Below are 57,671 nucleotides of genomic sequence, written 5' to 3'. Positions count from 1 at the left end.
GCTTACCCCCTACCGAACTGCAGGCAGACAAAGGGCCACATACTCCGTAGCGAGACTCGCTAGCAGCGTTTAATAACCGCCATATTGACGACAATGACTCAACTAACACGATTAGACCAATTATTGGTCAGCCAAGGGCTGGCCAGTTCACGTACACGCGCGCAGCGATTAATTCGCAACGGTCGCGTGTTTCTTCAAGATGGCACGCCACTCGTAAAACCATCTGAAAAATGGCCGCTAGATACTCCGCTTCATATTGATGAAGACCCGGAGGAGCGTTACGTTTCCCGGGCAGGATTAAAATTAGAGGGCGTTCTTAACGCTCTAAACATGCGCCTGGAAGGGTGCAACGTGTTAGACGTTGGCCAATCAACGGGAGGCTTTACCGATTGCTCACTTCAATTTGGCGCCCGACATGTTATCGGTGTTGAAGTCGGGCATACCCAGCTAGCCGAGTGCTTACGTGATGACCCGAGAGTCACGTGTCTTGAAGGCTTAAATGCTCGTCACATGGCATCATCGACAGTCCTTCAACACGCCGTGGCTAAACACCCTATCGATATAGCCGTGATGGACGTTTCGTTCATCTCGCAAACCCTGATTTTGCCTGAGATCGCCTCCCTTCTCTCCTCTGGAGGGCAACTACTCTCATTGGTAAAGCCACAGTTTGAGTTAGCACCAGGCGCACTGGATAAGCGTGGCATCGTGCGTAACGCTAGCCGCTATGCAGACGTAGAACAAAAGATACGTGATGCTTGTACAGAGTGCGGTTTAGTCATTAGTCACTGGCAGGAAAGCCCGATTACCGGTGGTGACGGTAATCGGGAGTTTTTACTGTTCGCCACCAAACATGAAGAACCAAGCGTTTAAAAACCAGTACTTACCCCCCCGATGCTAACCTAGTTATTAGCTTAGGTTAGCAGGAGGCAGTCGGTTAGCTGACTGCACTTTAACTGACTCGCCTCGGTCGCGGTGCAGCCACACGTCCATCTGCTCGAAGGCCACCTTAACGCCCGCTTCACGGAACAGCTCGTCGACCCGGCAGTTAACTTCGTCAGCCGCAAACAGGCGGTCAAGCAAATCGTTAACGAAAATGCGCAGCTCAAAATTCAGGCTGTGCGGCCCGTAGTTAAGGCAGAAAACCTGAGGTTCTGGGTCTTCTAACACTCGTTCATTTTCGTCGGCAGCCTGGCGCAGCAATTTATGCACTAAAGGCAGATCAGACCCATGAGCAACACCGTAGGTCAGCACCACGCGGGTCACGTTATCCGACAACGACCAGTTAATGAGCTGGTCCGTCACAAACGTTTTATTCGGTATGATAATTTCTTTTCGGTCAAAGTCGGTCACGGTAGTCGCTCGGATGCGAATCCTGCTTACCGTGCCATGAAGATTACCCAGCGTGATAGTGTCACCAATCCGAATTGGTCGCTCAAACAGAATGATCAAGCCAGAAATAAAGTTGGCGAATATTTCCTGAAGACCAAAACCTAACCCCACACTCAGCGCCGCCACCAACCACTGCAGTTTATTCCAGGAAACACCCAGAGTGGCCAACGCCATCACTACGCCAGTACCAACAATGGTATAAGAAAGCAGAGAACTAATGGCATAAGCACTACCCTGCTTTAATGACAAGCGTGAAAGCACCATTACTTCCAACAAGCCAGGCAAGTTACGCGCCATAATAAACGTGATGGCAATCACAAGGAGCGAGGTAAACACATCGGAAATCGATAGTGCGTCTCCAACCAAGTTACCCTCTTGTGCATCCCATATTGAAACTTGGTCTAAATAACTCAGTACCGCCAGCAGGTCTGCCCACACCAGATACAGCAGGGCGCTGAAGCCAATCAACAAAATCAACTTTGATAAGCGTAGCGACTGAGAGTTAATTTTCTCCATATCCAAAGGTGGCTCTTCAACGACCTCCGCCCCACCTTCTGCGCCCTCTTGTACTTGAGCACGACGTCTAGCGAGCGCTCGTCGGTAAGCTAGCCGCCGTGCTGCAACGGCTAAACTACGCACGACAGTGGCCTCAACGACGACCCACAAGCCCAACAGGTAAAGGGTGATTGCAAAGCGAGCAACCAGCCGCAACGCCGTATACTCATATCCCCACACCACAAGCCCAAGGAGTACTAGCGGCACTGAAGCCATCGCTAGACCTAACACCAACCGAAAGAGTCGTACACCGAAAAATGGCACATGGGCCAGGATTAATAGTGCCAACCACCAGCTCATTGCCACCAAGCCCGCGGCAAAAAGCCCTATCGCTACTGGGCGCAACGCCAGCGGTGTTTCCATTTGCCCAGAGAGCGCGGCAATAACGACCACTGGTGCTAACGCTAGTCCGAAACCACCCAGCAGCTTACGCAACCGCGCTGTATAAGCAGGAGCCCAGGTGAAATGGCGCTCAGCAACCCCATCATGAACGAGGAGCCGACGGCCCCAGGCCACGACAACCCAACTAAGCGCCAGTTGCAGAAGCGCTGGCGAAACACTGCTTGCCAGTGCACCTTCAGCCTCACTTAGGCCTATGCCAATACCTGCCAATCCCAACGGCCCAGGCAACGCAAGAAGAGCATTTAGCAGCACCGCCTTGGTGGTATGCAACTGAGTATCACTTTTCAGTCGACCAATTTGTGAGTGAATGAGCGCAAGCTGTGCTTTAATTCGCCGGCGCAGCCCAACCAGAACCACGCCAAGCAAAATAAGCGGCGTGCCAATCAGCATTCTCCAAGAAAAACCTTTCCACTGAGAGGGCAAAACCGCCCGCCACTCGCCTTCTCGCCACTCCAGTTGAAGGCTGTGGGGAATTTGTCGTAACCAATTGAAATCTAGAGGACGACTATTAGCTACCCAGAATAGCTGTTCATCAATGGTCGCCCGTAAATCTCGCGTCGTCTCTAATAGCTGTTGTTGATTAAGTTTAAGCTCAATAGCGGCACTCAGCAGACTGCTGTAAGACTGTTCAAGCTGCTCTACCAATTCACGGCGTGACTGGTAAAGTCGCGTCAGTGAGTCCACCAATCCAGGCGTGACATCAACCCCAGCTTCCTGCAAACGCTGGGCTGCCAAGCGATCACTTTGACGCAATTGATCACGCTGCCGAATCAAATCAAACTGCTTGAGACGCAAATCGGCAATTTCATCTTGCAAATCACGCCTTGGAGCGACTAAAGGTAACGACTGGCGCTGTTCTCTAAGAATACGCGACAACAATTGGCTACCACGAATAGCATCAATTTGTTCGTTCAGGCTTCGCTGAAGTTGCCGCACATGATCCAACTGGCGCTGGGCCTCAATATTTTCACGTATAATGCCATTCGCTCTATCCGTCGTTCGCAACAGTTCAAGGCTCAGCGCTTGGTTCGTTTGCTGAGCATTGAGCACCACAGGGTGTCCTTCAGCGATCAGTGGATCATTCTTTGCTGCGTCGGCAATAGCCTGTTCGGATTGAAGCCGCCGCTGGCGATCAATGACGCCTTGCAATAAATTAAGCTGCTGCTCCTGCTGGTCTATTTGAAGCTCAATGAGTTCCCGGCGCTCCTGAGCCAACTCTCGCAGCCGACTGTTGGCGCTTAGTTCACGCTGATTCAGGTTTACTTCCTGTTCTGCAAGGGCTCGCTCAATGCGCCACTGAATTAATTGCGCATCGTGGCGTGCCGATAGCTGACGATCACCCAGCAAGGCTTCTCGCTCATCAGACTGGCGTCGTAAATTTTCAGCTCGCTGCAAAGCATCTGAAATTGCTTGCTGAGCACGCTCAGGCAGTGTTTGCGCGGCCAATAGCTGAGAGTTAGCTTCGGCTAATTGGCTTTGAAGCTGCTGGAGCTCTACCACCGCTTCTGCCTGCTGCATTTCCAGCTCATTCAGCGGCATATCACTAAGATTATCCACTGATAACTGTCGGCTTTGTTCTTCCGCCTCGTTTAGCTCACGCTCTAGGCGAAGCAATATGTCGGGCGCTTGGACAACCCGTTGCTCTAACGCCTCAATGCGCTCTTCAACCGCGCGAAGGCGTTCATAGCTTTGCAACGCAGCCGATAAAGCTTCCTTCACCTGACTTTGCTCGGTGGTTAGCTCGCCTTCCTGAGACTCAAGTTCCGCTAATCGCTCAGATAGCTGCTCCTCAGAAGGGACTTGATCAAGCAACGCAGCCTGAGCGTATACGGCACCAGGAATGGTTAACAATAGATAAATAAGGAAGAGCCATGGAAGTGCTTTCAGTGCATTTTTGACCACGTTAGATATGCCTCATCGACATGTATACTACTCCAATCAGGAAGATTGCCATTGTCAGGCGTTCTGGCTTCTTACGCAATCTAACGCGTTTGACGCACAGGGGGAGTTGACTTACGCGAGTGGCGTGTATAGAAGAGACTCTGATAACTGCCTTTTATTTATTTGCGAGCCATTTTGATGGTCATTCGAAAACTGCTGTTAACAAGTTTAATTGTTTTGCTAGGCACTGAAAGCGCCGTTGCAGAGACACGCGAGGAAATTGAAGCTCGTATCCGCGCGCTCAACACCGAACTTTATCAGTTGCGCCAACAGCTGCAACATGTTGAAGATCCGGCAGGAAACGAGCCCACAGTCCGTTCGCAGCTGCTTCCAGAAGAAATGGCGCTTGAGGATCTCAGTGAGCGACGCCAATTTGAGCATGAGTCAACTCGTAATCCGTTCGCCATTACGACTCACCGAACTAATTATCTTTTCCCGATTAGTTATAGCACCAACCAGAACGCTGAAAACTTTAGTAGCATTTCTGAAGACTCTTCACCTAACGACGTCGAAGTGAAATTTCAGTTTAGCGCCAAATTCAACCTTGCAGAGGATGTGTTTGGCGACATTGGCGATGTCTATTTCGCCTACACACAGCGAAGCTGGTGGCAAGCCTATAATACCGATGCTTCTTCCCCCTTCCGGGAAACTAACTACGAGCCTGAAATTTTTATTGATTTTGATAACGCCTGGAGCGCATTAGGCTGGGTAAATACGCGCAATCGTCTCTCCTTCATTCATCAGTCTAACGGCCGCTCGGATCCACTCTCACGCAGTTGGAACAGAGTTTATTTAGAAAGCACGTTCCAACGCGGTGACTGGGCACTTTCACTCGCTCCTCACTGGCGCGTACCTGAGTCCAAAGGCGACGATGACAACCCAGACATTGAACGCTTTGTCGGGTATGGCGATATCCGCCTGGCAAAACGACTCAATGGTAACCACGAGGTCGCGGGGCAACTGCGCGGCAACCCAAGTGCGGGTAACTATGGCACTCAAATAGACTACAGCTGGCCTGCTTTTAACAATGTGCGTGCCCATCTACAGTACTACTACGGCTACGGAGAGAGCATGATTGACTACAATAATCGTGTGCATCGTCTCAGCATAGGCTTTAGCTTAAATCCCCTGTTCAGTGCTACTGGGCTGAACCGTTAGCGCTCGAGGTTGTCTTATAGTTGACGGCTGCTATGCTGGAGTTGTCACTTATTCATATTCACTCGTCAAAGGATGACATCATGGCTAAACGTAATACTGATACCTCTGCTCGTGCTGACCAGTTGAAGGAAGATCTCCGCCACCTGAGTGAAACCGTAGAAGAGTTAATGAATGCCACGTCAAAAGATGCAAGTGGCGAGATGCGTGACCTTCGTGAGCGCGCAGAAAAACGACTGAAAGACACCCGAGCGCGCTTAGAAGCTCGCGGCGAGCGACTTTACGAAGACACTCGTGAAACGCTGTCTCAGCAAGTTGATTGCTGTGATCGTTACGTGCACGAAAACCCCTGGGCTAGTATTGGTATTGGTGCCGCAGCTGGCCTAGTGGTGGGTATGCTTCTCGGTCGTCGCTAATGGCTTTAGGGCCAACACAACGCGTCTTCTCTGCCGCCAAACGTCTGCTGAAATCATTAATTGCTAATGGTGAAACTCGGCTTCGTTTGGCGGTTTTAGAACTAGAAGAGGAGCGCGCTCGTTTATTGACCCTGCTTTTGTTAGCAGGGGCTAGCCTTTTGTTGCTGTTGTTAGGCGTCGCGACACTTACCGCGCTGGTAGTCGTACTGTTTTGGGACACTTATCGGCTTACTGCGATTGGCGTGAGTGCAGGCGTTCTTATTGCCTTAAGTTTTTTACTAGCGGTTATTGCTATTCGTCAAGCCAAGCAACATACGCTGTTAAAAGAAACACTTAAGCAACTCTCCGCTGACCGAGCCTTGTTGGAGGTAAATGAGGATGACTCAACCCAACACCGTCAATAAGCCTCCCAGCCGAGCAGAACGCAAAGCCGCCTTGTTAGCGGAGCTAGAGCAACAGCGTATCGATATATTGATTGATAGCGATACACTGACAAAGGCAGCCTCACCGCTAGACAAGAACTGGCGCAGCCTTAAAATACCTTTGTATGTGATTGGTGGCGTCGCTGCTTTGCGTATTTTACGCCATCCAGGTGGCGCAATGGCGGTTGGCAGAAAAGCATTGGCTAGCTACATGTTGATACGAAAACTGAAGTTGCTAGCGAAAGTGGCTAGTTAACAAGCTACAAATGATATTTTTTTGAGAACGTCGCTGGGCCGTTTTTATAAACGCTAATCTTGAATGCTCTACGTGTTTACGGCCCAGCTCTTTACACTCATCAGCACGCCTGCCCGCAAGCGACACCACTTGCCCAAGCCCACTGAAAGTTGTACCCCCCCAATTCCCCCGTCACATCTAGCACTTCACCGATAAGCCTAAGCTGCGGTAGGTCTTTCACTGCAAATGTTTTTGATGAAATCGCTTCCGTACTTACCCCGCCCATTGTTACCTCCGCTGTTCGCCACCCTTCTGTACCTGACGGTTTTAACTGCCACTGGTTTAGCCGCTGAGCCCAATGATCAAGCGCATCATTACTGTACTCTGCCAGAGGGCTGGTAAGATTGGCGTCTGGGTACCACTCTAGCAACGCTTGGGCAAAGCGCTTTGGAAAACGCTCTCCCAGCCAAGTGGACAGCTGACGCTTAGGGGTCGCATGACGTGCATGACGTAAAGCGTCAGCAGCATGTTCACTGGGTAGTAAATTAATAGTGATAGTGTCACCAGGTTGCCAAACGCTGGAAATTTGCAGCATCGATGGGCCTGACAGGCCACGATGAGTAAATAGCATTGGCTCTTTAAAGCGCCTCCCATTGCAGCTAACCTCGCATGGCACACTGACCCCAGAAAGTGCTGCTGCGCGCTCTTTCCAACTATCGCTCAAGGTAAACGGCACCAAACCTGGACGGGTAGGCAGAACATCTAAGCCAAACTGACGGGCAATATCATAACCAAATCCTGTCGCCCCCATCGTGGGTATCGAAAGCCCCCCCGTAGCAATCACTACCGTACCCGCGTCGATGCTTCCCAACGACGTGGCTAAGCGCATGCTATCCCCCATTCGCTCCAGCCTAGAAATTGACGTGCTGAGCGACACCTCGACGCCGGCCCATTCACACTCGGTGAGTAAGACGCTAACAATGTCTTTAGCGGAGCTCGCACAAAAGAGCTGGCCTGGGGCTTTCTCCACATACTCAACGCCATGCCGCTCTATCAACGACACAAAATGCTCAGGACGGTAACGCTTTAGCGCAGAAATGCAAAAATACGGATTTTCCGAGTAAAAATTCTGAGGCGTAGTCGCAAGATTGGTAAAATTGCAGCGCCCTCCTCCAGACATCAATATTTTCTTGCCCGCTTTGTTGGCATGGTCCACCAACAGTACACGACGCCCCGCGTAACCCGCTTGAGCCGCACACATTAAACCAGCGGCTCCTGCACCAATGACGACGACGTCGTAGACCATAAAATTAGGCTCCCAGGATGAAAAAATGAGAGGCATTTTAACAGGTAAATAGCTCAAAATTACTGTACATTAAAAATATACCGTACAAATAACGTATATCTTTTTAACAGAATATCACTGTATACACTTCGCCCTCTAACACGGTGATCCCCTAAGTGGTATTACTAAGCATTTTGATAACACTGAGACGCTCATGCTTGTTTGTAAACGTATTTTGCTCTTCTGGTTGTTTACCCTGATATGGGCTAGTCCGTCGTTGGCACAGTCTCCCCCTCCGGTTATTGGGCACTACGCCGCTATAACAACTTGGTCTGATCCGCTTGAAGCGCTAGGGACACTGAGTGCAGATGAAAGCGTGACACTTTCCGCCACGGTGACCGATACGATTGCCGAGATTAACTTTGAAGATGGCGAACAGGTAGAGCGCGGAAGGCTATTAATTCGTTTAGAAGATGCTGAAGAACAGGCTCAGCTAAGGGCTGCGCAAGCCCTCAATGATGAACGTCGCAATGCGCTAGGTCGAGCCACCCAGTTGCAACAACGCAACCTCGCTCCGCGGGCTGATGTAGAAGATACCCAGGCGCGCTTACGCCAATCACAAGCTGACGCACAAGCGTTAGAGGCCAGGCTGTCAAATTATCGCTTACATGCCCCTTTTAGCGGGCGAGTTGGCTTTCGTAACGTCAGTATCGGTGCATTAGTAACGCCCGGCATGGAGCTTGTCACACTTGATAAGCTAGATGTCATGAAGCTCGACTTTACCGTACCTGAAGTATTTTTAGGGCGTTTGTCCAACGGTCTAAAGCTGAGTGCTACTACAGCGGCATTCCCAGACGAGCTCTTCAGCGGTGAGATCTCTAGCATTGGCACCCGCATAGACCCTATCACCCGCAGTGTTAACGTTCGCGCTGCCATGGTAAACCCTGGGCTGCGTCTGCGGCCTGGGATGTTAATGGAGGTCGTAGTTCAGCAACGAGTCCGCGATACGCTTGTGCTTCCTGAAGCAGCGATCGAACCCAGTGGCAACCGCCACTTTGTGATGCTGATCAACCAGCAGGACGACACCTCTCGATTAGAACGGCGAGAAGTCATTATTGGCGAACGACGAAGCGGTGAAGTAGAGGTGCTGGAGGGTATCAGTGCAGGTGACCTAATCGTGATTCACGGATTACAGCTCGCTCGAGATGGCCAGCAAGTCAGGTTGCTAGGTATCGCTGATGAAGAGACGGATATTCGCACACTACTGGAGGCTGATCGCTAATGCGCTTATCCGACATTTCAGTTCAGCGGCCAGTGCTGGCGATGGTGATTGCCACACTGATTATCGCGTTTGGTTTACTGGCACTCAACCGGCTGCCCCTGCAAGAATACCCAACGGTTGATCCACCTATCGTTAGTATTGATACCCGCTACCCTGGCGCATCTGCAAGCGTTGTAGAGACACGCATTACCCAAGTGCTCGAAGACCGTATCGCCGGCGTGGAAGGCATTGAGTTAATTACCTCGCAAAGCGAGGATGGTCGTTCACGAATTGAAATCGAGTTCGCCATCAGCATGGATATCAATGCTGCCGCCAACGATATCCGCGATCGTATTTCAGGAGCACTGCGCAACCTTCCAGATGATGCAGATAATCCTGAGGTCACTAAAGCCGACAGTAGTGAGACTATTGTCGTGTGGCTCAGTCTCTCTGGTGCGGATTACTCCATTACCGAACTGACCGATTATGCCAATCGCTTTCTGGTGGACAGCCTTTCGGTACAACCCGGCGTGGCAAGGGTGCGCGTGGGTGGTGGACGTGATTACGCGATGCGAGTTTGGCTGGACCGCAATGCACTCGCAGCACGGGGGCTCACTGTCGGCGATGTTGAGGATGCTTTGCGTGCTGAAAATGTTGAGTTGCCAGCGGGCTCAATTGAATCCGAAGATCGCCAATTTATTGTTCGTTTGCCGCGCAGTTTCGCGACCGCTGATGATTTTAAACAGATTGCTTTAATCGAAGGCAGTAACGGTTATCTAGTACGCCTGGCCGATGTAGCGCGTGTCGAGATAGGCTCGGTAGAGGACCGATCTGTGTTTCGTGCCAATGGCGTCCCGATGGTGGGACTAGGCATGATCATGCAATCAACGGCCAACGTAGTGGAGCTATCGGAAGCCGTTCGACAAGAACTTGACCGGCTTCAAGGCACCTTGCCGGAGGGGATGTCACTCAGCCTTAACTATGATGCATCAGTATTTGTTTCAGGCGCTATCGAACAAGTAGTGATGACGCTGTTTATCGCCATGGGGCTAGTCGTCGTGGTGATGTTTATGTTCTTAGGTAATCTGCGCACTACACTAGTGCCTGCAGTGACGGTGCCGATTGCTGTCATTGGGGCATTTACCGCCCTAGCCGCCATGAACTTTTCGATTAATCTACTCACGCTATTGGCGCTGGTGCTGGCGATTGGGCTGATTGTTGATGACGCGATTGTAGTGCTTGAAAATATCAATCGACGTATGCACGACTACGGAGAAACACCACTGGTCGCAGCATTTCGAGGCACACGGCAAATCGCTTTTGCGGTGATTGCTACCACGCTGGTGCTAGTGGCAGTCTTCGTTCCCCTCAGCATGCTGCAGGGGGATATTGGTCGGCTATTTTCAGAGTTCGCACTTACCATGGCGGCGGCGGTTGTTGTCTCAACTCTACTAGCCCTTACCCTCACCCCGATGATGGCTTCTAAGATCCTCAAGCCAGGTATGCATGATAGCCGACTTAGCCAAGCCGTTCAGTGGCTGCTAACGGGCACCCAACGTCGTTACCAGCGTGCATTAGAAACCGTACTCACATTAAAGTGGCTGGTCGTTGCCCTGTTTTTCTTGTTGATAGCCGCTACCGCTTGGCTGGCAACCGAGCTGCCCAATGAATACACTCCGCAAGAAGATCGTGGCAATTTCATTATCCTTGTCAACGGCCCTGAAGGCGCAACGTTTGACTATATGATGGACTATATGGATGAGATAGAGGCCAGATTAACGCCTTTTGTAGAAAATGGTGAGCTTGAACGAATTGTGGTTCGCGCACCACGCGGCTTTGGTAATATCGAAAATTTCAACAGCGGTTTTATTATCGTCAACATGGCTGACTGGGGAAGCCGTCGTAGCGCTTGGGAAATCATGGCCGAGATTCGTCAGCAGCTACGAACACTTCCAGGTGTTCAGGCCTTTCCAGTGATGAGACAAGGTTTTGGACAGCGCACTCAAAAGCCTGTGCAGTTCGTACTTGGGGGCGGCACTTACGAGGATTTAGCGCGTTGGCGGGATAGGTTGATTACTCATGTTCGTGAAAATAATCCACGTATTACCGCTATTGAAAGTAATTATGATGAGACACAGCCCCAGTTACGCGTGGATATCAATTATGAACGCGCTGCAGCGTTGGGCGTCACGGTTTCAGAGATAGGCCGGACGCTGGAAGTGCTACTCGGTGGGCGCAACGTCACTCGTTATGTGGATGACGGGGAAGAGTACGATGTCATCCTTGAAGGTGACCGCAGCGGTCAAAACAGCCCTGCTGCGCTAAACAATATTCAAGTGCGCTCAGTACGCTCAGGAGAGCTGATTCCTCTAGCCAGCCTAGTAACGCTCTCTGACTTCGCGGGTGCTAGCACGCTGAACCGCTTTGATCGCGTTCGCGCCATTACGATTGAAGCCAACCTAGCCGATGGTTATCCCCTCGGCGAAGCATTGGAATATTTGCAACAAGCCTCCGACAATGTATTGCCGGAAGAGGTACAAACGAACCTTGCCGGGCCTTCTCGCGATTTTCAACAGGCCAGTGGCGCTACTATGTTCTTATTAGTGCTCGGTGCCGTGGTGGTTTACTTAGTACTTGCGGCCCAGTTTGAAAGCTTAATTCACCCGTTTGTTATCATGCTGACCGTCCCGCTAGCCATGAGCGGCGCCCTACTTGCCCTGCTGCTTAGCGGACAGTCACTCAATATCTATAGTCAAGTAGGCTTAGTACTACTTATTGGCCTTGCCGCTAAAAATGGCATTCTGATTGTTGAGTTTGCCAACCAGCTACGCGATGAGGGCCAGGCGTTTCGCTCTGCCTTAATTGAAGCATCGGTAACACGCTTGCGGCCAATTCTAATGACAGCAGTCACTACGATGGCAGGTGCGATACCGCTGATACTATCAAGCGGCCCGGGTGCGGAATCACGGCTGGTTATTGGCACTGTCATTATGGCGGGTGTTGGCTCTGCGACCGTATTTACGCTGTTTGTCGTCCCGGTAGCCTACGACCTGCTTGCGCGTTACTCAGGCTCGCCTGGGGCAGTTAAACGCCAATTAGAAGAAGAGATAGCCAGTGCTCCTATCGCTCATCATACGCCGCTTAATACCCCCGAGCGCTAACATAAGCCATTGCGAAAGGTCATGAAGTGGCCTTCGCACTAAGCAAAAGGCGCCACACAGGCGCCTTTTGTTTTAGGTCATGAAGATGCTAACTGCCGTCTTATTCGCAGTTACCAATACGCTCGCCTTCAATCACTGTATTCATGGTCAGCTCACCCATCGGCGATTGGGTGAATATATCCACGTTACCTTCGATCTGCTCACCCATAAAACGCATTTCGCCATCGATAGTCGCTTCACCGCCATCGGCACGGCAAACCATGCTGTAGGAAAGGCCATCGGCATTCATATCCTGGCTGAGCAGCTCGCAACCCTCTTCCTCTTCAATGAAGCCAAACTCAGCGCTATCCAGCTCTTCTTGAGTGATGCACTGACGTTCGGTTTCCGTTTGATCCGGAATTTGCATGTCACCACTCATGCTGGTCACGCTGACAAACTCCCACTCGCCAGGCGTGACGTTAGGGGTTTCTGCCTGGGCGACCATCGGGAAGGCCAAAAAGGCCGCTACTGCCATGTGTCGTATCATCATCGCACTCATCTCTAGGTGGCTTTAAGGAATACGTTATTATCCTACCTGATTCATTACTTACATGTCCTACCGGACAAGGTCACTGCTACACTATTATCTTCAGACTTACTCATTTTCAGGGCTTTTCGATAAAAGGGCGCTAGCGATTACATTAAGGGGAAATAGCCATGCAGGATGACGCGCTAGTAAATTATGATTTTTACTGCCCCTACTGCGATACACCACTCACATTTCTTATCGACACCTCTCAAGGTAGCCACGATACCTGGGAGGATTGCCACCAGTGCTGCGCACCGATTCAATTACACATCATTGTTTCGCTAATAACCGGTGAGCTAGAAGCAGTGCTCACCGGGCGAGACGACGATGTGCTTTAACACCCTAGTCGCTAAGCACTCTCGGCTTGTCGCAGTAGTGCTTTTCGCTTTGCTTCACCCCGACGCATGAAGAACCACGCCAATAGCGTCGTTAGCGATACGGCCAGAATAATCAGCGTAGCCAGCGCATTGATCTTAGGCGACACCCCCATCCGCACCGACGAAAACACCACCATTGGCAGCGTGTTGGCACCAGGGCCAGAGACAAAGCTGGCAATAACCAAGTCATCTAGTGAAAGCGTGAATGCCAGCAACCACCCCGCTGCTAATGCAGGCGAAATAACAGGCAGCGTAATAAAGAAGAAGGTCTTCACCGGTGGCGAGCCTAAATCCATGGCAGCTTCTTCAATAGAGCGATCAATTTCACGTAAGCGGGCTGCCACGACCACCGCAACATACGCACTGCAAAACGTTGTGTGAGCAATCCAGATAGTCGCCATGCCACGATCAGCCGGCCAGCCAATCAGTTGAGCCATCTGCACGAATAGCAGTAATAGCGACAGCCCCGTAATAACTTCCGGCATTACCAGCGGCGCGGTAACCATACTCGACAGTGCCGTCTTGCCGCGAAAATGGCCATAGCGCGTCATTACAAAAGCGGCCACTGTACCCAAGCATACCGCCATGCTGGCGGCAAAAAAGGCAATTTTCAGACTTGTCCAAACCGCAGACAGGATCTGTTGATCACGAAAAAGTTCGCCATACCATTGTGTGGAGAATCCTGCCCACACTGTCACCAGCCGTGAGGCATTGAAGGAGTAGACCACCAACACCACCATGGGCAAATAAAGAAACAACAGACCCAACACTAACATCACTGTGGTAAAGCCTGGGCGTCTACGCAGTCTTATCATGATTCAAGCTCCCGTGACTGGTAGCGATGGAACCACACAATGGGAATTAACAGCAGCAATAGCATTACCATGGCTAACGCCGAGGCCACAGGCCAGTCGCGGTTTAAGAAGAACTCTTCCCATAGCACTTTACCAATCATCAGCGTATCCGGGCCCCCGAGCAGCTCAGGGATCACAAACTCACCCACGGCGGGAATAAATACCAGCATAGAGCCCGCGATGATTCCGCCCATAGAGAGCGGCAGCGTGACTTTGATAAAGGTATTAAGCTTGCGCGAACCCAAATCAGACGCCGCTTCTAGCAGCGAGTTATCCAACCGCGTTAGATGGGCATAAAGTGGTAGTACCATAAACGGCAGATAGGCATAAACAATGCCGATAATGACAGCAAACTGGGTGTTCATCATGCGTAGTGGTGAGTCGATCAGCCCCATTCCCAACAATACGTTATTGATTAACCCGCTATTACTTAAAATACCCATCCATGCATAGACGCGAATCAAAAACGACGTCCACGACGGCAGCATTACCAACAGCAGCAAAATAAGTTGCCAGCGCCCCGGAGCACGGGCCATCGCATACGCCATCGGATAGCCAATCAACAGACATACTGCTGTCGCTACAAACGCGGTTTTTATCGAGCCCCAGTAGGCCGCCACATAGAGAGAATCTGACAACAAAAACAAATAGTTGCCTAGATTCAAAAAGATATTGAGCGTTTGATCAGCATACTCAACCAGCGGCCCATAGGGGGGAATAGCAATTGCTGCTTCCGAAAGGCTAATCTTTAGGACCAGCGCGAACGGCAACAAAAAGAATAGCGTAAGCCACAAAAGCGGAAGCGCGATAACTGCGCGACGACCTAACTGCAACCGCTTTACGAAGCCTGCAATGCGAGATGGCATCACGATAGACGATCTCCTGTCAGCCACTGAGGCATTAGCGGTTCAGCACGATAGCGCTATGGTCTTCCCAATAGACATAAACACTATCCTCCCAGGTTGGGCGATCACCACGCCGCTCAGTATTGGCCATACTCACTTTGATCATTTGCCCAGAGGCAGTACGCACGTAGTAAAGCGAGTAGCCCCCCAAGTAAGCGATATCATCAACCTTGCCTGCTTCCCAGTTGTACTCTGCGGATGGCTGCTCACGGGTTAGCCAGATTTTTTCAGGGCGCAGCGCAGCCCACACGCGGCGATCTACCGCCTGGGTCGTGATGCCATGATCAATATAAATCGGTCGAGATAATGCGGGTGATGCAATGCGACAGTGGTCCGCAGCGTCTTCGACGATTTCACCTTCGAACAGATTCACTGTGCCGACAAATTCCGCCACCATTCGGCTGGCTGGACTTTCATAAATATCGACCGGTGAACCCACCTGCTCTATCCAGCCATCGGCCATAATCGCAACGCGGTCGGCCATGGTCATGGCTTCTTCTTGATCATGAGTCACCATGATGCAGGTCACTCCTACCTGCTCAATGATCTCGACAACCTCAAGCTGCATTTCAGTGCGCAGTTTTTTATCCAACGCCCCCATCGGCTCATCCAGCAACAGCAGCTTGGGACGCTTGGCCAGTGAACGGGCAAGCGCTACCCTCTGGCGCTGTCCGCCGGAAAGCTGATGCGGTTTACGCTTAGCAAAACGTTCCATATGCACTAGTTTGAGCATTTGTGCGACACGCGCATCGACATCTGCCTTAGCTAGCTTGTCCTGCTTGAGCCCAAAAGCGATGTTTTGCGCTACCGTCATGTGGGGAAATAACGCGTAGGATTGAAACATCATATTGATTTGACGCTTATGTGGCGGCATAGAGGTGATATCTTCGCCGCCAAGCAGAATCCGCCCTTCGCTGGGCGTCTCAAACCCTGCCAACATACGCAACAACGTCGACTTGCCTGATCCTGACCCACCTAGCAAGGCGAAAATTTCGCCGCGCTTTACCTGTAAATTAACATCATCGACCGCAAGCGCATCGTCGAAGCGCTTACTTAAGCGCTTTACCTCAAGCACAATATCTTCTGCAAACCTTGGCGTTTTTCCCTGAGCGCGCTGAGCGGCGGGAGGGGTTACCGCAGGAGAGGATGACGGCTCGTTCGACAGGGGCGTAGTGACCATTCGCCACTCCCATCAAAAGGCCCGGAAACCGGGCGTTAAAAAAGTAACAGCGAGCCCAGCATTCGCTTGGCTCGCTGTTAGGCGATGACTAAATTAACGACCTGATTTGACGCGATTCCAGATACGCGTACGTGCGCGCAGAACGTCTTGAGGTTTTTCAGCCTGCAAATAGAGGTTTTCCATCACTTCGGCTTCAGGGTAAATAGCCGGGTCATTGATAATTTCATCAGAGAGATATTCATTAGCCGCCGCATTAGGGTTGGCATAACGCACGTACTCGGTAATTTCAGCGGCGATTTCCGGATCAAGAATAAAGTTAATGAAGGCGTGGGCATTTTCAGAATTCGGCGCATCAGCAGGCACTGCCATCATATCAAACCACAGCGCGGCCCCCTCTTTAGGAATGCTGTAGCCAATAGTGAAGTCACGACCGGCTTCTTCGGCACGATCAGCCGCCTGGAAAACATCACCGGAATAGCCTGCGGCCACACAAACATCACCATTCGCCAAGTCGGAAACATAACGAGAAGAGTGGAAATAAGTCATGTCATCGCGAACACTGGCAATGAGTTCACCAGCAGCTTCCAGGTCTTCGATATTTTCGCTACGCGGATCAAACCCTAGATATGCCATGGCGGGAGACAGCATTTCATCAGCAGAATCCAGCATCGACAGCCCACAACCGGCCTCGCTCAACGCGGCGGTAATTTCAGGGTCAAAGAGCAGCGCCCAGCTATTCATTGGCGCGTCATCGCCTAAAATGTCTGTCACACGATCAACATTATAACCAATGCCGTTGGTACCCCACATATAGGGCACCGAGTATTCGCTACCCGAATCGATCTCTTCCAGGCTGGCCATCAATTCAGGATTGAGGTTATCTAAATTAGGCAATAGCTCATGATTGAGGGGCTGGAAAACACCGGCCTTTACCTGGCGGGTAAAATAATAAGTAGAAGGAACCACGACATCGTAGCCAGAACGGCCAGACAAAAGCGCAGCGTCTAATATTTCATTGCTGTCATAAACATCATAGGTCACTTCAATACCGGTGCGCTCGGTAAACTTTTCTAGCGTTTCAGGGGCGATATAGTCGGACCAGTTGTAAACTCGCACTTCATTCGCTTGGGCATTAGCAGCCGCTACGGCAAAAGATAGGGCCGTAACGGCCACTGAAAGTTTGTGAATATTGCCCATCTCACTACTCCTTATTAAAACCAATATCGCTAAGAATATTTCGTTAACTGCCGAGTCATTCAAACGTCAAGCTTACGCTAAAACATTAAAAACAGCTGTGGCTACTGTGCCAGATAAGCGAATTTTGCGGTGCAGCGACATCTATCGCAAGCCCATGGGGAAAATTCTTGTATTCTGCTTCATGCGACCCCACTTGTAGGGTAGCCAACTCAGAAAAACACACATTGATAGCCTAACACTATTGCTTAGATGCATTTTTACAATTTTAGCTATTGGTCGTAGTTGGTTACCATGAGCAATAACTTTTTCCACTGCCACTCACTTATTCTGGAGACGTTCTGAATGTCCTTGATCAATACTGAAGTAAAACCGTTTAAAGCGACTGCCTACCTGAACGGCGAATTTATCGACGTGACTGAAGCAGACTTGCAAGGTAAGTGGTCTATTTTCTTCTTTTACCCTGCTGATTTCACCTTTGTCTGCCCGACAGAGCTGGGCGACTTGGCCGATAACTACGCCGAATTTAAAAAGCTAGGTGTTGAAATCTACAGCGTGTCTACTGACACCCACTTTACTCACAAAGCTTGGCACGACAGCTCTGAAACCATCGGCAAGCTGCAGTACCCGATGATTGCTGATCCGACCTTACAGATCTCTCGCAACTTCGAGGTATTGATTGAAGAAGCAGGTCTTGCAGAGCGTGGCACCTTCGTTGTTGATCCCGACGGCAAAATTCAGATCGTCGAAATCAACGCTGGCAACATCGGCCGTAACGCTGAAGAGCTACTGCGCAAAGTGAAGGCTGCCCAGTACGTTCGCGAGAACCCAAATGAAGTATGCCCGGCTAAATGGAAAGAAGGCGAAGAGACACTTGCCCCGTCTCTGGATCTCGTAGGCAAAATCTAAACGGCCTACCGCTGCCGTTCAGGGTTGCCCCTTAAGGCAGCACGACACCCGGGCACACCCCGGGTGTCCTGTTTTTAAGTACCCGTTTTTGAGTACCCGTGTTAACGCAACCATCGTTTTCCCTATCGCTCTTACTCATGCTGCGGTCTTTCAACAGCAGCGAGCGTTTTAGGTTGAGAACTCATTACTGCTGACTGCGAGGAAGCCACTGTCATGCTGGACGCCAATTTAAAAAATCAGTTGAAAGCTTATTTAGAAAAAGTGACTCAACCGTTCGAGATCGTTGCGTCCCTCGATGACGGTGCCAAGTCACGTGAATTGCTAGGTTTGCTCGAAGACATCAGCGGCCTATGCGACAAGATTACACTACAAACTGACGGTCAAGATAATCGCACGCCGTCATTTGCCATTAACCGCCCAGGCGAAGAAACCGGAGTGGTATTTGCTGGCATCCCGATGGGGCACGAGTTCACCTCGCTGGTGCTGGCACTGCTACAAGTGGGTGGGCATCCCCCAAAAACGTCCGAAGAACTGCTAAATCAAATCAAGGCGCTTGACGGCGAAATGCTGTTCGAGACGTACTACTCGCTCTCCTGTCAAAACTGCCCAGATGTTGTTCAAGCGCTCAATTTGATGGCGATTTTCAATCCAAATATTCGCCACGTAGCCATTGATGGCGCACTGTTCCAAGATGAAGTCGAAGCTCGGGAAATCATGTCGGTTCCCAGCATCTATTTAAACGGTAAACCGTTTGACCAGGGACGTATGACCTTAGAGCAGATTCTAGCCAAGGTTGATACAGGTGCTGCCGAACGAGAAGCGAAAAAACTTAGCGAAAAAGCCGCCTTTGATACGCTGGTAATTGGTGGTGGCCCTGCAGGTGCCTCAGCAGCAATCTACTCTGCCCGTAAAGGGATCAACACAGGCGTTGCTGCTGAGCGTTTCGGTGGACAGGTGGCAGACACCATGGGCATTGAAAACTTCATCTCCGTCAGCCATACCGAAGGCCCTAAACTGGTTAGCGCTCTGGAAGAGCATGTTAAAGAGTATGACGTTGACGTTATGAACCTTCAGCGCGCCACGTCGTTTAAAGCAGCTGAAAACGAAGGTGATTTGCACGAAATAACCTTCGAGTCGGGCGCTAAGCTGAAGAGTAAAACCCTCGTCCTGGCAACCGGTGCGCGTTGGCGCGAGATGAATGTGCCAGGTGAACAACAGTACCGCAACAAAGGCGTTGCTTACTGCCCCCACTGCGATGGCCCGCTATTTAAAGGCAAGCGCGTAGCAGTGATTGGCGGCGGCAACTCTGGCGTTGAGGCCGCTATCGATCTGGCCGGTATTGTAGGCCACGTCACCCTAGTCGAGTTTATGGGTGAGATGCGTGCAGACGCCGTACTACAGAAAAAGCTTAAGAGCCTGCCTAACGTCGACATTATTTTAAACGCTGAAACCACGGAAGTGACAGGCGACGGAAGCCGGGTTAACGGCTTAGCCTATAAAGATCGCAATATCGATGAGCTGAAAACCATCGCACTAGAAGGCATCTTTGTTCAAATTGGCTTAGTGCCTAATACCGAATGGCTGAAAGGCTCACCGATTGAAATGACGCCACGCGGCGAAATCATTGTCGATGCCCATGGCATGACGTCGGTTCCAGGCGTATTTGCCGCAGGCGACGTGACTACCGTGCCATACAAGCAAATTATTATCGCCATGGGTGAAGGTGCAAAAGCATCACTGGGTGCGTTTGACTATTTGATTCGCCACTAATCTGATCGACATTAGCTAGCCTGAGGGGTGGCCCCCCCTGCCGCCCTTTAGGCTGTTTCCTTTGACGTAAAAGACCGTGACGTCACGCCCGCTGCCCTGCGGGCGTTTTTTTGCTCGTAGGGTTAATCAGTGTGCCCACACACTGAGCAAGCAGGATCACGCGGCACCTGAAAATGACGCCACTGCCCGCTCAAACCCTCAAAAGTGGCGAGTCCTTGATGCGGCTTTCCTGCACCGCTCAACAGCTTAAAAGCTTCTATCGCTTGAAAACAGCCAATCAACCCAACCAGTGGCGCCATGACACCGCTTTCTGCACAACTCAAGGCTTCATCTTCACTATCGCCAGGAGGATACAGGCACGCATAACAGGGGCATGCAGGGTTGCGAGGATCAAAGACGGCTAACTGCCCAGAAAAACGAATTGCCGCTCCTGAGACAAGTGGCACACCTGCCTGCTGAGCAGCAGCGTTAATCGCATAACGGCTTGAAAAACGATCGGTGCAATCTAGCACCACATCTACCGACGCTACCAGTGCCTCAAGCGCCTTGCCATCTGCATGTTGCTCCAAGGCGATTACATGGCACTCAGGGTTAAGTGCCTGCATGCTCGCTTTTGCTGAACGTGCCTTGTTGGTGCCGATATTCGCCTGCTGGTGAGCAATCTGGCGCTGCAGGTTTGACAACTCTACCGTGTCAGCGTCGGCAATAGTGATTTTGCCCACGCCAGCGGCCGCTAAGTAAAGCGCCACGGGAGACCCAAGCCCACCTGCACCGACAATCAGAGCATGAGCATTTCTCAAGCGCTCCTGCCCCTCAATATCAACCTCGGGTAGCATAATTTGGCGGCTATAGCGCAGCAGCGCCTGATCATCCATCATGGGATTACTTATCCTCAAATTCCTCGAAATCGGGTATGTGTAAGTTGAAGCTCTCTTTCACTTCTTCCATTACCACATAGCTTTTGGACTCTTTTACTCCAGGCAGTGTCAGTACGACATCGCCTAGCAGTTGCCGGTAAGCGGACATCTCAGGAATTCGGCATTTTAAAATATAATCAAACTGGCCAGACACCAAGTGACACTCCTGGATTTGCGGCAGTTTCTCGACCGCCCGACGAAACTCATCAAACACAGCAGGGGATTGAGTTTCCAGGCTAATCTCCACAAAGACCAACAAATTCGCTTTCAGTGCCTGCGGATCAAGAATAGCTTGATAGCCGCGAATGATACCCGCACGCTCAAGGCGCTTAACACGCTCTAAACACGGGGTTGTGGATAAGCCGACTTCAGCGGCAAGGTCGACATAGGAAATTCGCGCATTTTCCTGCAGACAGCGCAGAATTTTAAGATCGATCCGGTCCAGCGTTCTATTTTTTGGTTTCATGGCAGGATCCAATACTGATGAATCAGGCAGTTATTAAAGGTGCCCCAGGGTAACCCGTTCATGACCTCCAACGTCTTGCACACTTTCAACGTTTTGGAAGCCAGCACGCACTAACGCAGTGCGTACGTTGGTCGCTTGCGTATAACCATGCTCTAGGGCAAGCCAGCCGCCATCGGAAAGGTAGCCACAAGCAGTGCTAATCAAATGCAGCAAATCCGCCATCCCGTCAGCATCAGCCACTAGTGCCGATAATGGCTCAAAACGCACATCACCCAGCCGCAAATGTGGGTCGTCGGCAGCTATATAGGGCGGGTTACTAACAATAATATCGAATGCAACCGCTTGAGGGGGCTGAGCGAACGCGCTAAACCAATCGCTAATTACGAACCGAGCATTATCGATCTTCAGCGCTTGTGCATTTCGCGTTGCGAGCGCCACTGCTTCTGGGCGAATATCCGCCCCTATTACTTGCCAGTTAGGTTTCTCGCTGGCAAACGCAAGTGCAATAGCGCCAGTGCCAGAGCCAAGATCCAGCAACCTCCCCGCCCTCGCCTTGGCACGCATTAGGACAGCCTCAACCAGGGTTTCGGTATCAGGGCGTGGAATCAGCGTTTCTGGCGATGTTGCCAGCCGCAGCCCCCAAAATTCTCGTTCACCGGTCAGATAGGCAATTGGCATTCCCTGGGCACGTGCCGCCACCAACGCATCAAATCGTGCTTGCTCCCAAAGGGGGCACTCACAATCTCCCCAGGTATACAGCCAAGTACGGTCATGCCCTGTTGCGTGGCTGAGCAGTACCTCGGCATCAATTCTAGGGGAAGGCGAACCTACCGTTTGCAGCCGAGTCGCCGCTCGTCGTAAAAGAGCATCGAAAGTCATAACATCAAAGCTCATTAGGCGTCCTGAAGGGCCGAAAGCTGCTCTGCTTGATATTCGTGAATGAGCGGTTCAATGACATCATCAAGCTGCTCACCCGTAATGACTTCCGTTAGTTTGTAGAGTGTCAGGTTAATACGGTGGTCGGTAATCCGACCCTGGGGAAAATTGTAAGTCCGGATTCGTTCACTACGATCCCCTGAACCGACCAATGAGCGGCGAGCGTCTGCTTGCTCTTGGCGCTGCGAGTCAACCGCATTGCGTTTGAGCTTGGCTGCCAGCAACGACATCGCCTTTGCACGGTTTTTATGCTGACTGCGCTCTTCCTGGCACTCCACCACGACGCCTGTAGGTAGGTGAGTAATACGAATAGCGGAATCTGTGGTGTTGACGTGCTGACCACCCGCGCCACTGGAGCGATAGGTATCAACGCGTAAATCAGAGGGATTAATATCGATATCGCCCACGTCGTCCACTTCAGGCATGACCGCCACCGTGCAGGCGGACGTATGTATCCGGCCTTGCGATTCCGTCGCGGGCACGCGCTGTACGCGGTGCGCGCCAGATTCAAATTTCAAGCGCGCATAGACACCATCGCCTTTCACGCGAGAAATAACTTCTTTGTAACCGCCCTGCTCGCCGTGACTTGCACTGACAACTTCAACGCGCCAGCCACGTTTTTCCGCATAACGTGAGTACATGCGAAACAGATCACCCGCAAAAATAGCGGCTTCATCGCCGCCCGTACCAGCACGCACTTCCAAGAAAACACCGCGACCATCATCGGGATCTTTAGGCACCAGCAGGCGTTTCAGCTCACTATCCAGGGCTTCAAGTTTCTCACGCCCCTCACTGATTTCCATTTCCGCCAGCTCGCGCATATCGGGGTCGCTGTCGCGACTTAACTGCACGGCTTCTTCGATGCTTTTTTCTACCTCGCCGTAGCGCTGCCAGGCGGCGACCAGCTCTTCTAATTCCGCGTACTCACGGGAGTAGTCGCGAAAACGCTGCTGATTATTAATCACTTCAGGGTCAGACAGCAGCATTGCCAGCTCTTCAAAACGGTCGGAAAAGCTATCTAGACGTTGGCGCAAAGTCTCTTTCATGCGGGTGTATCATCCTTCTGGCATTTTACCGCGGCCACTGGTTGCTCAAAGGCAGGCTTAGCAGGCAGTAGTATATTGGGCGCGGCATTCAGCAACTCGTTATTTTCTTGGGATGCAGCGTCGCGCAAGGCAAGCGTGGGCTGGTGCATTAACCGATTCGCCAATTGGTGAGCTAGACGTTCAATCACCTTGGCAGGATCTTCACCCTTGGCTAATCGCTCAAGAGCTTGCTCACGAGAATGATCTCGAATGGCCTCTCCGTGACGTCGATAGTCGCGAATAATTTCGCCGCCATTGCGGATTCGACGCTCATGCTGCCAACTACCCACCCCGTGCTCGATGAGTGATTCAGCCTGATCAGCGGCAACTTGACGGTGGCGGCGATTCTCTTCAATGACCTCTTGCAAATCATCAACGGTATAAAGGAAGACATCTGCAAGCTCACCCACTTCTGGCTCGATATCACGGGGCACCGCGATATCCACCATAAACACCGGTCGATGGCGGCGCTTTTTCAGCGCACGCTCTACCATTCCCTTCCCTAGGATCGGCAGCGGAGAAGCCGTGGAGGATATGACGATATCAGCCTGCTCTAACGCCTCCGGTATTTCTGGCAGTGTAATAGCAGAACCACCCAGAGGAGCAGACACTTGCTCAGCGCGTTCCCGGGTACGATTGGCTACCGTGAGATGCCGCACACCGGCTTCATGAAGATGACGCGCTACCAGTTCAATGGTTTCTCCCGCCCCGATCAAAAGCGCTCTGGCACGGCTAAAATCATCAAAAATACGGCTAGCCATACTGACAGCAGCATACGCGACCGACACTGGATTTTTGCCAATGCCCGTTTCCGTGCGCACTTGTTTGGCTACCGCGAAGGTGTGTTGGAATAACCGCTCCAATTCACCCCCCAACCCATTGGCTTGGCGGGCCTGCTGATAAGCATCTTTTAACTGACCGAGTATTTGTGGTTCGCCCAGCACCATAGAGTCCAGGCCAACGGCGACACGCATCAGATGACGCGCAGCATCGTTGTCAAGATAATGATAAGCACAGCGGGAAAGCTCTTCGACGCGCAAATTATGAAAACGCCCAAGCCAATCCAGCACGGCATGCTCACCGGCGGCATCCGTCACGCAATAAAGCTCGGTACGGTTACACGTCGAAAGCACAGCCGCTTCGCTGATTTGTGGCAGGTTACGCAGTTCCGTCAACGCGCTTTCCAGCTGCGTTGGCGTAAATGCAACCTGCTCACGTACGGCCACGCTGGCGGTACGATGATTTATTCCCAGGGCAAGAAGCGTCATGCGTTATGCGTCTTCGCTAGTGGATCGGTCGTCACGTCACTTGTCGATCTGAATGTCTGGAGCTTGCTATAGCAAGTCTAAAGAGTGGGTAGATACGATGAACTATGAGTAGATACTATGAACTATAAGTAGATACTATGAGTAGACACCATGGATTGCACCACCTCACCCCGTTTTCAAGGTGTAATATTCTATCACAGCACAGCATGTTCTGGCGCACACCACTTTGCCGCAGGCAACCAAGCCGCTATGCTGAGCACTCGGCCACCTGATCGAGAGACGCATGCCCCTTCGCGCGACACTACTGGGTCACCCCCTATCGTTACTGGGTTTACCCTTACTGCCCTTGGCCGCAACGCTACTACTGGGCGGCTGCCAGCTTTCCCCGTCTTCCTTTGAGAACGGGGTTCAAAATGATGCTTATGATCCCATGCAATCAGCACCGCCCATTACTCGCGGGTTGGATGCTGAGGGTCTTCGCTCGTTGCTAGCAGCAGAAATTGCTGGCCAACGGGGCGATTATCGCTACGCCAGCCAAGGCTACCTGGAAGCGTCCCGGCGCTATCGCAACCCTGCGTTAGCCGAGCGCGCCACCTTTGCAGCACGCTTTGGCAATGATGTCGCATTAATGGAAGCCTCCGCGATACGTTGGCGTGAATTAGCCCCTCAAGCAGAGCTGCCGAACAGATTGCTGGCAACCCTCTCATTGCAACGCGGAGACTGGCTGGACAGCTTAGAGCAGCGTCTGGCGATCACCGAAGCAGGGGGCAATGGCGAAATAGCCGCTTTTTCTGAGGCGGCTGTGGCCGAAGAGGCGCCACTGAGCCTATTAATCCAACCATTGCGCGATTATCTTGCCCAGCCTGGCGCTCAGAAAAATGAATTCCATAGCGATGTTTTACTTGGCGCCGCACTGATCGAGTCAGCACTAGGGCAAACACGTCAAGCGCAACAGCATCTGGATCAAGTAACGCAGCTGTCACCTGAATCTGCCGCTTTGTGGCTTGCTAAGGCGCGCCTAGCATTAGAGACTGGAGATCATCGTGGTGCTCAGAACGCCGCTCAAAGGGGGCTAGATTTAGCGCCCGATGATGTCCGTTTTATATTAATGTTAGCCCAAGCTGAAATTCGCCTGAACAACATTACCGCTGCGGAAGCACACACCACTACGTTGTTAGAAACGCATGGTGGTAACGAAGAATTACGTATTGCTCTCGCCCAACTCTATTTGGAAGAAGGCCATAGCGAGCCAGCGTATCGATTACTGCAACCTCTGATTGGTCAGGAACGCGTACCTAACACTGCCTACTTCTTATTGGGGGCCATTGCCCAATCCCAAGGAGAAGTCGATAACGCGCTGCTTTATTATCGGCAAGTACAAGACGGCAACGAGTTTCTTCCGGCCCGAGCCGCCGCTGCACGTATGCTGATTGAAAATGATCGCCTGCTAGATGCTCGCGCTATGCTGCGTGTTGAGCGAATGCGCCATGACGACTACTTCGGCGAGCTGGTAATGCTAGAAATACAGCTACTGGATGAATTTAATCTGCAAGAAGATGCCATGGCACTACTTGATAGAGAGCTGGCTCGTACGCCAGATGACACCAGCCTGCTTTATTTAAGGGCAATGCGCGCGTGGGAAACGGGCGATATTGAAGCGATGGAGCGCGATCTGCGCCAAATACTGCATACCGAACCTGATAATGCAGATGCATTAAACGCATTAGGCTACACGCTTGCCGACCTGAACCTCCAGGGTCGTCTTGAAGAAGCACGTGATTTGATTGAGCGTGCCTATGAAGCAGATCCCAACAACCCTGCAATACTCGACAGCATGGGCTGGGTCTATTTCCGGCTCGGCCAGCCTGACAATGCACTTGCGTGGTTAGAGAGCGCCTACGCACAAGTGCCTGATCAAGAAATTGCCGCTCATTTGGCCGAAGTTCTTCATGCCCTAGGGCGCAGTGAAGAAGCACGCCAGCTTATTGAGCGCATTCTTCAACGGGCAAGCTATCACCCGCAAATTGATGACTTACTTGAGCGCCATCCTGAACTAACACCGTTAAGCACGCCCTAATACGGCATGCCCTTATAAAAGCACGCCCTTATAAAAGACAGTTTACGCAGTACTGACCTGGAGCCAGTTTATGTTGACCAATTCCCTGCCCGCGAGCCGTTTATCAATCTGCAGGCGCTCAATTCGCTTGTTACTGGCCGGTATAGCCCTGTTAACGCTGGCCGGATGCGCCACCCAAGCGCCTGTAGACGATGGCGGACGTCAGGCTGGACAATGGGAGCGCCAGCAAGCCGACGTTGAAGCCTTCGATACCTGGACACTCGTGGGCAAAGCAGGGCTGCGCACCCCCCAGGAAAATACCAGCGCCAACCTAGACTGGAATCAACACCCCCACTATTTCCGCATGCTAATCAGTGGCCCCTTTGGCGGCGGACGCAGTGTGCTAGAAGGTCGCGAAGGGCGCTTTTCGCTAACCACTAGCGATGGTCGCTTTGAAGCCGAAACACCGGAAGCATTAATGGAAGAGCAACTTGGCTGGTCATTGCCGGTTCGCGCCATGCCTAACTGGGTACGAGGCCTACCGGGCGAGCACGCCAGCTACCAGTTGGAATCAGACGAACTCGGCTTCCCTAATCACTTACAGCAAGATGGTTGGGAGATCGACTACCGCGATTGGGAGCAAGTAGAGGGCATGTGGCTACCTCGTCGGCTAGTGATGAACTACGGCGACCTGCGCATCACCCTGGTGGTCAATCAGTGGCAATCCACTAACTCGGACTCCTAGATCAGTAGAGAGATCACATGCCTGCAACACCCTCGGCGTTGACACTGCCTGCTCCCGCTAAGCTAAACCGCATGTTGCATATCGTAGGCCGTCGTCAAGACGGCTATCACGAGCTGCAAACGCTTTTTCAGTTTATCGATTTGTGTGATTACCTTACCTTCACGCCACGCACTGACAGCGCCATTACGCTTTCCAACACTCTTAGTGGCGTTGCCCATAACGACAATTTAATTGTACGTGCAGCACAATTGTTGCAACAGGCAAGCGGCATTCAGCAAGGCGTCTCAGTTGCCATCGAAAAAAATCTGCCGATGGGAGGCGGTCTTGGCGGTGGAAGCTCTAATGCAGCGACCACCCTGGTCGGGTTGAATCACCTATGGCAACTAGGACTAAGTAGAGAAGCGCTTGCAAAACTAGGGTTGGCACTAGGTGCCGATGTCCCGGTATTCGTTCACGGTCACAGCGCTTGGGCGGAAGGCGTTGGCGAAAAGCTTACGTCTGTCACGCTAGATACGCCCTGGTTCGTGGTCATCCATCCAGGCGTTAGCGTCTCAACACCAGCAATCTTCCAAGACCCGGAATTGACACGCGACAGCCTCCCCATTACTATGGCGCGCGCACTGCAGGGGGGAGCGCCGGAGTGGCGTAACGACTGCGAAGCTATCGTCAAAAAACGCTATCCGCCAATTGCGGAAGCATTAGACTGGCTCACGCAGCATGCACCTAGTCGGTTGACCGGTACCGGCGCCTGCTTGTTTGCGGCTTTCGATTCACAGCAAGCCGCGCAAGCCGTCGCACATATGGCAGGTCAATATTGGCATTCATGGGTAGCGCGCGGACTCAACACCTCTCCCCTACAAGATGCTCTGGGCCGCTGAAAGCGCCCGGTCATCGCATTAGGTTTATTGCTGGGGTATCGCCAAGTGGTAAGGCACCGGTTTTTGGTATCGGCATTCCCAGGTTCGAATCCTGGTACCCCAGCCAACCTAATTATGATCTGCGTTTTCTCCCCTGATCCCCAACACTGCAAAGGTGGCTGCGCGTGTCAAAATTGATGGTTTTCACCGGGAATGCCAATCCCGAACTCGCTCAAAAGATTGCCGAGAGCTTAGACAGCCGTATGGGTAATGCTACGGTCGGTCAATTTAGCGACGGCGAAATCGCGGTCGAGATCAATGAGAACGTGCGTGGTAAGGATGTGTTCATCCTGCAATCCACCTGTGCCCCCACGAACGATAACCTGATGGAACTGATTTTGATGGTGGACGCCCTGCGTCGCGCCTCAGCTGCCCGTATTACGGCAGTCGTTCCCTATTTTGGCTATGCACGCCAGGATCGTCGCGTCCGTTCAGCTCGCGTTCCCATCTCAGCAAAAGTTGTTGCTGATATGATGGTAAAAGCTGGCGTTGATCGCGTTATGACGATGGATCTGCACGCTGACCAAATTCAAGGTTTCTTCGACGTACCGGTTGACAACGTTTACGGCTCGCCCATTTTGCTGGACGACATCGAGCGCCAGAACTACGACGATCTCGTTGTGGTTTCTCCCGATGTCGGTGGCGTTGTGCGCGCTCGCGCTATCGCCAAACAGCTGAACGCGGATCTTGCCATTATTGATAAGCGTCGCCCCCAGGCCAATCAGGCCCAGGTAATGCACATCATCGGTGAAATCGAAGGCCGCACCTGTGTGGTTGTCGATGACATGATTGATACCGCTGGCACGCTCTGCAAAGCTGGCGAAGCGCTAAAAGATCACGGCGCAGCACGCGTTGTCGCTTATGCAACACACCCGATATTGTCTGGCCCTGCCGTCGACAATATTACCAACTCGGTGCTGGACGAGGTTGTCGTGACCGACACCATTCCGCTTTCCGACACTGCCCGTCGCAGCGGAAAAATTCGCCAGCTGAGCGTTGCCGGACTCATCGCGGAAGCCATCCGTCGAGTCAGCAACGAAGAATCCGTTAGCGCGATGTTCCACTAATCGCCTGACGCAGTAGCCCCCTATTGGGGCCCTGGAAGCGTCGTCGTCTGGTCGCGGTCGGCGGCGTTTCCTTACTTAAACCAAGAGGCAAATTAAATGTCTGATTTTATCCTGAAAGCCAGCGTTCGTAACGACCTGGGGAAAGGTGCGAGCCGCCGCCTGCGTCGTGCGAACCAACAAGTACCGGCCGTTGTTTATGGCGGTGAAAAAGGCGCTCAGTCTATCTCTGTAGAAAAAACTGCTTTCTACAAAGCGATTGAAGACGAGTCCTTCTTCTCTTCGGTGATCAAACTGGTCATCGACGGTACTGAAGAGCAAGTGGTTGTTCGTGACCTACAGCGTCACCCATTCAAGCCGCTGTTAACCCACGCTGACTTCCTGCGTGTTGACGCTACTCACGAAATCACCATGAACGTGCCGCTGCACGTCGTTGGCGAAGAGAAGTGTGTCGGCATCAAAGATCAAGGCGGCGAACTGCACGTCCTGGCCAATGAAGTAGCCATTAGCTGCTTGCCGAAAGATCTTCCGGACTTCCTGGAAGTTGACATCAGCAACGTCGAGCTGGGCACCACCCTTCACCTGTCTGACCTGACCTTGCCTGCAGGCGTTACGTCTGTTGACCTGTCTCACGGTGAAGAGCATGACAACGCCGTTCTAAGCATCACCAAAGTAAAAGTACGTGGCGGTGATGATGAAGAGAGCGAAGGTGAAGGCGAAGAAGAGTCCAGCGCTGAGTAAAGCGCTAGCTCTCGGCGCTGCCAACTGATGCTTTTCAGTGCCACCTGGGTCATGCCTGCATGGCTCAGGAATGATAAAATCAAGCGCTTCGGCGCTTGATTTTTTTTTGCGGCCTGACATGACGTCGAAAATTTCGTCTAGAAATTTTTATGAGGTGGGACAATGAGCCAGGTAACGGCCATTATTGGCCTGGGAAACCCCGGTGCAGATTACGATGCAACTCGCCATAATGCGGGCTTTTGGCTGGTAGACGCCATTGCACGCAGTGCGCACACAGAGCTTCGCCCGGAAAAGAAATTTTTGGGCCTGTACGCCAAAGCACGTGTTGGCGACCATGAACTGCACCTTCTCAACCCCACTACTTTTATGAATCGTAGCGGTGCTGCCGTCGCAGCGCTTGCACAGTTTTTCAAACTAACGCCTGACAATTTACTGGTTGCTCATGATGAGCTAGACCTTCCGCCAGGACAGGCACGCTATAAGACCGGCGGTGGCCATGGCGGTCATAACGGCTTGCGAGACATTATTAGCGCCTTAGGCAACCAGAAGCAGTTTCATCGGGTAAGAATTGGCATTGGCCACCCAGGAGAAGCACGTCAGGTCGTTAACTATGTGCTAGGCCGACCCGGCAAAGCCGAACGGGAAGCCATTGAAAGCGCTTTGGATGAGTGCCTAGCTACGCTACCACTTGCACTCTCTGGCGACTGGGCTAAAGCCATGAACCGCCTTCATAGCGTAAAATAGCAGCACACTTAATAAGCACCTTTATAATCAGGCGTTCTAGCACGCCCTTTTTTCAATATTGGCAGACGCTTCCCTTGTTGCGCTGCCCTAGCGGCCAGGAAGTAATTTATGGGCTTTAACTGCGGTATCGTCGGCCTACCTAATGTAGGCAAATCCACGCTTTTTAATGCGCTGACCAAATCAGGTATTGATGCAGAAAACTTCCCATTCTGCACCATTGAGCCGAACGTAGGCATCGTACCAATGCCTGACCCGCGACTTGATAAGCTTGCGGAGATCGTCAAGCCACAAAAAGTGCTGCCGACAACAATGGAATTTGTCGATATCGCAGGCTTAGTCGCCGGGGCATCCAAAGGCGAAGGCTTGGGCAACAAGTTCTTGGCCAATATTCGCGAAACCCAGGCGATCGCCCATGTCGTACGCTGCTTTGATAATGACAACGTAATCCACGTTGCCAACCAAGTGGACCCACGGGCAGATATTGAAACCATCAACTTGGAACTGGCACTTGCCGACCTGGATACCGTCGAAAAAGCCAGCCAACGCCTCGTTCGTGCAGTGAAAGGCGGCGACAAAGATGCCACTGCCACCAAGGCCATTCTTGACCGCATTCAGCCACATCTCGCTGAAGGTATGCCGCTGCGTAGCTTTGGTCTTGATGAAGATGAGAAGCGCCAGATTAAGAGCTTCGGTTTCTTAACGCTCAAGCCCACCATGTACATTGCCAACGTTAACGAGGATGGCTTCGAGAACAATCCCTACCTGGATATCGTTAATGAGATTGCGGCAGAAGAAGGCGCTGCAGTGGTGCCGGTATGTAACCAGTTAGAAGCTGAGATTGCCGAGCTGGATGACGAAGAGCGCAGTATGTTCCTATCAGAAATGGGCATGGAAGAGCCAGGGCTTGATCGCGTCATTCGCGCAGGCTATGCCCTGCTTGGCCTACAAACATATTTCACCGCTGGCGTTAAAGAAGTCCGCGCCTGGACAGTGAAAGAAGGCGCTAGCGCCCCAGAAGCCGCTGGCGTGATTCACACCGATTTCCAGAAAGGTTTTATCCGCGCGGAAGTGGTTGCTTACGAAGACTTTGTCGCTCTCAATGGCGAGCAAGGGGCTAAAGATGCTGGCAAATGGCGCTTAGAAGGTAAGGATTACATCGTTAAAGATGGCGATGTTATTCATTTCCGTTTTAACGTCTGATCAGCTGCCGCTTGATAAACAAAAAAAGAAACACTTGACGAACGACGGACTACTGAGTAATATTCGCCCCCGTTGAATGGCTACGTAGCTCAGCTGGTTAGAGCACATCACTCATAATGATGGGGTCCCCTGTTCAAATCAGGGCGTAGCCACCACACGAATATTGAAAGCCCGCTGACTCAGTCAGCGGGCTTTTTTCATTATTGATCAGCAATGTACTCAGCACAAATCAGAACGATTCAAAAACACCGTCAACGCCTGGGTCAAATAATCAACATCTCGGGTACCTGCTGTTTCGCGAACTGAATGCATTGCCCACTGAGGAAGCCCTACATCAATCGTCGGCACGCCCACCTCAGTAGCCGTAATCGGCCCGATAGTGCTACCGCAACCCATATCTGAACGAGTAACAAACGACTGTACGGGCACATCTGCCTCACGACACACATCCCGAAACAGCGCCCCCGTTACACTGTTAGTGGCATAACGCTGATTAGCATTTACCTTAATAACTGGGCCACCATTAATTGCAGGGCCATGACGTTCATCGTGCTTGTCTTGGAAATTCGGGTGTAAAGCATGAGCGTTATCGCATGAAATCATAAGCGATGACTGAATCAGCTGAATCAGCGACTCTTCAGTCGCACCACCTACCTGGGCATTTAAACGCTTCAGCACATCACCTAAGAAAGGCCCCTGAGCACCGCATGCACTGGCACTACCCACCTCTTCATGGTCATTAGCAACCAATAAGGCCCCCTGGCTAGCATCACACGCCAGCATCGCCTCGAGCCCCACAAAACACGACAGTAAGTTATCTAGCCGCGCACTGGCGACCAACTCCTGACGCAACCCTACCAACGATGGCGGTTGTACGTCATAAAACCCTAACTCAAAGTCAACGACTTCCACAGCGCGCAGGCCATGCTGCTCTTCCAACCAATCAGCCAATAAGTCGCTAAGCTGCGCGCTATCACTCTGCATCACAACAGGCGACATTTGCGTTTGTGGGTTAATAACACGCCCAGCGTTTACATCGCGGTCTAAATGAATCGCCAAACTAGGCACCATGGCAATCGGCCGGTCCACATTTAGCAGCACACTTTCTAAATGACCATCGGCGTGACGTACATGCACACGCCCTGCCAACCCCAAGTCGCGATCAAACCACGGGGCTAACAACACACCACCATATACTTGCACCCCCAACTGCATCCATCCCGCGGCATACTGGGTGGCATTGGGTTTCAAACGCAGCCCCGGGCTGTCCGTGTGCGCACCCAACATGCGTAGGCTGGTTAACTTCTCAGCAGGCAGCTGAAATGCAATCACTGACGAATCATTGCGCGTCACGTAATAGCGCTTGCCCGGCTCAAGCTGCCAGTTAGCCGTCTCCTCAAGACGCACAAAGCCCGCCTGCTCCAAACGCTCCGCCATACAGCGAGTCGCATGCCAGGGCGTAGGCGATTGATGCAGAAAATCACATAGCCGCGTTACACGGTCCGCGTTGAAAGCTTCGGACATAGAAATCCTCATAACAGTAATGATTGAGTATCACAGGCTAAATGACCTGCTACAATGCTCCCTCGGCCTACGCAACTCATAGGCTATCTGCGGGTCTAGGGAAGAATAAGTGTACACAAATCCGGGAGAGCTTGACTGATGAGCTTGTTTGCAACGTTTTCGCGCTCGGTCGCCCTTGCTGTGATGCTGGTCATTGCCAGCCCAGCAGCGCTGGCGCAACTTGAGCCGACCGACGAACAACGCCAAGCGGCAGAGGAAATAGCGGATTCACTTCGCTATGGGCATTATGCCGATATTAACTTCGACGAGCAGTGGTCAGCGGAAGCTTTCCAACGCTATCTAGACATTCTGGACGGCCAGCGCTCCTACCTATTGAGCCGCGATATAGAGCCTTATCGCCACTTAGAGCGCGACATGGCAGAAGCACTTTTCGACGGTGACCTTGACGATGCATTTGCACTTTATAATCGCCTCAGCGAACGCCACACCGCTCGCCTAGAGTGGTTGCTAGAACGTCTTGATGAAGGGCTTTCATTCGAATTCGATAGCGACGAGCGCTTAGAGGTTGATCGCAAAGATGCCCCATGGGCAACCCGCGAAAGTGAATTAGACGAACTATGGCGCAAACGGCTCAAAAACGATGCACTGACGCTTGCTCTAACCGACCAAGATGACGAGCAGATAGAAAACAATCTGCGCCAGCGCTATGAAGGGCAACTATCCCGCTTGCGTCAGTCAGAGTCTGAAGACGTCTTTGGGTTAATCATGGCGGCAGCCTCCAGCACTATCGACCCTCACACCAGTTACCTCTCCCCTCGTCAAAGCGAATCGTTTGATATTCAAATGAGCCTTTCACTTGAGGGTATCGGCGCACTACTTCAAGCTGATGGCGAATACGTTAAGGTCTCCAGCCTGGTTCCCGGTGGCCCTGCCGACCGAGCGGGCGTGCTTGAACCCGCCGACCGAATTATTGCCGTGGGCCAAGAAGAAGGCGACATGGTCAATGTGGTAGGCATGCGCCTGGACAACGTCGTCGACCTGATTCGCGGTCCTAAAGGCTCCGTTGTACGTCTGGACGTGGTGCCTGCCCAAGCAGTGGACATGACCCGCTCACAAATTGTTGAAATTACTCGCGACACCGTCAGCCTGGAAGATCAGGCAGCGCATAGCGAAGTGATAAACATTGAGCGAGACGGCAAACCTCATCGCATTGGCGTGATTAACATTCCGACGTTCTACGTCGACTTCGATGCCTGGCAAGCCGGTGAGGATGAGTATCGCAGCACCACCCGCGACGTCGCTCGAGAAATTGAAAGCCTCAAGAAAGAAGGCATTGAAGGTATTGTCCTAGATCTTCGCAATAATGGCGGTGGCGCACTTCAAGAAGCCAACTCCTTGATAGGCCTGTTTATTGACCGAGGCCCAACCGTACAGGTTCGTGATGCCCAAGGTCGCATTCAGCTCTACGGCGACACCGACGCAGGCACGACTTACGACGGGCCACTAACCGTACTGGTTAACCGTCTTTCCGCGTCAGCATCGGAGATTTTTGCTGGCGCTATTCAAGATTATGGCCGCGGCATTGTGGTAGGCGCCCCCACCTTTGGCAAAGGCACCGTACAAACGCTCAATGATCTTAGCCATGGTCAAATCAAGCTTACCCGTGCCAAGTTTTACCGTATTTCAGGTGATAGCACCCAAAACCGCGGTGTTGAACCCGACATTATATTCCCCAGCCTGATTGACCCAGAACGCATTGGTGAAAGCAGTCTAGATAATGCTCTTGCTTGGGATACCGTGCAGAACGTTCAATACCGCCGCTATGGCGACCCAGAAAACACCCTCGCCGCACTGACTTCTCAACACCAAGAACGTGCCAACGAGAATCCTAACTTCCGCTATCTAGAGCGCCAGTCCACATTGGCTCGCCAGCTACGCGAACAGCACACCAGCGTCAGCCTGAACCGCGAACAGCGCCAACGAGAGCTAGAAGCGCAAGAAGCTGAACAGCTTTCACTTGAAAACCAACGCCGTCGCGCTTTAAACCTGCCAGAGCTGGATGAGTGGATGGATGCGCGCAGCGATAATTCGCAGTCCGAAGGTAGCGAAGCAGACGCTGCTAACGAGGAGGATAAGGATAAAGACATGCCGGTTGATCGCGCCCATGTACTAGAAGCCGCCGAAATCTTACTCGACTACGCCCATCTTCAGGGCGCACAACGCATGGCTAAGCGTTAAACGAATTACTAAGCGCTAACTAACGAACGCCGACCTAAAGCAAAGGTCGGCGTTTTTTTATTGGCTAGTTATTAGCATAGTGCTGCCCGCCGTGCCGGTCGGTCGCCCATTTTCGCTAGCCGCAGGACTAGCGCCTGGAGACGTACTGCGCTACCTTCGGCGCCAGCGTCAATAGTAGCCCGCACCCAGTCTGGCAGATCAGGCGACAAGCAATAGTATACCCACTGCCCCTCCCTCTGATCGATTAGCAATCCACACTGACGCAACTGGGCTAAATGACGCGATACTTTAGGCTGCGACTCCTCTAGCGCATAGGTCATTTCGCACACACACAACGATTGCTCTTTGGCGATCAAGAGCACCAGCATTAACCGCGTTTCGTCACTTAGACACTTAAATACCTGTAGCGCATGCAAACCGACAGCTTTTCCCACGAGCACCTTCCCAAATAATGAGTATCCAAAACAGTCTATACGTCCGCCAACCGAGAGGCACAAAAAATCACCCAAATGCCAGAGGGCACTGAGTGTTATCATAAATAAAGCATTGAGATGTCAATCGCTCGATATAAGCTGGCGGCAACGCAGGTAATGCTTACGAGAAAAGCAAAGCTGGAAGATAAAAAACAGAGTGGCTCCCCGAGCAGGACTCGAACCTGCGACCCAATGATTAACAGTCATTTGCTCTACCAACTGAGCTATCGGGGAACATTTACCGTAGGCGGTAATTAAAGCAGAACAGCAATTTGGCTCCTCGAGCAGGACTCGAACCTGCGACCCAATGATTAACAGTCATTTGCTCTACCAACTGAGCTATCGAGGAACATTACATTTTGCTGCTGTGTTTTGAGCGAAGCCACTGAAAGCATTTATATAACTTACTTCAGTATGTTGGCTCCTCGAGCAGGACTCGAACCTGCGACCCAATGATTAACAGTCATTTGCTCTACCAACTGAGCTATCGAGGAACTGCTCAAACACGGTGCGTAGTATACTGATAGAAACGCTCGGGTCAAGTATCGATTATAGGTGAACGGCTAGCCCCGGGTTTCTTGTGTCCGTATAATGACGCCATTCAATGGCTGTACGTTACACTGCCCATTACGATTGCATTCATGTTTTCATTCATCCCTCGTCCCCCGACGACTCATAGATGACAGGTACCGATGGCGAAGAAGCTCTTTATCAAAACGCACGGCTGCCAAATGAACGAGTACGACTCCTCGCGGATGGCAGATCTGCTCGGCGAATCTCACCAGCTGGAATTGACCGATAACGAAAAAGAAGCTGACGTTATCTTGTTGAACACCTGCTCTATTCGCGAAAAAGCGCAGGACAAGGTGTTTCATCAATTGGGTCGCTGGAAAAAGCTAAAAGACGCCAATCCAGACCTCGTGATTGGTGTCGGCGGCTGTGTGGCAAGCCAAGAAGGTGAAGCGCTGCGTAAGCGCGCGCCTTTTGTCGATATGATTTTTGGCCCACAAACGCTTCACCGCGTGCCAAAAATGCTGGACGCGCGCAATAACAATCAGATTGCTGCGGTCGATGTCACTTTTCCAGAAATTGAAAAGTTTGATCACCTGCCGCAGCCAAAATCTGATGGCGCAACCGCTTTTGTTTCTGTCATGGAAGGCTGCTCGAAATACTGCACATTCTGTGTCGTGCCTTATACCCGCGGTGAGGAAGTCTCTCGCCCCTTTGAATCGGTTATTGATGAAGTCATTCACTTAGCCGATCAAGGGGTGCGAGAAATTAACCTGCTTGGCCAGAACGTGAACGCTTATCGCGGTGAAAATGACGAGGGCGACGAGATCGACCTTGCCGAGCTAATCGCCTGCGTCGCTGCAGTAGATGGCATTGATCGCGTGCGCTTTACGACCTCTCACCCGGTGGAATTTACGGATAGCCTGGTAGATGCGTTTGCCGACATCCCGGAACTGGTGAGTCACCTACATTTACCGGTACAGTCAGGTTCTGACCGTATCTTAAGTGCGATGAAGCGCGGCCATACCGCAGAAGAGTACATCGAGAAGATGGAGCGTATTCGCGCCAACCGCCCGGATATTAGCTTCTCTTCTGACTTTATCATCGGCTTCCCTGGCGAAACCGAAGAGGATTTCGAAGCAACGATGGACCTGATTCATCGCATCGGCTTTGATCACTCATTTAGCTTTGTTTACTCGGCACGCCCGGGCACACCAGCCTCCGGCCTGCCGGACGAAACGCCGGAAAGTGTCAAAAAACAGCGTCTCGCCATTTTGCAGGAGCGAATTCTACAGCAGGCAGCGCAGATCAGCCGACGCATGGTGGGCACGACCCAGCGAGTTCTGGTATCCGGTTTCTCACCGCGAGACCCGGGCCAGCTCTCTGGGCGCACCGAAAATAACCGCGTGGTTAACTTCCGGGCAGCCAACCCAACAGAACTGATCGGCTACTTTGTAGACGTGGAGATTACCGAAGCGCTGCCCAACTCGTTGCGCGGCGATCTCGCCTCTCCAGAGCGTTATTAACTGCTCACTTATCCTAGGTAATTGCCCCGGCATCGCCGGGGCAGTAAGCTGAGTCTCACATACATCAACTAATGGGTTTCTTACTCTTGAGCCAGCCATCACCTCAGGCCAATCGCATTATCACCCTAAGCCTTGAACCCAATGATCCGCAGCGCCTTGCTAGCCTCTGCGGCCAACAGGACGAGCATCTAAAGCTGATTGAGAGCCGCCTGGACGTGACGTTGCGCAACCGTGGCAACGTGTTTCAGCTGGCCGGCGCCGCTAACCGGATCAAAGCCGCTGCTAACGTGCTTGAGCACCTTTACCGTGAAACTGCGGCAGAAGAACTAGAAGCAGACACAGTTCACCTCTTCCTTCAGGAATCTGGCTTAGAAGCGCTAGAAGAAGAGGATGATAGCGACATCAACAGCGATGACGTGATTATGCGTACGCCGCGCACCATGATTAAGCCTCGCGGCCTTAATCAGCAGCGCTACGTACAAAGCATTCGCGAGCACGATATCAATTTCGGTATTGGGCCTGCCGGTACGGGAAAAACGTACTTGGCGGTTGCCGCGGCGGTAGAAGCACTAAATCAGCAGGAAGTGCGGCGCATTCTGTTAGTTCGCCCAGCGGTAGAAGCAGGCGAAAAGCTTGGCTTTCTACCTGGCGACCTTGCCCAGAAAATCGACCCTTACCTCCGCCCGCTCTACGATGCACTGTACGAGATGATCGGCTTCGAACAGGTCGCTAAGCTCATTGAGCGTCAAGTGATCGAGATTGCCCCGCTGGCCTATATGCGTGGGCGTACGCTGAATAACTCCTACATCATTCTGGACGAAAGCCAAAACACCACGCCGGAACAGATGAAGATGTTCCTGACACGGATTGGTTTTGGCTCAACGGCGGTGATTACCGGCGATATTACCCAGGTAGACCTTCCTCGCGGACAGCGTTCTGGTCTTTCACAGGTGCTGGATGTTCTGAAGGAAACCCCTGGCATCGGCGTGACCCACTTTGCTGCGAAAGACGTTGTGCGTCACCCGTTGGTTCAGCGGATCATCGAAGCCTATGACGAGTTTGAGTCGCAGCAGGAAGTGCAAGAGCGCGCTCGCCGTGAAGCTCGCCAACAGGAGCGCGAAGCCCGCATGCAAGCACTTGAACGCGCAGGAGAGGCACCTCGATGAGTAACATCGTGATTGACCGCCAGGCGGCCATCAATGAGCCGTTGCTTCCCACCCTTGAGCAGCTCACCCACTGGGTGGGCTGTGTCTTCTCACGCCACCCCGATGATGAGCGCTTAGAGCTGACGATTCGCTTTGTGGATGAAGCAGAAAGCCAAGCACTCAATCGAGATTATCGGGGTAACGATAAATCAACCAACGTGCTCTCATTTCCTTTTGAGAACCCTCCCGGCGTTTGTTTACCGTTACTTGGCGACCTGATTATTTGCCATGCCGTCGTTGCCCATGAGGCCCGTGAACAGCAGAAGCCTCTTGAGCATCATTACGCGCACATGGTGGTGCATGGCACGCTGCACTTAATGGGCTATGACCACATTGAAGAGCAGGAAGCGGAAGAGATGGAGCAGTTAGAGCGCGAGCTTCTTGCCACTCTCGATATTCCTGATCCATATCACGAGTAAGCTGTTACCCTGGCCGATAATTACTTTTAGGGTGGTGTATCCCCCGACTCAGTGATAAAACGACAGACAGTTTACCCGTAGCCATCTTCACATAGGGAGCCTCTGATTAATGTGATGAGCGCAGGCCAGACAAGGCAAAAATTAACGAAAAAAGGATCGGACTCGCGTTCGAGTTTACGGGCTGTAAATGAGCATTTTGACCGGGCTCGCGCACGAGGCGATTTTTAACGCAGTATGGCCAAGCGTAGTTAATCAGAGGTTTCATAGCTGTTTTTTAGTAGTGCTTTGACGTACTGTTTGCACACAACTATTTGCAAGTCACTATTTGCACGTAATAGAGAGATTAGACGCAATGAGCGAAGACCGATCGAGCAACTCAAATCAAAAATCCTGGCTCGAGAAACTCTTTGGCGCCCTTTCCGGAGACAATGACGAACCTAGCTCGCGCGATGAGTTAATGACGTTTTTACGCCACACCGCAGGGAAACTGAAGCTAGATCAAGACGCTATTATGATTATTGAAGGCGCTCTTGAGATCAGCGATCAGCAAGTGCGTGAAATATTGATTCCACGTTCTCAAGTGTCGGCAATTACCCTTGATCAAACCAGCGATGGCTACTTGCCATTGATTCAAGAAACAGGGCACTCCCGCTATCCGGTCATTGGCGAGAATCTTGACGATGTAAAAGGCATTTTACTGGTTAAAGATTTGCTCCCCCTGCTCTCTCAAACGCAAGAAAGCCGTGATGCCTTTAAGCTGGAAGACGTGCTGCGCCCGGCAATGTTTATTCCCGAGTCCAAACGCCTAAACAGCTTGCTGAAAGAATTCCGTGATACCCACAATCACATGGCAATCGTGGTAGATGAGTACGGCGGCACGGCTGGTATTATTACTATCGAAGATATTCTGGAGCAGATCGTCGGGGATATCGAAGATGAGCATGATACCGATGAAGAGGACGATATCCGCACGCTGGACAATGGCCACTTCGCCATTCGTGCTCTCACACCGATTGAAGACTTCAACGAACGCTTTGGCAGCGAATTTTCTGATGACGAATTCGATACCGTGGGCGGCCTTGTGATGCAACAATTTGGCCACTTACCAGGCCGTGGCGAACATACTAGCCTGGGCGGCTGGCGGTTCGTCATTCTTAATGCCGATAATCGGCGCATTCGGTTGCTGGAAGCTTATCGCGATGACGCCAGTGAAAATACTACCGATGGCGACGACAGCGACGGCTAGTCAACCGACCACTTCAACCTGCCGATAGGATATCACCATGGGGTTGACGCCCACCTTTGCACTTCAGCTGCTGGCTGCCCTCGTGGCCGGTGGTTTCACGACGCTTACCGCTTCACCGTTTGAATTATGGTGGCTAGGGCCCATCGCCATCGGCCTGCTTTATGTTGGCCTGCATACCTTAAGTCCCGCTCAGGCAGCACTAAAAGGCTGGCTATACGGCGTAGCGCTCTTTGCCAGCGGCACTTCTTGGGTGTATGTATCCATTCACGATTACGGCTATACCGGCGTTCCCCTGGCAGTATTTCTGACTGCTCTGTTTGTGTCTGTATTAGCACTCTTTTTTGCAGGCACGTTTTGGCTTTATCGACGTTTTTGCAGCCCGCGCTGGGCACTGGCTAGCTTTGCAGGGGCATGGGTACTGGGGGAAGTATTACGCACTTATCTGTTTACCGGCTTTCCGTGGCTACTGGTTGGCTCCAGCTATGTGGATTCACCGCTGGCCAACTGGGCACCAGTAGGCGGCGTTTACTTGCTTTCCTTACTGGTAGTGCTCACAGGCACCTTAGGCGCTGAACTGCTGCGACGCCAATGGTGGGCAGCGCTGCCATTAGCCGCTATTTGGCTCGTTCCGGTGGCACTACCCTCACTCTGGACGACACCAGCAAGCGAGCCCACGCGCGTTGCGCTACTTCAGGGCAATCTGCCCCAGCTATTAAAGTGGACACCCGAAGGACAGCGCGTAGCAGCAAATACCTATAGCGATTTAACCCGCCGTGTCGCGGATGATGCCGATCTCATTCTGTGGCCAGAAACCGCCCTGCCAATGATCGATAACCAAGCTCGCCCGGTGTTAGAGCGCGTACAAGCCAACTTACCGCCAAGCACCGCGCTATTAACCGGCATTGTCCAACTCGACGAGGACAACCGTTATTTCAATAGCGTGATTGGTGTTGGCAACGTAGAGGGCAGCTACCAAAAAGAGCACCTCGTGCCGTTTGGCGAATACTTGCCGCTTGAAAGTGTGTTACGGGGTGCTATCGACTTCTTTGATCTACCAATGTCGAGTTTTTCTAAAGGCGCCTCAGAACAAACGCCCATGCAGGCCGCCGGTGTAACAATTGGCAACGCTATTTGCTATGAGATTATCTACCCACAGTTGGTGGCACGCCGCGCAGCAGACAGCGACGTGATTGTGACGGTATCCAATGACACTTGGTTTGGCGCTTCCATTGGCCCACACCAACACTTGCAAATGGCCCGCCTGCGCGCGCTAGAGAATGGTCGTTATGTCGTGCGCGCTACCAGCAACGGCATTACTGCGATTATTAATCCCCGTGGCGAGTTGGTAGATAGCGCAGCGCAATTTGAAACCACCTACCTTATTAGCGAATTTTACGCCATGGAAGGAACAACACCGTTTACCCGCACGGGGAGTTGGCCTGCATGGCTATTCGCTGGCCTGCTACTGTTACCGGGCTTGATACGCAAGCGTTAAAACCAAGAAGGCCGTTTCCAGCGGGCAGGGGCGGCGTAGCCGCCCTTGCGAAGCCATGCAAATCAGTTGAATCATCGTCGAAGTGTCTAACCAAAGCTAAAGCTCCCTCCGACAACATCCGAGCAGCCAAGTGCTTATGCATACGTTGCAAGAATGTAGACACTATCGAACCAGTGGTTACCGATGATAAGTGCCCGCTTAATTTTATTCAGGCACTTATCACTAAGTAATAAAATATCGCTTTGAAAGAAAATTTTTAAAAATTATATTCAGCGTTTTTATAGCTGCTCTTTATAAATTCGCCCACCTTTCATAATCATTCGAAGATTGCTCTCTGGGTCGTTTAGAAAATCTAGATCGCGACTTGGATCGCCATCTACGACTAGGAGATCAGCTAGTGCACCTGGTTCAATGCGTCCAAGTACACCAGGATAAGGATTACGAGGGCCTGAAAGTGACAACAAATCACCGTTATGCCCTGTTGCCATTGCCAACACTGTTAGCGGATCATAAAAGCGCGTTAACTTTGCCAAATGCCGAAGTTGATTCGGGGTGTTTTTAGGGCTAAAGAGAATGTCTGTACCCCAGGCAGTTTTCACATTAAACCGCTGCGCCATTTCATAAGCGCGAACGGTACCTTCAGCCACTTGGCGCTGAGACTCTCGGCGCGCGGCATCAGGATACACGTTGGCATCTTCATCTTGCAGGAAAGGCTGAAGGCTCCACCACGCCCCCTCTCCAGCCATCATTCTTACCGATTCTTCATCTGCTAATTGGCCATGCTCAATCGACTTAACACCAGCCCGCAGAGCGCGCTGGATACCACGTGATGTATACACATGCACCATCACATAGGTGCCCCAATCATCGGCAGCCTCAACCGCTGCGCGTAGCTCTCGTTCCGTAAATTGAGTACTGTCTAAAGGGTCATAGAGTGACGCTACTCCACCGCCAGCCATCAACTTGATCTGAGACGCCCCTAGCATCAGCTGCTCACGCGTGCGCCTGAGCACCTCAGCCTCACCATCCGCAATTACTGCAACTCCCTGACGTTCTGCTTCACTTAGCGGTGTTGTGCTTCCACGAGGTATATCATGGCGCATTCTAAAATCACCATGTCCCGACGTCTGGGAAATCATCGCCCCTGCAGGAAATACCCTAGGGCCATTCACAATACCTTCATCAATAGCACGCTTTAGCGCAAACGCTGGTCCCCCAACATCCCTCACCGAAGTAACGCCTCGCATCAGGGTTCGCTCGGCTTCTCTTGCTGCCACCAAGTGCACATAGCCAATATCAGCGGTCATGGCTTCCATTTGGGAGATGGCCGCTAAAGTGGTATGCCAATGGGCATCAATCAAACCTGGCATCAATACACGACCGCCACAATCAATGACATCGATACCTTCCACTTCACCACTGCCGTCTAGAATCGCATCAATACGGCCGTCCACCACCCTGATTGATACGCCATCACGCAGCGGTCCCCCGCTGCCATCAAACAGCCTTAAATTGGTTAACAGTAGCGGTCCATCATGGGATTTTGGCTGCTGCCCAACAGCAAAAGGTACATGCAATCCTGCGAAAAGCGCCATCACCGCAGCCGTTCCCCCAATCATTTGGCGGCGGGTTATTTCTGCCATCACACGTTCATGGAAACGCTGCAGCAATGGTGAACCACAACAGCAAGCTCCATGGCTGTGTTGAGTGTGGGTCTCAGGAAAAGCCGGCGACAATGAAAAGCGTGCAGTTGGCTGCATGAGTAGCGTCTCGGTTAGTAATTTTAGCGTCAAACTGCGCGGCTTAGTCCAAGTTTAGCCGCGCCACTATTGGAGAAATAGACTAATTAACAGCCTGTTTAACCATCCCAGCATGACTCGCTGATCATTAGATGGTTATTACGATGCGGGAAGCTCACCTAACACCTCAGGTATCGTCATTTTTACATAGCGCCCAGGAGCGCTTTCAATGACGTTTAGCTCACCTTCTCCAGGCTGACGCGCGGGCACCATTTTTTCTGGATCAGGATCTGCATAGCCATTCTCTGTTACCCAGGCCTGCCAATGCGGCCACCAGGAGCCTTCATTAAAGGTCGAGCCTTCTTGCCACGCATCATGCGTTTCGGGCAGCGCATCGTTAGTCCAGTAACCATACTTATTCTTATGGGGTGGGTTCACAATGCCTGCGATATGGCCAGAGCCACCCAACACAAACGTCACCGGCCCTTTGGGCAACAGCGCGCCATAATATGTACTGTTCCACTTAGCGATATGATCTTCTTTCGTCGAAACGAAGTAGCACGGGGCCGATATTTTACGAAGGTCAATCTTCACCTCGTCCAGCTCGATACCACCGGGTTCTACTAAACGGTTTTCTAGGTACATATGGCGCAGATACCAGGCATGCGTTCCTGCTGGCAGGTTTGTGCCATCGGTATTCCAATACAGCAGGTCAAACGCTGCGGGAACTTCGCCCTTCAGGTAATTATTAATATAGAACGACCAGAAGAGATCATTCTCACGCAATAAATTAAAGGTGTAGGCCATTGAGCGGCCATCTAAATAGCCTTTCATTTCTAGCGTGTTTTCAATTCCCTCAACCACCCGTTCGTTAAGGAATACGCCAATATCACCAGGATCGCGGAAATCTTGCAGCGTCGCCATATAGGTAACAGACTTCACTTTTCGACCACGCCGCGTGCTTGTTAGATAAGCGACTGTAGAGGCGGTTAGTGTGCCACCCACACAGTAACTCAACAGGTTGACTGACTTCTCGCCACACGCCTGCTCAATAGCCTCCATCGCACTAATGGGGCCCATTTGCATGTAATCAGCCCACGTGATGTCACGCTGCTCTGGTCCAGGGTTACGCCAGGAGATTAAGAATACGGTATGTCCTTGATCCACCATCCACTTGACTAGCGAATTGTCTTCCCGCAGGTCGAGAATGTAGTACTTATTGATCCATGGGGGCACGATCAACAGTGGCGTTTTAAAGGTTTTTTCAGTGGTAGGGGTGTATTGGATCAACTGAATTAGCTCATTTTCATACACCACGGCACCCGGGGTAACCGCAATGTTATCGCCAACACCAAAGGCACTTCGATCAGTCATGCGTACATTGATACCTTCGGCAGAGTTCGCCAAGTCTTCCCGCAGACGCGTCAAACCATCCACCAAGTTCTGCCCGCGAGTTTCCAACGTACAGCGCATCACTTCCGGGTTAGTCGCTACGAAGTTAGTCGGCGACATGGCGTTTACCAACTGCCGAGCATAAAACGCCAGATTGCGCTTTTGCGTCGGGTCTAGGCCATCCAGGTCTTCTATGAGTTCTTCTACCATCTGCGAAAACAGCAGATACTGCTGCATAATCACCAAGTAGTAAGGCTCTTGCGTCCAGGCTTCGTCTTTAAAGCGGCGATCGCCTTTAGCAGGCGTTATCAATGGCGTCACCTGCTCACCAGACATAGTGCGCACACCCTGTTGCCAAAGCAGCCACTGATCTTGCATAAGGCGCGATTGGGTTTGCCACAACAGGTTAGGGTTACTCATGAGCGATTGCGCGGCGGCTTCAAAGCTTTCGCGCATATCACTGTAGACGGAGTCAGCAGCTTCGCTGGGTGCTATCCGTGACAGTAAATCCTCAAGCAGTCCTTTGTACTGTTCACCAACATCGCTTAGCTGCACTTTCCATGCTTCAAGCTCTTCTTGAGAAACACCTTGAGACGGCATTTTCCACCCTGACAGCATACTCACTCTCCCCTCACCTGCTTGGCATTCTCTGCCCAGGCACATCATCCAAAAGAACGCGGCGCCTTGAAGGCGCCGCGAACATAGTTGCGTTTAGCTTTTACGTGAAGACTGGCTAGTCGCTTTCGCAGGCTGTTCACTTTTCGTGGCAGAGGTGGCTTGCTCGCTCATTTTCTGCCCAGCTTCACTGAACAGCTTTTCCATTTCGGATTTGAACTGCAAGCTCATCTCACCCATGACACGGGCATCTTCCTGCATTTGCTGAGAAAGCTCGTTCATCATTTCGGCTTGTTTGGTGCCAAAATCACGCAGGCTTTCTGCATCATCAATTTCCGTCGCGCTACGAATGCGCTCGGTACCCATTTGGCTGTAGCGTTTCATTGCTTCCAGCTGATACTGGGTCATTTTTTCCATGTTGTTGAGCATCAGCGAGTTCATCTTACGCATTGGCTCAAACATTTGGCGGGTTTGGGTACTAAAGGCGTCCATCATTTTATCTTGCATAGTGTCTGCTCCTGTCTCTCGTTCCTTGGCATGAGCCTGGAGTGGCTCATCACATGGCAAAATTGCTGCACTGCAAAAAGAGTAAACGCTGCAATGCTGCTTTGCAACATTCCTAGCAGCACGCTCAACAACGCTACACATTTCACATGACAGTTCTACCCTTTAGCGCGAGAACGCGAAGAAGCCGTCGCTTTCGCTTTAGAGCTTCTCGCACTTGATGCGCTTTTACCTGACGCTGCTGACTTAGCAGCCTCTTGAGACTCGCCTTGATCTGTGCCGTCATCCTGTTCGGCACCGCTGCCGGAGGAGCCCGCTTTACGCAGCATGTCCAACATCATCTGTTGATATGTGCCAAAGTTAGCTAACCCTTGGGAGAGACCTTGTTGCATCATCGGCTGCTGCAGGAAAGGACGCATTAGACTCATAGGGTCATAGCCATCCACCCCTGACTCCATTTGCCGCTGAATATTTTCCAGCAGGCTTTGCTGAAACGCCTCAACATCCGGCAGCCCTAGTGATTGGCGAAACTCATCCGGTGTCAGGTCAAATTCAACGTTGATCTTCATAGGCGACTCCTTAACCATCTTCCTAGAGTGTAGCAGCGTTACGCCAAGCGCACCGTGCTGTTATTGTTGTTCTAAACGTGGCGTGTCAACGCTAACATCTCCATTTTGTCCACGATGACGTAGCCAATGGTCTAGCAGCGTTATTGCCATCATCGCCTCGGCGATAGGCGTCGCGCGAATACCGACACAGGGATCGTGGCGGCCTTTCGTTATTACCTCAACTGGCTGACCATGTATATCAATTGATCGCCCAGGCGTGGTAATACTTGACGTTGGCTTCAACGCTAATCGCGCGACGATCGGTTGGCCACTGGAAATTCCGCCCAACACCCCGCCCGCGTGATTAGAAAGAAACCCTTCGGGCGTCATCTCGTCGCGGTGCTCGCTGCCACGCTGAGCAATGCAACCAAATCCGGCCCCGATTTCTATCCCTTTTACCGCATTGATGCTCATCAAACCATGCGCCAGATCAGCATCTAAACGGTCGAAGACTGGCTCGCCTAACCCGACCGGCACACCGTCGGCAATCACGGTAATTTCAGCGCCTACGGAATCCTGATCCCGACGCAGCTGATCCATATAGGCTTCAAGTTCGGCCACTTTGTCCGGGTCAGGGCAGAAAAAGGCATTTTCGCCTACCGCGTCCCAGGTTTTGAATTCGATTTTAATGGGCCCCAACTGGCTCATATAACCGCGAATCTGAATCCCTTGCGCGGCCAGTACCTGCTTGGCAATAGCGCCAGCAGCAACACGCATGGCTGTTTCTCGCGCGCTAGAACGACCGCCGCCCCGGTAATCGCGATGGCCATACTTATGATGGTAAGTGTAGTCAGCGTGGGCAGGACGGAATTGATCTTTGATTTTAGAGTAGTCTTTGGAGCGCTGGTCGGTGTTCTCGATCAATAAACCAATCGACGTCCCCGTGGTTTTGCCTTCAAACACGCCTGAAAGAATCCGCACCTGATCCGGCTCTTTGCGCTGTGTGGTGTGTCGAGAGCTACCTGGACGGCGGCGATCTAGATCAAGCTGCAAGTCTGCTTCACTGATCGGTATGCCAGGCGGGCAACCGTCAACAATAGCGCCTAAAGCAGGGCCGTGGCTCTCACCAAACGTGGTAACGGTAAATAGCTTGCCAAAGGTATTGCCAGACATGGGCGTTAGTTCCTCACGCAAAAGACGCCGCATGGGCGTCGAGTTCAGCGGCGCTCAAGGCAAACACACCCTGGCCGCCACGCTCGAATTCAAGCCAGATAAAGGGTACTTCAGGGAAAGCAGCCTCCACATGGCGGTCGGAATTACCAACTTCAACAATCAGCCAGCCCCCGTCGGTTAAGTGCTGGCGGGCCTCTCGCAGAATGCGTCGCACGATATCCAGCCCGTCGTTACCAGCGCCTAACGCCAGGGCAGGTTCATGGCGGAACTCGGCAGGCATGGTGGCCAGATCACGCGCATCAACATAAGGTGGGTTAGATACGATCAGGTCAAAACGCTGCCCTTCCAGGCTATCAAACACATCGGATTCGACGGCCCGCACGCGATCACCAACGTCGTGACGCGTAATGTTTTGACGAGCAACCGCCAAGGCATCCTGGCTAATATCCGCCAACGCCACCTCGCAGGTAGGCAACACCAATGCAGTGGCAATGCCGATGCAGCCAGAACCGGTACATAAGTCTAATACTCGGGCAGGCGGTTCTTCCGGGAACCATGCAGCAAAGCCGTCTTCAATCAGCTCGGCAATGGGCGAGCGCGGAATTAGCACGCGTTCGTCAACGCTGAACGGGAATCCTGCAAAAAAAGCTTCGCCCAGTAAGTAAGGCAGCGGGCGGCGAGTCGTCACCCGCTCTCGCGCCAAGCGAATGATGCGTTCGCGCTCTATTGGCAGCAAGCGGGCATCCAGCACAGCTGGGTCGACATTCCACGGTAGGTGCAGTGCGCCTAAGCAAAGCGCAACGGCTTCGTCCCAGGGCGATTCCGTGCCATGCCCATAGTGCAGCCCCGCCAGATAAAACTCGCTGGACACCCAGCGTAAGTAATCGCGCAGTGTAAAAAGCTCGCTCACCAATGCCGATTCCGGCAACGAAAGCATTGAGTGGGAGGTCTCATCATTGAGATGCGTGGTCACAGCGACTCCTGGCGTGTAAAAAGTTCATGGAAGGATTGTACCTTTGACGCCGTCTGGTTCACAGCGCGTGGTTCACAGTGAACGGTTCACAGCAACGACAAGCTCGCTATACTGTGCTCTTCTCAATTATGCTTATTTGTTAACACTTCATTTCTCTATTTGAGCCGACCATGACGCGACATCTGCCCAACGATGACGATATCAGTGCCTTTCGCCAAGCGCTGCAGGCAGCAGGCGTGCGCCGTATTGCCAGTAATCAAGCTGATCCCGGCAAGCCTAAGCGCAACGACGAAGCTGCCCAGCAAGCACGTCGACAAGCGGCGGTAGAGAGCAACACGCTGCAAACTAGCGGTCGCACGTCCGACGGTCGAGTAGAGGCGGTACGCCCCTCAGAGTATCTGGAATTCAGCGTGCCCGACCTGCCCTGGCGCACCTTAAGCCAGTTAAAACGTGGCCAAACCGCTTGGCAAGCGGGGCTGGATTTACACGGCTATACCCTAGAAGAAGCGAGGATTGAGCTTGAAAGTTTTTTGCGCGACGCCGCTGCACAAGGCATGCGCTGTGTTCTAGTCGTGCATGGTAAGGCCTGGGGCACTACCTCAGACTTTCCGGTGCTTAAAAGCCATACCAATGCGTGGTTAAGAGAGTGGCCCGGCGTCTTGGCGTTCTGTTCCGCCACCGATATCGATGGCGGTACAGGCGCGGTGTATATTCTGCTGCGCAAGCGCGGGCAGTAGATGGCTATGTCACTCGGTCGCATCCGAAGCAATGCTAGGCATGCGGCGCTCTAACGCTTCATCAGCAAGATGCCGCCCCAGCCGAATTAATTCGTTGGCCCGGTGAAACTCGTAAGTGCTGCAAACAGTTTTGGGAATTTCGATCAATACATCCGGCGGATAGCCTGCGATTTTATACTTCGCGAGCGCCGCCTGGGTGATATCAAACGACTCTAGAATCATATCGAGCTTACCCCACTCACGCCGACCACGCAGGTCAACGGTTTCATCAACATCGCTCTCTTCACCATTGCTGCCCCCCAGCCCATCCCACAAGCGGCGCGTGGTAGCACGCACATCATCCATCCAACCGCCAATATTGGCATCGCGGTCGCGCTCTAACGCGGTGCGGCTGTCGCTTGTATCTTCGCTGGGTAACAGCTCCTCTAAGGTGACCGGTTGTGGGCTGTGCGCCGTCACGTTAACCGCCACGACAAAATCCGCTTCGTGGGCGGCTAATATCGGCATCATCGGCAGTGGATTCAGCAAGCCGCCATCAACGAGTACCTGGCCACCCACATGTACTGGGGTAATGACACCCGGCACGGCAATAGAGGCACGGATTGCCTGGAGTAAAGGGCCATTTTGAAACCATACCTCACGCTGGCGAATCAGATCCGTCGCGACGGTCGTCACCGGAATAGGCAGGTCTTCGATCAGCATATCGCCGACCAGCTCTTCAAGTTTGCTCATGACTTTATTCGCTCGCATGGCGCCCATCGGACTCCAGGTCACATCGACCAGCTTGAGCACGTCTAAATAATCCAGGTTACACACCCAATCCCGGTATTCAGGCAGCTTTCCAGCGGCATAAATACCAGCAATTAGCGCGCCCATAGAGCAACCCGCAATCGAAATTATCTCGAAGCCGCGTGCTTCCAATGCTTCAATAACACCGATATGAGCATACCCCCTAGCTCCCCCACTCCCCAATACCAGTGCAACCTTATTACCGCCATTCAAGCAGCTGCTTGCCACAGGTGTTTTAACAACATGCGCTACTTTTTTCATCGTCATCTTCCTAACGTGAGCAATCAGGTACCCGCTACGCTTGCTGACTGATTGTGCTGGCCACGTGATGAACCGCCTGGGGTTCAAGGTGCAGATGATGGCCACCCGCTAGTACATGGCGCGTTAACTGTGGTACTGCTTGGCGCGCTTTTTCTGCCCAGTCCCGCTCGCCTAAAATACCCCGCTCCCCTTCTATCAATAGCACTGGGGCTTGAATCTCCGCCAGTAGTGACAACACTTGCTGGGGCGTAAAGCGCACCAAAGAAGGCTTTAACAAACGGCTATCAGTACGCATTTGCACATGCCCATCGGCAGTGGCCTGGGTGTTGCGCTCGACAAGTGGCGTGGCGGTGATGCTGTCCAGCGGCGTGACACCTCCGGCTACCCGCGCGGCAACTGCACTCTCAACATCGGGATAACGAGGAGGACGGGAAAGCGGCCGCCTATAGGCCACTAGCCCTTTGCGTAGTTGGCTGGCAGTCTCTTCGGCAGGTGTGTTTAGCGCTCCTAAGCCATCTAACAGAATTAGCTTATCTACCCGCTCAGGCAGCGCTGCCGATACTAGACAAGCTACGGCTGCCCCCATCGAGTGAGCAAGTAGCGTCGCCTTTTCGATCTCTAATGATTCCATGGTATCCAGCACGTCGTGGGTATAGTCCCATAGTGCATAGTCGTTTCCTGCAGGCGCATGAGCTGAGTGCCCGTGACCACGGAAGTCGATCGCCACAATGCGAATATCCAGTGCTTTCACCAATAGCGGCGCCAGCCGACTGAAGCTCGCCGCGTTGTCTAGCCAACCATGCAGCGCCACCCAAGTAGGCGCAGTGCTACGCCCCCAGCTAAGCGCCGCCAGCCGACCATTCGCCAGGGAAAGCGGCTGCGCAGCGGTACCGACGTGGGTCGATTCATTCATAAGCAGGATCTCTTAAAAGCCGGATAACCAAGCAATGTCATATACGTCAGATGACGCTCTAGGGCGTAAACGTTACCATGCTAAGCGCAGCGCATCTGCCGCTTTATGCGGATAACGCTTGCGTGCTGCGACTACTGCGAAATGCTCTTAACGATGATGACCAACAGGAAAATGACCATGAAACCACGTCGTGACACCCGTGCTCGCAACCTTGTGTTCTTGATTACCGTGATAAGTGCGTTGGTGGTTGGCCTGTGGCTTGCTCGCTGAGCCAATAGCCCCCAGGCCCCCAGCGTTGAGCGTCGCTTGCAATTTTCTCCCCATGAATAAATACTGCTTACAAATACTGTATATAAACACACTATTTATTCATGAGGATGCCGACGATGCCGTCCCACCCCGCCGCTTTAAAAACAACCACGTTTGCAACAAGTACGTTTACAACGAGTACATTTCCGACAACGATGGTTGCGACAGCCCTGCCGTTAACCTCTCAGCCGTTGCCATTTCCAACGTTATACGGCCGCGCTGGGTTTAGCGGCTTCCCTTCACCTGCTCAAGATTACGAACCACGTACGCTAGATCTCAATGAGCGACTGATTAAACACCCCAACCACACGTTTTACCTCACCGCCGCGGGCGACAGCATGGAAGGCTGGGGGATATTCGAAGATGATTTGCTGGTGGTAGATCGCAGCATACCGCCCCGTTTAGGGCATATCCTGGTCGCCATGTTTGAAGAGGAAGTACTGATAAAGCGTTATGCACTCTATCAAGGCACGCCACACCTCTGCTCGGCTCATCCTCACTATCCACCGCTACCGTTAGAAGAGACAAACTGCCAGCTATGGGGTGTGGTACGCGCCGTGGTGCATGAGTATTTGCCATGATTGGCCTTGTTGATGCCAACAACTTCTACGTGTCATGCGAGCGGGTGTTTAATCCTGCGCTTGAAGGCAAGCCCGTTGGCGTGATGTCGAATAACGATGGCTGTGTGATCGCCCGCTCGGCCGAAATGAAAGCATTGGAAATCCCCATGGGCACTCCCGCTTTCCAACTGGAAGGTTTGCGCCGACGGGGAGAGATTCACTTATTGTCATCTAACTACGAGCTGTATGGTGACATGTCCGCACGACTCGCCCAGCTACTGCGGGATGCCTGTCCAGACGTCGCGCCTTACTCTATTGATGAAATGTTTATCTACCTGGATGGCTTCAGCGACACTCAATGCCAAACACTCGGGGAAGTTGTGCGCCGCCGTGTTCGCCGCTATTTAGGGCTACCTGTATGCGTAGGGCTGGCACCTACCCATACGCTAGCCAAGCTCGCTAATCACGTTGCCAAACAGCAGTCTCACTACCAAGGCGTCTGCCTACTCACTGCCAACAGCCCGACCACTACGGCGCTGCTTAAACAGCTGCCGGTGAATGACGTATGGGGCGTCGGCAGACGCCTAGCAGAACGGCTTGCGGTGAGTGGTATTCGCACGGCGTGGCAGTTGCGGGAGTGCGATCCAAAGCAACTTCGCAAACGATTTTCAGTGGTGCTTGCGCGTACAGCGCTAGAGCTACGTGGCACCTCATGCTTGGAAATGAACGCATTAGAAGAGCCGCGTCAGCGTATTATGACGTCACGCTCTTTTGGCCAAGCAACCGGCGTAAAAGCGGAATTGCACGCAGCGCTGCGCCGCCATGCTCAGCGCAGTGCCGAAAAACTGCGCCAGCAGAAAAGCCTTACTCGCGCCGTATTGCTATTCCTAAACACCAACCGCCATCGTAAAGACCAGCCTCAGCTTTCACCTAGCGCGATGATTCCCCTAGCCTCGCCAAGTGACGATACCCGCATCATTTTAGAAGCCGTCCGCGAAGGGTTGGAACAGATGTATCGGCCGGGTTTTCAGTTTATGAAGGCCGGTGTCATGCTATTGGACTTAGTCGATGCACAGCAGTATCAGCTTTCGCTGTTGCAGCCTTCACATAAAGCGCACCCGCACTTGATGAACGCCGTTGACGCTATTAATCAGCGCATGGGGCAAGGCACGATTCGCTTTGGAATGACAGAGGCGGAAGCACCGTGGCAGTTGCGCTGTGCGCACCGCTCTAACCGTTACACCACCTGCTGGGACGAACTCATGGAGGCAGGCACTCACCCTGGCGCCATTGCAGCTGCCAGGGTGAAGCGTGAACAACAGCGGCTAGCGCGAGCTCAGCGCTTGGCGCAGCCGAGGGCTTAGGATCTCCCCCACTGCAACCATGACCACCAAAACCGCTAGCAGCCACGGCCAATGCACCGCGAACGAAACTTGGTAAAGCCCCAAGGCATCAGCAAAGATAACCAAAATACCCAACGGACTAACGTAACGCACCATGGTCATCCATAGCGCATAAGGCAACGGTGCAAGGCCTAATTCATCGCGGAATGTCTCACTTTTCAGCACAAACCCCGCCAACACGACCGTACCCAATCCACCCAGCGGCATCATCCAGCGCGAGGTCAAATAATCCAGCCAGTCAAAGAAGTTTTTACCCGCCAGGGTCCAGTCAGCGCCCAGGTTAAACGACAGCATCGCCAGCGTGCTGATCAGCCATAGCACGATGCCCGTCGCCCAAGAGGCAGACTTACGGGTCATGCCTTTGTTATCGCATAACCACGACACCGTGGCTTCCACCATCGAAATAGACGAGGTCAGCGCTGCCATCGAGAGCATCAAGAAAAACAGAATGCCAAATAGCGTGCCCATTGGCATCGCCTGGAAGGCCAGCGGCAAGCTCATAAAGATAAGCCCCGGCCCTTCACCAGGATTCATACCGTTAGCAAAAATGACCGGGAAGATCGCCAACCCCGCCATTAACGCAACCACGGTATCGGCAATGGCCACGCTTACCGTGGTACGCCCAATTGACGCACCTTTGGGCAAGTAGCTACCGTAGGTGAGAATTGCACCGGATGCCAACGACAACGTGAAAAAGGCGTGGCCCAACGCCGCCAGCATGCCTTCACTAGAGAGGCTTCCCGCGTTAAACGAGAACAAGAAGCTCACAGCCTCACCAAACCCACCAGAAAACACCCCGAAAATAATCAGTAGAATGAGCATGAGCACCAGCCCGGGCATCATCCAACTGACATTTTTCTCAATACCTTCCTGAACGCCTTTGCCCACAATCACCATGGTCAGCACTGCCACCAGGGTGCTCCAACCGCCCAGAATGAACGGGTTGGCATTATTGGCCCCAAAGACCGCCGCCATATCATCAACGCTACTGCCCGCGAGGCCGCCGGTGAGCATTTTCCATAAATAGGAGAACGACCAGCCAGCTACCACGACATAAAACGACAGAATCATAAAGCCGCAGAGCATGGCCATCCAACCAATCAACGACCAGGCAGAGGAGCGGCCAGACTCATTGACGACGCGCCGTATCGCATCAATCGGGCTGCCGCGCCCACGGCGACCAAAGGCAATCTCGGTCATCATCACCGGTACGCCGACGGCTAAAATGCACGCCAGATACACCAGCACAAAGGCTCCACCACCATACTCCCCGGTGATGTAGGGAAATTTCCAAATATTGCCCAGCCCCACCGCCGAACCGGTGGCTGCCAGCATAAAGCCCCAGCGGCCCAGCCACTGAGTGCGAGGTTGCCCAGAAGACGCCATGACCTTCCACCTTGTCAGAAAAAAGCGCCTATCCTAGAGGATTTTATAACCAAAGCCCAAAACTCTTGTCTCACTAGGCGAACCAGCCATGCGCATCTGAAGCAAGAATCTGGCAGACTAGTTAGTGATAAACACCCCCCAATGGAGAGAGCTTAATATGAGCGACAGCGCCAAACCCTGGACGCAACCCATGCCCGACGCGCAATTCAACATCATGCGCGACATTCTTGCCGCCCCTAGCCCAGTAGGCCTGGAAGGCGCAATGACCTACGGCGTACTGAAGCCTTACTTCGAAAGCTTCGCGCCCAGCGGCTGGCATCTGCATCAGTTTAAAGGCAATGCTGGCGTGGTACTGGATACCCATCCTGGCCGCGATGACATGTTCAAAGTGATGATCATCGGCCATGCAGACAAAATCCGCATGCAGGTTCGCTCGATTGGCGAAGACGGCAAGATCTGGATCAACACTGACTCCTTCTTGCCTACCGTACTTATCGGCCACGAAGTGAAGCTATTCAGCGAGGATCCTGACGCCCCCGGCAGCTACCGCTGCATCCAAGGCGGTACAGTAGAAGCCCTGGGCGCTATTCACTTTTCTGATCCTGCACAGCGCGATGGCAGCAAAGGTATCAAAAAAGAGCAGATCTACCTGGACCTGCAAATCCATGGCGAAAATAAAAAGCAGCAAGTGCTGAATTTAGGCGTTCGCCCGGGTGATTCGATTATTTTCGACCGCCCCATTCGCCCTGGTTTTAGCCCGAACACCTTCTACGGCGCTTACCTGGATAATGGCCTGGGCTGCTTTGTTACCGCAGAAGTGGCAAAGTTAATCGCAGAAGCTGGCGGCACCGAAAACGTACGCGTGCTGTTTGCCATTGCCAGCTACGAAGAAATTGGCCGTTTTGGCAGCCGCGTATTGGCTGGCGAACTAAAGCCAGACGCGCTGATTGGCGTAGACGTTAACCACGACTACGTAGCTGCTCCTGGTATTGGCGACAAACGCATGCAGCCGCTAGAGATGGGCAAAGGCTTCACCATGGCGGTAGGTTCTATTGCCAGCGAACAGCTCAACCGCATTATCGCCAGCGCCGCCAAAGAGCAGGATATCCCCCTGCAGCGTGACATCGTGGGCGTGGATACGGGTACTGACGGCATGGCAGGCGTGCTGGCCTCTATTGATAGCGCAGCTACCTCAATCGGCTTCCCGATCCGCAACATGCACACTATTTCCGAAACCGGCAACACCCAGGATGTACTCGCAGCAATTCACGCGCTGACCCACACCTTAAAAGCACTGGATGCCCTACCCGATCTTCAGCGGGAATTCCTGGACAACCACCCACGGCTTGACCAAGCCAGCCCGCTTAGCCATCAGGGTAGCGACAAGCCTGACAGTGACAAGTCTGATAATGATGAAGATAAAAAAGCCTCAAAGCCCAAAAAAGCGAAAAAGTAGCAAAGAGCTACTGAAGAACGAGTGTAGTTAGGCACTCGATCGAGTAGGAAGGGGAGTCGCCTCCCCTGTCCTCTCACACCACCGGGCATACGGTTCCGTACCACGGCGGTTCATGAAGAACGGTTAAGCCCTCTTACCGTATCCAGTACCGAGATCAGT

At 52.4% G+C, this 57,671-nt stretch carries 51 protein-coding genes and 5 tRNA genes (1 of these 56 running past the window's edge); 30 read left to right on the top strand and 26 right to left on the bottom strand.

Annotation, left to right across the window (positions count from 1 at the left end; genetic code table 11):
• A protein-coding gene (locus K7H08_RS16940; RefSeq protein WP_231658583.1) for a hypothetical protein crosses the window boundary here: on the top strand, positions 1-50 show its final stretch. It extends 1,981 nt beyond the left edge of the window; only the last 50 of its 2,031 coding nucleotides appear in the window; the start codon falls outside the window, past its left edge; it ends in the stop codon at positions 48-50.
• Between the two features lie 43 nt (positions 51-93).
• Positions 94-870, top strand: a complete 777-nt coding sequence (locus K7H08_RS16935) for a TlyA family RNA methyltransferase (RefSeq protein WP_231658582.1) — start codon at positions 94-96, stop codon at positions 868-870.
• 36 nt (positions 871-906) lie between these two features.
• Here the strand turns inward: K7H08_RS16935 and mscK are convergent, their stop codons facing one another.
• Positions 907-4,248: a mechanosensitive channel MscK gene (gene mscK / locus K7H08_RS16930; protein ID WP_120385453.1), complete on the bottom strand. Its 3,342-nt coding sequence runs from the start codon at positions 4,246-4,248 to the stop codon at positions 907-909.
• A gap of 177 nt (positions 4,249-4,425) precedes the next feature.
• On the opposite strand from mscK, the gene K7H08_RS16925 reads away from it, so the two are divergent.
• The 4 genes from K7H08_RS16925 (at position 4,426) to K7H08_RS16910 (ending at position 6,536) form a co-directional block, all read left to right on the top strand.
• Positions 4,426-5,445 carry a phospholipase A gene (locus K7H08_RS16925; RefSeq protein ID WP_038482765.1) on the top strand — a complete coding sequence of 340 codons (1,020 nt, stop codon included), beginning with the start codon at positions 4,426-4,428 and terminating at the stop codon, positions 5,443-5,445.
• A gap of 80 nt (positions 5,446-5,525) precedes the next feature.
• Positions 5,526-5,858, top strand: coding sequence for a DUF883 family protein (locus K7H08_RS16920; RefSeq protein WP_030070257.1), 333 nt, complete (start codon positions 5,526-5,528; stop codon positions 5,856-5,858).
• Positions 5,858-6,262: a phage holin family protein gene (locus tag K7H08_RS16915; protein WP_095602296.1), complete on the top strand. Its 405-nt coding sequence runs from the start codon at positions 5,858-5,860 to the stop codon at positions 6,260-6,262. The genes K7H08_RS16920 and K7H08_RS16915 overlap by 1 nt, the downstream gene beginning before the upstream one ends.
• Positions 6,237-6,536 carry a YqjK family protein gene (locus K7H08_RS16910; protein ID WP_038482757.1) on the top strand — a complete coding sequence of 100 codons (300 nt, stop codon included), beginning with the start codon at positions 6,237-6,239 and terminating at the stop codon, positions 6,534-6,536. Before K7H08_RS16915 ends, K7H08_RS16910 begins: the two co-directional genes overlap by 26 nt.
• A gap of 100 nt (positions 6,537-6,636) precedes the next feature.
• On the opposite strand, the gene K7H08_RS16905 is transcribed toward K7H08_RS16910, so the two are convergent.
• Positions 6,637-7,821, bottom strand: a complete 1,185-nt coding sequence (locus K7H08_RS16905; protein ID WP_231658581.1) for an NAD(P)/FAD-dependent oxidoreductase — start codon at positions 7,819-7,821, stop codon at positions 6,637-6,639.
• Positions 7,822-8,014: 193 nt separating this feature from the next.
• Here K7H08_RS16905 and K7H08_RS16900 point away from each other — a divergent pair, with 193 nt between their 5' ends.
• Both K7H08_RS16900 and K7H08_RS16895 read left to right on the top strand, forming a co-directional pair.
• Positions 8,015-9,082, top strand: coding sequence for an efflux RND transporter periplasmic adaptor subunit (locus K7H08_RS16900; RefSeq protein WP_038482751.1), 1,068 nt, complete (start codon positions 8,015-8,017; stop codon positions 9,080-9,082).
• Entirely contained in the window at positions 9,082-12,222 is a 3,141-nt protein-coding gene (locus tag K7H08_RS16895; RefSeq protein ID WP_231658580.1) for an efflux RND transporter permease subunit, read from the top strand. The genes K7H08_RS16900 and K7H08_RS16895 overlap by 1 nt, the downstream gene beginning before the upstream one ends.
• A 100-nt stretch (positions 12,223-12,322) precedes the next feature.
• Here K7H08_RS16895 and K7H08_RS16890 read toward each other — a convergent pair whose 3' ends face one another.
• On the bottom strand, positions 12,323-12,751 hold the full coding sequence (locus K7H08_RS16890; protein WP_038486596.1) for a DUF3617 domain-containing protein: 429 nt from the start codon (positions 12,749-12,751) through the stop codon (positions 12,323-12,325).
• Positions 12,752-12,918: 167 nt separating this feature from the next.
• On the opposite strand from K7H08_RS16890, the gene K7H08_RS16885 reads away from it, so the two are divergent.
• Positions 12,919-13,128 (top strand): CPXCG motif-containing cysteine-rich protein, encoded by a 210-nt coding sequence (locus tag K7H08_RS16885; RefSeq protein WP_089038639.1) that lies wholly within the window; start codon positions 12,919-12,921, stop codon positions 13,126-13,128.
• An 11-nt stretch (positions 13,129-13,139) separates the two neighbouring features.
• Here the strand turns inward: K7H08_RS16885 and K7H08_RS16880 are convergent, their stop codons facing one another.
• From K7H08_RS16880 to K7H08_RS16865, 4 genes are all read right to left on the bottom strand, one after another.
• Positions 13,140-13,982, bottom strand: coding sequence for an ABC transporter permease subunit (locus tag K7H08_RS16880; RefSeq protein WP_231658579.1), 843 nt, complete (start codon positions 13,980-13,982; stop codon positions 13,140-13,142).
• Entirely contained in the window at positions 13,979-14,887 is a 909-nt protein-coding gene (locus K7H08_RS16875; protein ID WP_232482968.1) for an ABC transporter permease subunit, read from the bottom strand. Before K7H08_RS16875 ends, K7H08_RS16880 begins: the two co-directional genes overlap by 4 nt.
• Before the next feature lie 34 nt (positions 14,888-14,921).
• On the bottom strand, positions 14,922-16,106 hold the full coding sequence (locus K7H08_RS16870) for an ABC transporter ATP-binding protein (RefSeq protein WP_038482739.1): 1,185 nt from the start codon (positions 16,104-16,106) through the stop codon (positions 14,922-14,924).
• A 93-nt stretch (positions 16,107-16,199) separates the two neighbouring features.
• The gene (locus K7H08_RS16865; protein WP_038482736.1) at positions 16,200-17,303 is read right to left on the bottom strand and encodes a polyamine ABC transporter substrate-binding protein; all 1,104 of its coding nucleotides are present in this window, start codon (positions 17,301-17,303) and stop codon (positions 16,200-16,202) included.
• 342 nt (positions 17,304-17,645) lie between these two features.
• Here K7H08_RS16865 and ahpC point away from each other — a divergent pair, with 342 nt between their 5' ends.
• Both ahpC and ahpF read left to right on the top strand, forming a co-directional pair.
• The gene (ahpC, locus tag K7H08_RS16860) at positions 17,646-18,209 is read left to right on the top strand and encodes an alkyl hydroperoxide reductase subunit C (RefSeq protein ID WP_038482734.1); all 564 of its coding nucleotides are present in this window, start codon (positions 17,646-17,648) and stop codon (positions 18,207-18,209) included.
• Positions 18,210-18,422: 213 nt separating this feature from the next.
• The gene (gene ahpF, locus K7H08_RS16855) at positions 18,423-19,979 is read left to right on the top strand and encodes an alkyl hydroperoxide reductase subunit F (RefSeq protein ID WP_231658578.1); all 1,557 of its coding nucleotides are present in this window, start codon (positions 18,423-18,425) and stop codon (positions 19,977-19,979) included.
• A 122-nt stretch (positions 19,980-20,101) separates the two neighbouring features.
• Here the strand turns inward: ahpF and K7H08_RS16850 are convergent, their stop codons facing one another.
• Genes K7H08_RS16850 through hemA form a run of 5 tightly spaced genes read right to left on the bottom strand, consistent with a single transcriptional unit; the run spans position 20,102 to position 24,651 of the window.
• Positions 20,102-20,857: a HesA/MoeB/ThiF family protein gene (locus tag K7H08_RS16850; protein WP_231658577.1), complete on the bottom strand. Its 756-nt coding sequence runs from the start codon at positions 20,855-20,857 to the stop codon at positions 20,102-20,104.
• A 4-nt stretch (positions 20,858-20,861) separates the two neighbouring features.
• Complete coding sequence (locus K7H08_RS16845; protein WP_038482725.1) at positions 20,862-21,362, bottom strand: Lrp/AsnC ligand binding domain-containing protein; 501 nt, start codon at positions 21,360-21,362, stop codon at positions 20,862-20,864.
• A 33-nt stretch (positions 21,363-21,395) separates the two neighbouring features.
• Positions 21,396-22,241 carry a peptide chain release factor N(5)-glutamine methyltransferase gene (prmC, locus tag K7H08_RS16840; protein ID WP_038486590.1) on the bottom strand — a complete coding sequence of 282 codons (846 nt, stop codon included), beginning with the start codon at positions 22,239-22,241 and terminating at the stop codon, positions 21,396-21,398.
• A 14-nt stretch (positions 22,242-22,255) separates the two neighbouring features.
• Positions 22,256-23,344 (bottom strand): peptide chain release factor 1, encoded by a 1,089-nt coding sequence (prfA, locus tag K7H08_RS16835; RefSeq protein ID WP_083002389.1) that lies wholly within the window; start codon positions 23,342-23,344, stop codon positions 22,256-22,258.
• On the bottom strand, positions 23,341-24,651 hold the full coding sequence (hemA, locus tag K7H08_RS16830; RefSeq protein WP_231658576.1) for a glutamyl-tRNA reductase: 1,311 nt from the start codon (positions 24,649-24,651) through the stop codon (positions 23,341-23,343). Before hemA ends, prfA begins: the two co-directional genes overlap by 4 nt.
• Positions 24,652-24,934: 283 nt before the next feature.
• On the opposite strand from hemA, the gene K7H08_RS16825 reads away from it, so the two are divergent.
• The 9 genes from K7H08_RS16825 to K7H08_RS16785 all read left to right on the top strand — a co-directional run bounded on the left by K7H08_RS16825 (position 24,935) and on the right by K7H08_RS16785 (position 32,273).
• Complete coding sequence (locus tag K7H08_RS16825) at positions 24,935-26,728, top strand: tetratricopeptide repeat protein (protein ID WP_038482716.1); 1,794 nt, start codon at positions 24,935-24,937, stop codon at positions 26,726-26,728.
• Between the two features lie 70 nt (positions 26,729-26,798).
• Positions 26,799-27,452, top strand: coding sequence for a lipoprotein insertase outer membrane protein LolB (gene lolB, locus K7H08_RS16820; protein WP_231658575.1), 654 nt, complete (start codon positions 26,799-26,801; stop codon positions 27,450-27,452).
• Positions 27,453-27,469: 17 nt separating this feature from the next.
• Positions 27,470-28,330, top strand: a complete 861-nt coding sequence (gene ispE, locus K7H08_RS16815) for a 4-(cytidine 5'-diphospho)-2-C-methyl-D-erythritol kinase (RefSeq protein ID WP_038482710.1) — start codon at positions 27,470-27,472, stop codon at positions 28,328-28,330.
• Between the two features lie 31 nt (positions 28,331-28,361).
• Positions 28,362-28,436 (top strand) — tRNA-Gln (locus K7H08_RS16810).
• Between the two features lie 58 nt (positions 28,437-28,494).
• Positions 28,495-29,436: a ribose-phosphate pyrophosphokinase gene (locus K7H08_RS16805; RefSeq protein ID WP_009722639.1), complete on the top strand. Its 942-nt coding sequence runs from the start codon at positions 28,495-28,497 to the stop codon at positions 29,434-29,436.
• A 96-nt stretch (positions 29,437-29,532) separates the two neighbouring features.
• Positions 29,533-30,174 (top strand): 50S ribosomal protein L25/general stress protein Ctc, encoded by a 642-nt coding sequence (locus tag K7H08_RS16800; RefSeq protein WP_095602305.1) that lies wholly within the window; start codon positions 29,533-29,535, stop codon positions 30,172-30,174.
• Positions 30,175-30,336: 162 nt separating this feature from the next.
• On the top strand, positions 30,337-30,918 hold the full coding sequence (pth, locus tag K7H08_RS16795; RefSeq protein ID WP_038482702.1) for an aminoacyl-tRNA hydrolase: 582 nt from the start codon (positions 30,337-30,339) through the stop codon (positions 30,916-30,918).
• A 108-nt stretch (positions 30,919-31,026) separates the two neighbouring features.
• Complete coding sequence (ychF, locus tag K7H08_RS16790) at positions 31,027-32,118, top strand: redox-regulated ATPase YchF (RefSeq protein ID WP_038482699.1); 1,092 nt, start codon at positions 31,027-31,029, stop codon at positions 32,116-32,118.
• Positions 32,119-32,196: 78 nt separating this feature from the next.
• Positions 32,197-32,273 (top strand) — tRNA-Met (locus K7H08_RS16785).
• A 64-nt stretch (positions 32,274-32,337) separates the two neighbouring features.
• Here the strand turns inward: K7H08_RS16785 and K7H08_RS16780 are convergent.
• Positions 32,338-33,642, bottom strand: coding sequence for a M18 family aminopeptidase (locus tag K7H08_RS16780; RefSeq protein WP_038482696.1), 1,305 nt, complete (start codon positions 33,640-33,642; stop codon positions 32,338-32,340).
• 138 nt (positions 33,643-33,780) lie between these two features.
• Here K7H08_RS16780 and K7H08_RS16775 point away from each other — a divergent pair, with 138 nt between their 5' ends.
• Positions 33,781-35,880, top strand: a complete 2,100-nt coding sequence (locus K7H08_RS16775; RefSeq protein WP_198350187.1) for a carboxy terminal-processing peptidase — start codon at positions 33,781-33,783, stop codon at positions 35,878-35,880.
• Positions 35,881-35,951: 71 nt separating this feature from the next.
• Here the strand turns inward: K7H08_RS16775 and K7H08_RS16770 are convergent, their stop codons facing one another.
• The 4 genes from K7H08_RS16770 to K7H08_RS16755 all read right to left on the bottom strand — a co-directional run bounded on the left by K7H08_RS16770 (position 35,952) and on the right by K7H08_RS16755 (position 36,847).
• The gene (locus tag K7H08_RS16770; protein ID WP_231658574.1) at positions 35,952-36,314 is read right to left on the bottom strand and encodes a metalloregulator ArsR/SmtB family transcription factor; all 363 of its coding nucleotides are present in this window, start codon (positions 36,312-36,314) and stop codon (positions 35,952-35,954) included.
• Between the two features lie 197 nt (positions 36,315-36,511).
• A tRNA-Asn gene (locus tag K7H08_RS16765) sits at positions 36,512-36,587 on the bottom strand.
• Positions 36,588-36,626: 39 nt separating this feature from the next.
• Positions 36,627-36,702, bottom strand: a tRNA-Asn gene (locus K7H08_RS16760).
• Positions 36,703-36,771: 69 nt separating this feature from the next.
• Positions 36,772-36,847 (bottom strand) — tRNA-Asn (locus K7H08_RS16755).
• A gap of 198 nt (positions 36,848-37,045) precedes the next feature.
• Here K7H08_RS16755 and miaB point away from each other — a divergent pair.
• From miaB to lnt, 5 genes are all read left to right on the top strand, one after another.
• Positions 37,046-38,389: a tRNA (N6-isopentenyl adenosine(37)-C2)-methylthiotransferase MiaB gene (miaB, locus tag K7H08_RS16750; protein WP_038482686.1), complete on the top strand. Its 1,344-nt coding sequence runs from the start codon at positions 37,046-37,048 to the stop codon at positions 38,387-38,389.
• Between the two features lie 86 nt (positions 38,390-38,475).
• Complete coding sequence (locus K7H08_RS16745; RefSeq protein WP_095602826.1) at positions 38,476-39,555, top strand: PhoH family protein; 1,080 nt, start codon at positions 38,476-38,478, stop codon at positions 39,553-39,555.
• Positions 39,552-40,013 carry an rRNA maturation RNase YbeY gene (gene ybeY / locus K7H08_RS16740; RefSeq protein WP_038482683.1) on the top strand — a complete coding sequence of 154 codons (462 nt, stop codon included), beginning with the start codon at positions 39,552-39,554 and terminating at the stop codon, positions 40,011-40,013. Before K7H08_RS16745 ends, ybeY begins: the two co-directional genes overlap by 4 nt.
• A 352-nt stretch (positions 40,014-40,365) precedes the next feature.
• On the top strand, positions 40,366-41,259 hold the full coding sequence (locus K7H08_RS16735) for an HlyC/CorC family transporter (RefSeq protein ID WP_038482680.1): 894 nt from the start codon (positions 40,366-40,368) through the stop codon (positions 41,257-41,259).
• Positions 41,260-41,296: 37 nt separating this feature from the next.
• Positions 41,297-42,754, top strand: a complete 1,458-nt coding sequence (gene lnt, locus K7H08_RS16730) for an apolipoprotein N-acyltransferase (protein ID WP_231658573.1) — start codon at positions 41,297-41,299, stop codon at positions 42,752-42,754.
• Positions 42,755-43,032: 278 nt separating this feature from the next.
• Here lnt and K7H08_RS16725 read toward each other — a convergent pair whose 3' ends face one another.
• The 6 genes from K7H08_RS16725 to prmB all read right to left on the bottom strand — a co-directional run bounded on the left by K7H08_RS16725 (position 43,033) and on the right by prmB (position 49,698).
• Complete coding sequence (locus tag K7H08_RS16725) at positions 43,033-44,397, bottom strand: metal-dependent hydrolase family protein (protein WP_095602827.1); 1,365 nt, start codon at positions 44,395-44,397, stop codon at positions 43,033-43,035.
• A gap of 255 nt (positions 44,398-44,652) precedes the next feature.
• Positions 44,653-46,503, bottom strand: coding sequence for a class I poly(R)-hydroxyalkanoic acid synthase (gene phaC, locus K7H08_RS16720; RefSeq protein WP_231658572.1), 1,851 nt, complete (start codon positions 46,501-46,503; stop codon positions 44,653-44,655).
• 93 nt (positions 46,504-46,596) lie between these two features.
• Positions 46,597-47,007 (bottom strand): phasin family protein, encoded by a 411-nt coding sequence (locus K7H08_RS16715; RefSeq protein ID WP_038482660.1) that lies wholly within the window; start codon positions 47,005-47,007, stop codon positions 46,597-46,599.
• Positions 47,008-47,162: 155 nt separating this feature from the next.
• A complete protein-coding gene (locus K7H08_RS16710) occupies positions 47,163-47,573 on the bottom strand; it encodes a hypothetical protein (protein ID WP_038482657.1) in 411 nt (136 codons plus the stop codon).
• A 60-nt stretch (positions 47,574-47,633) separates the two neighbouring features.
• Positions 47,634-48,725 (bottom strand): chorismate synthase, encoded by a 1,092-nt coding sequence (gene aroC / locus K7H08_RS16705; protein ID WP_038482654.1) that lies wholly within the window; start codon positions 48,723-48,725, stop codon positions 47,634-47,636.
• Positions 48,726-48,738: 13 nt separating this feature from the next.
• Positions 48,739-49,698, bottom strand: coding sequence for a 50S ribosomal protein L3 N(5)-glutamine methyltransferase (prmB, locus tag K7H08_RS16700; protein ID WP_231658571.1), 960 nt, complete (start codon positions 49,696-49,698; stop codon positions 48,739-48,741).
• A gap of 170 nt (positions 49,699-49,868) precedes the next feature.
• Between prmB and K7H08_RS16695 the strand changes: the two genes are divergently transcribed.
• Entirely contained in the window at positions 49,869-50,435 is a 567-nt protein-coding gene (locus tag K7H08_RS16695) for a Smr/MutS family protein (RefSeq protein WP_038482648.1), read from the top strand.
• 9 nt (positions 50,436-50,444) lie between these two features.
• Here the strand turns inward: K7H08_RS16695 and K7H08_RS16690 are convergent, their stop codons facing one another.
• On the bottom strand, positions 50,445-51,485 hold the full coding sequence (locus tag K7H08_RS16690; protein ID WP_120385476.1) for a patatin-like phospholipase family protein: 1,041 nt from the start codon (positions 51,483-51,485) through the stop codon (positions 50,445-50,447).
• Between the two features lie 34 nt (positions 51,486-51,519).
• Positions 51,520-52,398, bottom strand: a complete 879-nt coding sequence (locus K7H08_RS16685; RefSeq protein WP_120385477.1) for an alpha/beta fold hydrolase — start codon at positions 52,396-52,398, stop codon at positions 51,520-51,522.
• A gap of 464 nt (positions 52,399-52,862) precedes the next feature.
• Between K7H08_RS16685 and K7H08_RS16680 the strand changes: the two genes are divergently transcribed.
• Both K7H08_RS16680 and K7H08_RS16675 read left to right on the top strand, forming a co-directional pair.
• A complete protein-coding gene (locus tag K7H08_RS16680; protein WP_231658596.1) occupies positions 52,863-53,288 on the top strand; it encodes a LexA family protein in 426 nt (141 codons plus the stop codon).
• Positions 53,285-54,631, top strand: coding sequence for a Y-family DNA polymerase (locus tag K7H08_RS16675; protein WP_038482636.1), 1,347 nt, complete (start codon positions 53,285-53,287; stop codon positions 54,629-54,631). The genes K7H08_RS16680 and K7H08_RS16675 overlap by 4 nt, the downstream gene beginning before the upstream one ends.
• Here K7H08_RS16675 and K7H08_RS16670 read toward each other — a convergent pair.
• On the bottom strand, positions 54,593-56,056 hold the full coding sequence (locus tag K7H08_RS16670) for a sodium-dependent transporter (protein ID WP_198350208.1): 1,464 nt from the start codon (positions 56,054-56,056) through the stop codon (positions 54,593-54,595). The genes K7H08_RS16675 and K7H08_RS16670 overlap by 39 nt on opposite strands.
• 157 nt (positions 56,057-56,213) lie before the next feature.
• On the opposite strand from K7H08_RS16670, the gene K7H08_RS16665 reads away from it, so the two are divergent.
• On the top strand, positions 56,214-57,512 hold the full coding sequence (locus tag K7H08_RS16665; RefSeq protein WP_038482630.1) for a M20/M25/M40 family metallo-hydrolase: 1,299 nt from the start codon (positions 56,214-56,216) through the stop codon (positions 57,510-57,512).
• The last annotated feature ends 159 nt before the right edge of the window (positions 57,513-57,671 follow it).

The organism is Halomonas sp. IOP_6 (genome assembly GCF_021151565.1).
In the GTDB taxonomy this organism is placed as follows: Bacteria; Pseudomonadota; Gammaproteobacteria; order Pseudomonadales; family Halomonadaceae; genus Vreelandella; species Vreelandella alkaliphila.
Note: the sequence above shows the minus strand (reverse complement) of the source record. Positions and strands in the feature narration are given on the sequence as shown.

Coding starts and splice junctions, on each gene's coding strand:
- K7H08_RS16935 (WP_231658582.1), top strand. CDS start 94: ATGACTCAACTAACACGATTAGACCAATTATTGGTCAGCCAAGGGCTG.
- K7H08_RS16925 (WP_038482765.1), top strand. CDS start 4,426: ATGGTCATTCGAAAACTGCTGTTAACAAGTTTAATTGTTTTGCTAGGC.
- K7H08_RS16920 (WP_030070257.1), top strand. CDS start 5,526: ATGGCTAAACGTAATACTGATACCTCTGCTCGTGCTGACCAGTTGAAG.
- K7H08_RS16915 (WP_095602296.1), top strand. CDS start 5,858: ATGGCTTTAGGGCCAACACAACGCGTCTTCTCTGCCGCCAAACGTCTG.
- K7H08_RS16910 (WP_038482757.1), top strand. CDS start 6,237: ATGACTCAACCCAACACCGTCAATAAGCCTCCCAGCCGAGCAGAACGC.
- K7H08_RS16905 (WP_231658581.1), bottom strand. CDS start 7,821: ATGGTCTACGACGTCGTCGTCATTGGTGCAGGAGCCGCTGGTTTAATG.
- K7H08_RS16900 (WP_038482751.1), top strand. CDS start 8,015: ATGCTTGTTTGTAAACGTATTTTGCTCTTCTGGTTGTTTACCCTGATA.
- K7H08_RS16895 (WP_231658580.1), top strand. CDS start 9,082: ATGCGCTTATCCGACATTTCAGTTCAGCGGCCAGTGCTGGCGATGGTG.
- K7H08_RS16890 (WP_038486596.1), bottom strand. CDS start 12,751: ATGATGATACGACACATGGCAGTAGCGGCCTTTTTGGCCTTCCCGATG.
- K7H08_RS16885 (WP_089038639.1), top strand. CDS start 12,919: ATGCAGGATGACGCGCTAGTAAATTATGATTTTTACTGCCCCTACTGC.
- K7H08_RS16880 (WP_231658579.1), bottom strand. CDS start 13,982: ATGATAAGACTGCGTAGACGCCCAGGCTTTACCACAGTGATGTTAGTG.
- K7H08_RS16875 (WP_232482968.1), bottom strand. CDS start 14,887: ATGCCATCTCGCATTGCAGGCTTCGTAAAGCGGTTGCAGTTAGGTCGT.
- K7H08_RS16870 (WP_038482739.1), bottom strand. CDS start 16,106: ATGGTCACTACGCCCCTGTCGAACGAGCCGTCATCCTCTCCTGCGGTA.
- K7H08_RS16865 (WP_038482736.1), bottom strand. CDS start 17,303: ATGGGCAATATTCACAAACTTTCAGTGGCCGTTACGGCCCTATCTTTT.
- ahpC (WP_038482734.1), top strand. CDS start 17,646: ATGTCCTTGATCAATACTGAAGTAAAACCGTTTAAAGCGACTGCCTAC.
- ahpF (WP_231658578.1), top strand. CDS start 18,423: ATGCTGGACGCCAATTTAAAAAATCAGTTGAAAGCTTATTTAGAAAAA.
- K7H08_RS16850 (WP_231658577.1), bottom strand. CDS start 20,857: ATGATGGATGATCAGGCGCTGCTGCGCTATAGCCGCCAAATTATGCTA.
- K7H08_RS16845 (WP_038482725.1), bottom strand. CDS start 21,362: ATGAAACCAAAAAATAGAACGCTGGACCGGATCGATCTTAAAATTCTG.
- prmC (WP_038486590.1), bottom strand. CDS start 22,241: ATGACTTTCGATGCTCTTTTACGACGAGCGGCGACTCGGCTGCAAACG.
- prfA (WP_083002389.1), bottom strand. CDS start 23,344: ATGAAAGAGACTTTGCGCCAACGTCTAGATAGCTTTTCCGACCGTTTT.
- hemA (WP_231658576.1), bottom strand. CDS start 24,651: ATGACGCTTCTTGCCCTGGGAATAAATCATCGTACCGCCAGCGTGGCC.
- K7H08_RS16825 (WP_038482716.1), top strand. CDS start 24,935: ATGCCCCTTCGCGCGACACTACTGGGTCACCCCCTATCGTTACTGGGT.
- lolB (WP_231658575.1), top strand. CDS start 26,799: ATGTTGACCAATTCCCTGCCCGCGAGCCGTTTATCAATCTGCAGGCGC.
- ispE (WP_038482710.1), top strand. CDS start 27,470: ATGCCTGCAACACCCTCGGCGTTGACACTGCCTGCTCCCGCTAAGCTA.
- K7H08_RS16800 (WP_095602305.1), top strand. CDS start 29,533: ATGTCTGATTTTATCCTGAAAGCCAGCGTTCGTAACGACCTGGGGAAA.
- pth (WP_038482702.1), top strand. CDS start 30,337: ATGAGCCAGGTAACGGCCATTATTGGCCTGGGAAACCCCGGTGCAGAT.
- ychF (WP_038482699.1), top strand. CDS start 31,027: ATGGGCTTTAACTGCGGTATCGTCGGCCTACCTAATGTAGGCAAATCC.
- K7H08_RS16780 (WP_038482696.1), bottom strand. CDS start 33,642: ATGTCCGAAGCTTTCAACGCGGACCGTGTAACGCGGCTATGTGATTTT.
- K7H08_RS16775 (WP_198350187.1), top strand. CDS start 33,781: ATGAGCTTGTTTGCAACGTTTTCGCGCTCGGTCGCCCTTGCTGTGATG.
- miaB (WP_038482686.1), top strand. CDS start 37,046: ATGGCGAAGAAGCTCTTTATCAAAACGCACGGCTGCCAAATGAACGAG.
- ybeY (WP_038482683.1), top strand. CDS start 39,552: ATGAGTAACATCGTGATTGACCGCCAGGCGGCCATCAATGAGCCGTTG.
- K7H08_RS16735 (WP_038482680.1), top strand. CDS start 40,366: ATGAGCGAAGACCGATCGAGCAACTCAAATCAAAAATCCTGGCTCGAG.
- lnt (WP_231658573.1), top strand. CDS start 41,297: ATGGGGTTGACGCCCACCTTTGCACTTCAGCTGCTGGCTGCCCTCGTG.
- K7H08_RS16725 (WP_095602827.1), bottom strand. CDS start 44,397: ATGGCAGAAATAACCCGCCGCCAAATGATTGGGGGAACGGCTGCGGTG.
- phaC (WP_231658572.1), bottom strand. CDS start 46,503: ATGCTGTCAGGGTGGAAAATGCCGTCTCAAGGTGTTTCTCAAGAAGAG.
- K7H08_RS16715 (WP_038482660.1), bottom strand. CDS start 47,007: ATGCAAGATAAAATGATGGACGCCTTTAGTACCCAAACCCGCCAAATG.
- K7H08_RS16710 (WP_038482657.1), bottom strand. CDS start 47,573: ATGAAGATCAACGTTGAATTTGACCTGACACCGGATGAGTTTCGCCAA.
- aroC (WP_038482654.1), bottom strand. CDS start 48,725: ATGTCTGGCAATACCTTTGGCAAGCTATTTACCGTTACCACGTTTGGT.
- K7H08_RS16695 (WP_038482648.1), top strand. CDS start 49,869: ATGACGCGACATCTGCCCAACGATGACGATATCAGTGCCTTTCGCCAA.
- K7H08_RS16690 (WP_120385476.1), bottom strand. CDS start 51,485: ATGAAAAAAGTAGCGCATGTTGTTAAAACACCTGTGGCAAGCAGCTGC.
- K7H08_RS16685 (WP_120385477.1), bottom strand. CDS start 52,398: ATGAATGAATCGACCCACGTCGGTACCGCTGCGCAGCCGCTTTCCCTG.
- K7H08_RS16680 (WP_231658596.1), top strand. CDS start 52,863: ATGGTTGCGACAGCCCTGCCGTTAACCTCTCAGCCGTTGCCATTTCCA.
- K7H08_RS16675 (WP_038482636.1), top strand. CDS start 53,285: ATGATTGGCCTTGTTGATGCCAACAACTTCTACGTGTCATGCGAGCGG.
- K7H08_RS16670 (WP_198350208.1), bottom strand. CDS start 56,056: ATGGCGTCTTCTGGGCAACCTCGCACTCAGTGGCTGGGCCGCTGGGGC.
- K7H08_RS16665 (WP_038482630.1), top strand. CDS start 56,214: ATGAGCGACAGCGCCAAACCCTGGACGCAACCCATGCCCGACGCGCAA.